The organism is Streptomyces sp. NPDC055506 (genome assembly GCF_053643595.1).
Map to the genome: position 1 here is coordinate 1 of NZ_JBSHKH010000060.1, position 46,377 is coordinate 46,377.

Here is a 46,377-nt window from a genome sequence, read left to right on the forward strand (position 1 = left end):
CGGCACAAGGCCGAGCCCGCCCGGGTCGGCAGGTCGAGACCAGACACTGTGCTGCTCATTGCCGAGGCGATCCATGCCCTCGGTATCAGCGGTGTGCAGGCCCGCGTGATCGCGCGGCGGTCTCCACGTCTGCCGAGGCGGCGGAAGTGGGTGGGCTACCTGGTCTTGAACCGGTCCGGACGCATGAAGTCCAGGCCGTCGATGGTCTGCTTGCCGAGCGCCTCGTGCGCGGCGATGTGGCCATAGCCCGTGGCCATCTTGAAGCCCTTCCCGGAGAATCCGGTGGCGCAGTACACCCTGCTGTTCTCGTCCAGCCAGCCGAGGAGCGGATGCCTGTCCTCGGTGAAAAGGTCGGGGAAGGCGTCGGACCGCGCGATGGTGGGGATCAGGCCGGGGAAGAACTCGGTGACGATCTCGGTGACCTTTCCGATTTCTTCCCGGGTGAGCTCCCTGGGCACGGCGTCGGGGTCGGGGGTTGCCCTTGCGCGCCCGGCCAGCGGTCCGTCCACTGATGCCTTGACCGTCACGCCGTCGACGGCGGGTGCGCCGTACATGGAGCGATCCTCGTACCACCGGCTGAAGGCGGGGAAGTTCTCCGGCGAGAACTGGGTGCCGTCCTGGGCGATGAACCAGGTCAGGACGATCCGATGGGTTTGTGTGACGGCCTTGAGGTGGTCGGGCACGAGTTTTCGGGACCAGCCGCCGGAGGCGACGATGACCTTCCCGAACGTCCAGGTCCTGTCGCCCGAGGTGACGACCACGCCGTGGTCGGTTTCGGTGATGCTGTCCACGGGTGCGTTCTGAAGGACGGTGGCACCGTTCGCCTGGGCCGCCGCGACGGCGGCGCTGACAGCGCGGTCGGTGCGCAGAACGCCGGCGCGGGGGTCGTAGACGGCGCAGTCGTCGGGGCGGAGGTTGTGCTGGGGGTAGCGTTCGGCCATCTCCTCCCGGCCGAGGACGTGGTGCTCGGCTCCGGTGATGCGTGTCGCCTCGAGGAGGCTGTTGATGTAACTGCCGTTCGCGGTCCCGATGGACAGGCCCCCGGTAGGGGTGAAAATGTCCTGCCCGGATTCCGCTTCGAGCTCGGCCCACAGCTTGCGGGAGCGTTCGATGACGGGATAGTAGTCGGGCCTGCCGAGGTAGATCATCCGGAACAGGCGGGTGTCTCCGCCCACGGCACTGCGGCCGTGGGCCGGGGTGGCGGCCTCGAAGCCCACTACCGAGTCGGACAGCCGGGACGCCTGCCACAGGGCCATGCTTCCGATGCTGCCCAGGCCGATGACTGCGAGTTGTGCGTCCATGAGAGCAGGTTCCTTTTCGTCTACTCGTGAAGTCCGGCGAGTCTGCTGCCGAATCGGGCCAGGAGTGAGGTCTTGCTGGAGCCCCTGCGTTCTTCCCACTGGTCGGCAATACCGAAGAGCCGGTACATGGCATGAACCCCCAGCCAGCGGATGGGTTCCGGTTCCCACTTCCGTGCCCGGTAGCCGACCCAGGGAAGGGTGGTCCGTTCGGTTTCCTTCTCGAAGGCGAGCTCCACGAGAGTCCTGCCGCCGACGTAGGCCGACGTGACGCCGTGTCCCGCGTAGCCGGTGGACGATCCGACCCCGGATACCGGGTCCCAGTGCACGCCGCCGTTCCAGTCCCGTGTGACGCCCAGGACTCCCGACCAGGCGTGTTCCACCTCGAAGGGGATCCCCGGGAAGAAGGAACTGAGCTTGTGCGAGATCAGGTCGATGGTGGACTGGGCGGTCGCACCGGCTCCTCCCGTACCGGACCCGAAGCGGTAGGGGACACCGCGGCCCCCCATGGCGATACGGCCGTCCGCCGTCCGCTGGGCATAGATGAACGTGTGGGCGGAGTCGTTGAGGCACTGCGGCCCGTTCCAGCCGATCTGCTGCCACGCCTCCTTCGGCAGAGGCTTGGTCACGATCAACGAGGAATTGACCGGGATCACGCTCCGGCGGCCGAGCAGCGGTCCCGAGTAGCCCTCGGTGCAGATGAACGTCCGGGCGGCGGTGACCCGCCCGTCGGCCAGGGTGAGAGTACTGCCCGCGACACTGTCCACCCGGCTGCCCTCGTAGATCCGCACCCCCATGGAGGTCAGGGTGTCGGCGAGGCCGTAGACGAGTTTCGCGGGGTGGAACCGCGCGCAGTGCTTGTAGAAGAGCCCGCCGTGGACGGTGGAGATGTTGATCGTGGACTGGAATTCCTCCCGGCCGAGCAGGTGGACCTCGTCGTCGGTCAGCCCGTACTTCAGTTCGGCGTCACGCCTGGCCGCGAGCCGGCCCAGCCCCGCCTGAGTGTGGGCGGCGACGAGTGCGCCACCCTTGTGCTGATCGGCGTCGATGCCCTCGGCCCGGAGGATGTCCAGGACCGCGTCGACGCCGGCGACGAATTCCTGCTGAAGCGCCCGGCTCGCCTCCAGCCCTCCCCCGGCGCGGGCGAAGGTGGCACGGTTTCCCGGGGGCATGGCAGAGAGCCAGCCGCCGTTGCGCCCCGATGCGCCGTAGCCCACCTGTTCGGCCTCGAAGACGGCGACCGAGAGCGACGGTTCGAGCTTCTTGGCGAAGTACGCCGCCCACAAGCCGGTGTAGCCGCCGCCGACAATGGCCACGTCGACGGAGTCCTGGCCGGTGAAACGGAGAAACGAGGGCTTCTTGTCAGCCAGTTGGGCCACCCAGAAGCCGAGCTCTCCGTTTCTGGGTGGTGCCACGGGGGCTTTCATGGTGTGTCCTTCATCTGTCTCTGCGAACCGCGGGGGTCGGTACTGGAAGGGTGTGTAGCCGGCGTTGACGGGGGAAGGGGCGGCCCCGGTGAGGTACGAGGACTCCGACGACGCGGGGGAAGAGGACGGCGGGCCTCGATGGCTCGGTGAACGCTGTTGTGACATCGCGTCCGCCGGCACGATCGGCGCAGGGGTGCCCATCGTGCCGGCCGAGGGCGTCCAGGATTTGCCGGAGCCCGGTCACAGCCCACTGCTCATGACCGGCTCGCCCGCTACACCGCAGTGCAGATCACCTGGATCTCGACAGGGGTGTTGAGCGGCAGCCCGGCGACACCGATCGCGGTGCGCGCGTGCCGACCGTTCTCACCCAGTACCTCGATGAGCAGTTCACTGGCCGCGTTGGCGACCTTCGACTGCTCACCGAAGCCCGGCGTGCTGGCCACGAAGACCAGCATCTGCACGATCCGGACCCGGTCCAGATCGCCCACCGCCTGCACAGCAGCGGCGAGCGCGTTGAGCGCGGCATGGCGTGCGAGCTCCTGCGCGGTCTCCAGCTCCACGTCCCGGCCGACAACGCCCTGACCCAGCAGCTCGCCGTCCTTGAAAGGGAGTTGGCCGGAGAGGTGGATGGTGGAGCCCACCGTCCGGTGGGGCACGAGGTACGTGGTGGCGGCGAGGACGGGTAGCTTCAGTCCCAGGGCCTGGAGCCTTTCTGAAGCCGAGTCACCCTTGACGGTCTGAGGCAGGGGCTGACTCATTCCGTCACCGCCTTGCTGTGGATCATTTCCTCAGTTCTCCGCTCGGGCGTCAGGGGCGCGGCAGACCAAAGAGGACGGGGAGGTCGGCGATGTCGGTGATCCGCTCGTAGCCGAGCCAGTGCTCGTCGTGCTCCCAGCCGCGGTCCACGTACACCTTGTTCTCGATGCCCATGATCGCCGCGGAGCGCAGGTCGTACATCGGGCTCGCGGAGACATGGACGAGCTCGTCGGGTGTCACGCCGAGCTTGTCGAACATGTAGTCGAACGTGCCGAGACGCGGCTTGTACATGCCCATCTCCTCGGCGCTGATGATGACCTCGAACGGCGCCTTCAGGTTCTCCGCGAGGCGCACGGCGTGCGCGGTGTCGCTGTTCGTGATGATCACCAACGGGACCGCCTCGGCCAGGCGGTTCAGTGCCTCGGTGACACCGGGGTGCGGGCCCCACGTGGGGATGCGCTCGTACACCGCCCGCGCCTCGTCCTCGCGGTACTCGAGACCGACCTTGCGGGAGGCGCGTTCCATGGAACGCGCGACCACCTGGTGGAACGGCTGGTACGCGCCCGTGCACTCGTCGATCCGGTACGCCTTGCAGATCCGCAGGTATTCATCGGCGATCTCGGCCGGCAGCCGGTCGCCCAGGACCTCACGCATCGTGTCGTTGATTCTGAAGTTGATCAGCGTGCCGTTCATGTCGAACGTCACGAACTTGGGCTTGACGTCGAATCCCACTGGGTCCTCCAGGCGTTTCAGCGGAGCAGCCTTGCTTTGGTCGATTGTCGACCATCTTGCCGTCGATTGTCGACCGAGTATGTCCGGGCTGTCAATGGAGGGAGCTCCCTGCGGGGCGACCGGTATAGTCGACAAACGACCAAGTGGTCGACAGGTATCGAGGGAAGGCGACGGGGTGGACCACAAGTTCGAGTGGCAGGAGCAGCGGATGACGACGCCGGACGGCGTCTACCGCACGCTGCGTGCCGCCATCCTCGACGGCACCGTACCTCCCGGTGGCCAGCTGCGTGAGGCGCACATCGCGGCGGATCTCGGCATCAGCCGGTCCCCGCTGCGTGAGGCGCTGACCAAGCTGGAGGAGGAAGGGCTCGTCGTCAAGATCCCCTACCGCGGGGCGTTCGTCGTAGAGGTGAGCGCTCGCGAGGTCGCCGAGATCGACTCGGTCCGGCTGCGTGTCGAGCCGTACGCCGCGGAGCTGTCCGCCGAAGCGCTGCGCGGTCGTGAGCGGCCTCAGTTGCTGCAAACGGTCGAGGATCTCCGCCGGGCAATGGAGAAGGACGACATCCCGGCCAGCATCGACGCGCACCTTCGCTTCCACAGGCTCTTCTACGATCTCTCGGGGCACGGCGTGCTGCAGAGCCTCTGGAACGGCTGGGAGACCAAGCTGCGCCTCCACCTCAGCGTCGATCACCGCACCTACAGCGACGACCCGCAGCAACTGGTCGTCGAGCACGAGCGGTTGGCCGCGGTTGCCCTGGAAGGCGACACCGACGCGTTCCGTCAGGGACTGGCTGCCCACTTCCCCGTGGGGCTGGGAGCTCAGGCAGAAGACCCGGGGGAACGCACGCCAGGGCAAGCATGAGGCCATGCCTCATTGCGGGTGGTCGCGCGGGCGGGTCCGTTCTTCCCTGAGGCAGCGGGTGGCGGCGCACCCTTGTCCGGGCGAGGCAAGGGCGCCGTCCAGGACCTGGCGCACCGGCGGCATCAAGCGGACTTGATCGCCTTCCTCGGCGGCGCTGTCCGCAGCGTTCTGACGTTCAACGGGCGATTCTCGTGCCGCCGGCTCTCCATACAGCGAACGCTGACTGGTGGTCAGGTCAGGCCATCGCACCACATCACACCCTGGCCACACGACCGCGAACGAGTCTCAGTATTGACAATGTCTAAAATTAGGCTTAGTTTTCAAGCTCCTTGAGTAGGTGTGCGTGGCCTGTGTGGGTTTGTTCGTGTCTGGTCGGCCGCCACGCCTGGCCCCCGCTGAAATCGGAGTTTGAATATGAGGTGCTACGACTGCCTCCAGGAGGCGCGCAGCGACACCACCGGCATCGGTGTGTGCTCGCGCTGCGGCTTGGCCACCTGCGAGAACCACGCCCGCGTACGTCAGGCGCAGGTCACCCGCCTGCTCGGCATGGGCGCCACGTACGGCCGTATCCCGGCACGCAGGGTGGTGTGCCACACCTGCGACACGGCCGAAACGGCGCACTGACCCGGGTGGTGCGCTTATCGCATCGCACCATCGGTCGCCGAACGAGCGCCGCCCGCCCGAGCAACCCTTGTCGGCCCGCCCGGACTCCGCCCCGGATCACTGGCGCGGTGTCCGGGCCTCCATCGTGCCCACGGTCCGTGCGCCCCGCTGGAAGCGCGACCGCTGACGGCGGGATGGCTTAGGCGCACACGAGGGCGGATCGGTCGCCCGGTACGAGGCCGCGACCACCCGGTGGGAACCTGCTTCTGCGCGCTCGGGCCTGTCTCCCACGGCCCCGCCTCGGCACCCCTTCCCCGCGCCGGAGCGGCTCGATCATCCGCGTCGACCACTCGAGAACCAGCCGCCGTCAGCCATCGTCGCGGACGGGTGTGCCGCACATGCACATGATGTTCCGCTGCCGCACTCGTGGTTGAAGTTCGTATTGACACTGCTCGACAGGCAGCCATATGGTCGACAAACGACAATAGGGTGGCGATTTTAAGCCACCATACGGCGTTATGTCGCCGCTGTTACTCGCGAGGAGACCCGAGTGCAGATGATCAAGATTCATGAGCAGCGGGTCCCCGTGGCCAACGGCGTGGGTAAGTGCCCGGCTTCCGACCGGCTCCAGGCCCTGGGTCTGGCCCTTCCCGAGCTCGGTGACAACCCGTACTACGTCCACCACCGGACCGTGGGCTCCAGCATCTACATTTCGGGCCAGCTGCCCTACCAGGACGGCGAGTTGCTGGGGCAGGGCGTTGTCGGCCGGGACGTGGAGCTGGAGACGGCGCGGTCACTCGCGCGCCATGCCGCGCTCAACTGCCTCGCTGCCGCTGTGCAGGCGGTGGGCGATCTGGACCGGGTCCGGATCGTGCAGATGCTGGTCTTCGTGGCCAGCACGCCGGACTTCGGTGAGCAGTCGAAGGTCGCCAACGCGGCCAGTGAACTGCTCATCGAGGTACTGGGTGAGAACGGACGGCACGCGCGCACCGCGATCGGTGTCGCCGGACTGCCGCTCAACAGTCCCGTCGAGATCCAGATGGTCTGCACCGCCGTGTAGGGCGGACCCCACGGCGGTGTACGCGAGCACGTGGCGCGATGTCGCGGGCCGCGCGCGTTCGGCATCCAGGGGGAGTCAGCACCCGCACCCCTCGATCATTCCCCTCGATCATTCCAGGCAGAACCACAAGGAGAGCAGCGTGAACCGGCTGCAACGAGCACTCGACGCTCTGGTCGAGCGGATCGACACCCCCGCGCCGATCGTCCTGGTCGACGTCATGCAGGACAACATCGACCGCATACAGAGCTTCGCCGACCAGCACAACCTCAACGTCAGGCCGCACGTCAAGACGCACAAGTGCGTGGAGATCGGGCGACGCCAGATCGAGGCCGGCGCGGTCGGGATCACCGCGGGAAACGTCGGTGAGGCCGAGGTCTTCGCCGCGGCCGGGTTCGACGACATCTTCCTCGCCTACCCGATCTGGGCCGCGGGATCGAAGAAGCCCCGGATCCGCCGGCTCGCCGAGTCGGCCCGGCTGCGGGTCGGCGTCGACAACGTCGCGGCGATCGAAGCCCTCGCCGACGCGATGGGAGACGAACCGGACCGGCTGCAGGTCGTGATCGAGGTCGACTGCGGCGCTCGTCGTTCCGGGGCTCCGGCCGAGGTCGCGGGCGATCTCGCGCTCGCCGCCCGCAAGCGCGGTCTGGTGCCGGCTGGCGTCTTCACCTATCCCGGTCACGGCGGCGTCGGCCGGGACGCTCGCCGGCGTGCCGCGCAGGACCAGGAGGCCGCGCTCACCACCGCCGTACGCAGCCTCGATGGCGTCGGTGTCACCGCTGAGGTGGTCAGCGCCGGCTCCACGCCCACCCTCGAGTTCTCCACCAGCAGCGTGATCACCGAGATCCGTCCCGGCGAATACGTCTTCGGCGATCTGAACAACGCCCGGCTGGGCGCCTGCACGGAGGACCAGATCGCGCTGTTCGTCGCCGGCACCGTGGTCAGCGACTGGGTCCCTGGCCAGGTCATCGTCGATGTGGGCAACAAGGCCCTCAGCAAAGAAGGAAGCCCCGAGATCGGCTACGGCGGCATCGCCGGCACGAACGCGGTCCTGTCCAAGGTCAACGAGTACCACGGGTTCCTCCCGCTGCCGGACGGCGAGTTCCGCCCGAGCGTCGGCAGTGTCGTACCGGTGGTGCCCAACCATGTATGCCCGGTCGTCCTCGGTTTCGAGGAACTGATCGCCACCGACAGCACGGGCACGTCGCTGGAGCGCTGGCCGGTCGACGCCCGCGGCTTCCTCAACTGACCGGCACGGCACGAAGGTTCGTACCCGAGCCGGCGACCCGACCGACCTTCCCCGCAAGGAGTGCCTGACATGAGACTCGACAACGTCACCGCCCTGGTGACCGGCGCCAGCAGTGGCATCGGGCAGGCAGTGAGTTCCCACTTCCGCCGCGAGGGTGCGCGGCTGCTGCTCACCGGCCGCAGGGAGCGGCTCGACAGCGCCGAGCCCGACGACCTGTATGTTCCGGGAGACCTCAACGACGAGGCGTTCGTCGAGCACCTGGCCAAGCAGGCCGCCGAGTCCTTCGGCACCGTCGACGTCGTCGTCCTCAACCACGGTCTGCAGGCCGACGGTCCGCTCACCGAGATGGCCTGCGACGACGCGAAGAACGTGCTCGAGAGCAACCTGCTCAGCGCGTTCCTGGTGATGAAGCACTTCGCGCCGCTGATGCCCGGGACCGGTGGCTCGTTCGTCTGCGTCAGTTCACGGCTGGGCATGGTCGGCATGTCCGGGCAGGTCCTGTATTCCGCCGCCAAGGGAGGCCTCATCATGCTCGCCAAGGGCGCGGCGATCGAGTGGGCCCCGCGCAACATCCGTGTCAACGTCGTCGCTCCGGGCCTGACCGTCACCCCGGTCATCGAAGCGGCCTTCCAGCGCAGGCCCGACCCCGAGGCCTACCGCCGCCAGCGCGAGAGCACGATCCCGCTCCAACGCCTCGCAACCCCCGAAGAGGTCGCCGACGCGGTGCTCTTCTTCGCCTCCTCGGAGTCGTCGTACGTGACCGGATCGGTCCTGACCGTCGACGGCGGTTACACCGCTTCCTGAAGATCCCTGCTGGGCAGGCGACAGCTTCGTGAAGAAGCCGGGCTGCGTCGGCGTCTGCAAGACCATCGAAACCGCAACGTCGCCGGGGCCGGCTGACTGCCCGGTCCGCCCCTCAGCCGCAGGCCCGGCTCTGCTTCATCCCTCCCGAAAGTCCTCATACCGCGGCTCCGGTGAGGACCGCTCCACTCCGCCGGTCACCTTGTGTCACGGCTCCGGCTTCCCCACCGCCACTCACCCGGTCTTCTGGCCGGCGTTGCTCCGACGACAAGGTCGTCGGGGACTTTGATCCCACGGCGAACACGCGCCCGAAGCGGCGATCGGCAACGCAAGCGGCCGATGCTCTGACCGCGTTCGCCCTCCTGCACCATCCCACCCCCCGCACCCGCGAGGTAAAGCCCCGCACAGCTGGTCCCACGCGTCCCCAGATGAGGAGTATTGCCATGAGTGATGCCCAGATCGGTCGTAGAGCGCTCCTGCGAGGAGCAGGCGGCCTCGCCGCCCTCGCCGCTCTCCCCTCCCTCTCCGCCTGCGGTACCGGTACCAGCCGGGCCGGTACCGGCAGTGGCGGCAAGGGTGGTAAGACGGTGGTCGTCCGTGACAGTGGCGGTTCCTACGGTGCGGCTCTGCAGAAGGCGATTTATACGCCGTTCACGCAGGAGACCGGCATTCAGGTGAAGGTGCTGAACCTGGATGATGCTCCGTTGCTGGCGCAGATCAAGCAGGGCCGCCCGCAGTGCGACCTGATCAACAACTCGATGATGTCGCACACCAAGTACGTCCAGCAGGACGCGTTGGAGAAGCTGGACCTGGACCGGGTCAAGAGCGTGAAGAGCGCGAAGATCCCCGAGGCCCAGATCACCGACCATGCGATCGGCCACGCCTTCTACGGCCAGTGCATCGGGTACCGCACCGATGCGTTCGGGGGCAAGAGGCCGGAGTCGTGGGCGGATTTCTGGGACATCAAGGCGTTCCAGGGCGGCCGTTCGATGGTCAGTCCGGACGGTGACCTGCCGGAGCTGGAGTTCGCGCTGCTGGCCGACGGTGTCCCGATGGACAAGCTGTGCGATTGCGACCCCGACGCCGGCTGCGGCGGCCTGGAGAGTCAGGTAGGAGTGCTCCAGGATCTGCTGGGTGGCGGACTCTGCTTTCATGCCGGTGATACGTCGCCAGTCGTCCCACGCCTGCGGTCGCGTGTCGGTGTGGAGGAGGACTACCTGCGACACGTCGCCGGAGCCGGTCAGGCGGGGCGCGAGATCGGGCCGGCAGACGGGTCCGAGCCGCTCTGCGAACAAACGGGGCCAGCTCGCCTCTTCCTCGGGCAGGCCGGCCTCGATGAGGTGTCGACCAGCCGCAGCGCGGACAACGGCGTCAGCGCGGATGTTTTGAGTATGAGCGCGTTGCCGCCGGCGATGGCCGGGCCGAGCTTGTGGGCGACCAGGTTATGCGGCTGGCGCGGCACTCCGAGGGTGCGCGGTCTCCAGGCCTTCAGGCGCGGCCCTCCCTCTGGGAGGCAGAAGCCCACGCGCCACCGGACGCCCGGTCAACGCGTGCGGATCCAGACGGTCTTCTCTCTGGTCCATTGCGCGAAGGCGTCGGTGGACTTCTCCGCGCCACCGAACCCCGACTGCTTCCACCCTCCGAAGGGGGTGGTGATGTCGCCTTCGCTGTACGCGTTGACGGAGACCACCCCGGCTTCGATGCCCCGCGCGAGCCGGAGCGCGGCGTCGAGGTCGCGGGTCCACACCGAGGCGGCGAGCCCGTACTCGGTGGCGTTGGCCATCCGCACCGCCTCGTCCTGGGAGGTGAAGGTCTGGAGGGTGACGACGGGGCCGAACAGCTCCTTGGTGAGCGCGTCGCTGCCCTCCGCGGCTCGGCTGATCACGGTGGGCGGGTAGTAGGCACCGTGCGGCGGCAGATCGTGCGGCAGCCCGCCGGTGTGGATGTGGGCTCCGGCGGAGCGGGCCGCGTCCACCGCTGCCGCGACCCGTTCGAAGGCGGCACGGCTGATGAGCGGCCCCACCCGGGTGCGTGCGTCGACGGGATCGCCGATGGTGAGGTTCCTCGCGGCGGCGGTGAACCGGTCCAGCACCTCCTGGGCGATGCTGTGGTGGACCAGGACGCGGGAGCCGGCGGTGCAGTTCTGCCCCATGGTCAGGAACGCGGCCTCGATCATGTTGTCGATCAGTTCGTCGCCGTATTCGAGCGCGTCCGCCATCAGGACCTGGGGGCTCTTGCCACCCATCTCCAGGGAGACCCGCTTGAAGTTGGTCTCCGCCGCGTCGGCCAGGATGCGGCGTCCGGTGGCGGTGGATCCGGTGAACGACAGTGCGCGCACGAGCGGGTTGCGGGCGAGGGCCGTACCGGTGACGGCGCCGTGGCCGGGAAGAACGGTGAGCACGCCGTCCGGCAGGCCCGCCTCAGCCGCCAGTCCGGCCAGGTGCACGGTGGAGCGTGGGGTGGCCTCGGCGGGCTTGAGCAGCAGGGAGTTGCCCGCGGCGAGCGCGGGCCCGACCTTCCAGGCGGCCATCGCCAGTGGGTAGTTCCAGGGCAGGATCGCGGCGGCCACCCCGACCGGTTCACGGCTCACGAGGCCCAGGCTCTCGTGACCGGTGGGGGCGACGCGGCCGAAGACCTTGTCGGCCGCCTCCGCGAACCAGCGGATCGACTCGATCGCCCCCGGCACGTCGCCCGTACGGCACTCCGTGATCGGCTTGCCCGCGTCCTCACAATCCAGCCGGGCCAGGAACTCTGCGTCGCGCTCCATGAGGTCGGCCAGGCGCAGCATGACGCCGGCTCGCTCCCGCGGCGACCGGCCTGCCCAGACGCCGCTCTCGAAGACCTTGTGCGCCCGCTCGGCGGCCAGCGCGACATCCTGTTCGCTCGCCACCGGCAGAGTCGTGATGAGTTCCCCGGTCGCGGGATTGACGACGTCAAGCGTCTCCTCGACGCCGGTGATCTGCGTCCCGCTCATGCTTCCTCCACCAGTTCCCAGCGGCCGCCGTCGGCCCGGCGGGCCAGCCCTCTGCGGCGCAGGTCCTCCAGATAGCGGGCCATGCCTCGCTCACCGCGCTTGCGGAACAGCGGGAAGAGCCTGGGGAGCAGATTCGGCGCGAGCATCGCGAACCGCACCAGCCGGGACTCGCCGGATCTGACGTAGGCCTCCAGGCGCGGCTTGTCCAGCAGGCTCACGACCGCCCTGACGACTTCGGACGGATGCTGCGGCGCGTCCTGGAACTGCATGGAGTTCCCGCCCTCGACGGCCTCTTGGCGGAGCATCCGTGTGTCGGTCGCCGACGGCAGCACCGAACCGGCCTGTATGCCCTTGCCCCGCAGATCCAGCCCAATGGCGAGCATCGCGCCCCGCAGCCCGAACTTCGCGGCGGTGTAGATGGGGGTCTCGCCCAGCGGGAAGATCCCCCCGAGGGACACGGTCGTGATCACCCGGGGGTCACCGGAGGCCCGCAGCAGCGGAATGGCGATCCGGGTCGTGACCAGCGGAGCGACCAGGTTGACGTCGATCTCCCGCTGGATGCTCTCGACGCTGCGCACGTCGAAGCGCTCCGCGCTGGTCATGCCCACGTTGTTCACCAGGACGTCGATACGGCCGTGGGTGGTCGTGACGCCGTCGAGCATCTGCTCCACCGCGGTGCGGTCCAGCAGGTCGCAGCCCAGTCCGGCATGCCCGTTCCCGGGCAGATCGGCAGCGGTCCGCTTGGCCCGCGCCTCGTCGAGGTCGACCACGACGAGGCGGGCACCGCCTGCGGCGAAGCGGTGGCACAGGGCGCTGCCGATGCCTCCGGCACCGCCTGTCACCAGGATGACCTTCTCACTGAGGTCGTACGTCATGACGCCACCGCCTCTTGTCGCAGGGACGTCGCCTTGGGCGGCAGGCCCGCGGTACGCCAGCCCATCCCCTCGGCGACCTTGCCGAGGTACTTCACGAAGGCGTCGCTGTGGACGTAGCCGGTGTGGCGAGGCGAGTCGACGAACCTCAGTCCGCCGGACAGGTCCGGCCGGTCGCTGCGGATCATGCGGGCGAACCGCTCGGCGGTCGACAGCCCGGCCTGCGCGTCCCGGATGAAGGAAGCGATCAACTGGGCCTGACCGTCAAAGAGTTGGTAGGCGCCGGAATTGGTCTCGACGAAGCCGACGCCGAACAGACCCTCGTGCTCTCGGGAGAAGGAGGACAGGTAGAGGTCTGGGTGCTGCTCGTCGCCGAAGTACTTCTGCGCGACGGGGACTTTGTGGACGTATCCCGTGGCCAGCAGGATCAGGTCGAAGTCGTCGCTGGTGCCGTCGGTGAAGTGGACCGTCCGGCCCTCGGTGCGCGCGATGCCGGGCCTGGCCGTGATGTCCCCGTGCTGGAGATGGTGGATCAGCAGGGAGTTGATGGCCGGGTGGGTCTCGAACAGCCTGTGGTCGGGCTTTTGCAGACCGAGCCTGTGCGGGTCGCCGTTGATGAGCCGCAGCAGGCCGCCGAACAGCCTCTGCTGCAGCCACATCGGCAGGTGAGGTCCGCCCGCGGCGATGGTGTCCACCGGACGGCCGAACAGGTGCTTGGGTATGAACCAGTACCCACGGCGCATGCTGATCGCCGCGTGGTCGGCGGACCGCGCCGCGTCGCATGCGATGTCCAGTCCGGAGTTCCCCGCGCCCACCACCAGCACCCGTTTGCCCCGCAGTTCAGCGCTGCTTCGGTAGGTGACGGTGTGGCGGATCTCGCCGGTGAAGTCGCCGGGCAGGTCGGGGATGCTGGGGTGCCACTGCGCCCCCGTGCACACGACGACGTGCCTGTGCATGCTCGCCCGGCCGTCGGCCCGGGTGACCGTCCAGGTGCCGTCCGGGTTCTTGTCCACGCCGCGGACCTCGGTGCCGAACTCGATCCGCTTCCGCAGCCCGTACGTCTCGGCGAACGACGTCAGGTAGGAAAGGATCTGCCGGTGCGGCGGGTAGTCGGCGAAGTGGTCCGGCATCGGATAGCCGCCGAAGCCGGAGAGGGTCTTGCTGGAGATGAAGTGGGCCGACTCGTACATCGGGCTGCCCGGATTGTCGATGTCCCACAGCCCGCCCGGTCCGGTGTGCCGCTCGATGTGCGTGTACGGCAGGTCCCGCTCGGCCAGCGCCCTTGCGACCGCCAGCCCTGCGGGGCCCGCACCGATCACACAGGTGTCGTACTGGTTCTCACTCACCAGCCCGCCTCCCTTACTTGGATGTCTCATGAGTTGTGGGGAACCTATGCGCCGGTTGACCGGCGGGAACTGACCCGCGCGGCCACAGAGGGGACCGCAGCGGCCACGGACAGGCCTCGGCGTCGGGACCGTTCAGCATGCGGTCCAGCCGGGCAGGGCTGAACTGACGCGGGCCCAGTGGCGGACGTACGTCGGGCGACATGCCTCACCAGAGGGTTTGCGGCCAGTGATCCGGCGTCTCGATCTCGGATTCGGCCACGCTCCGGGGGACGTCACCGGGGCCGAGCCGTCGGACAACCCGCCTGGAGCGCTCATCCGGTCTCGGCGGCGGAGGGCGCGAGCTTGTGCTCGGCCGATGCCTTTGTGCCGGCCACCGTCATCCGGAGCAGGGGCAGCGAGGCGATGACGGTGCCGAGCGCCAGGACGATGCCGAGCACGTCGGCCCCGGCGGAGTCGAGGACGGCTCCGACGGCCAGGGGTCCGATGCCGGTGCCCAGGGCGCCCGCGCCGCTGAGGGAGGCGACCAGACGTCCGGTCGGGTCGATGAGCGCCGCGGCGGCGAGCATCTGCACCAGGACGGCCAGTTGGCAGGCCTGCCAGAGGACGGCCGCGACGGTGAAGAGCACGGGGTCGTGGGTGAGGACCAGGGCCGCCATCGCGAGGGCTTGCGCCGTGACGAAGACGGCCATCGACCGCATGCGCCCGAACCGCCGCGCTGCCATCGGACCCACCACCGCGCCGACGAGCGCCACGACGCTGGAGATGGCGAGGACGGCCGACACGGCCGAGTGGGAGAGCCCTGTGTGCTGACGGCCGAGGACCGAGGCGTAGGACCACGCGCCCTGGGTGACGGTCCACAGCAGCGCGGTTCCGAGGAGCAGTACCACCGACGGCTTGGCCGTGGTTGTCACTCCCGTACCGGCGGAGGCGGCGCCCGGTGTCGCGGGACCGTCCGGGAGCCGGTGTACCAGTGGCCAGGCGACGAGACAGCACAACGCCATGAGCAGGAAGCCGGTCCCCTCCCCCAGGTCGTGGTTGGCCGCGGGGACGCCCATGATCAACAGCGCCGTCATGCCGACCACGCCGGAGATGGTGACCGCGGACGCCTTGTCGGCGTCGTCGGTGGCGGCGAGCGCCGCCGTGGCCGCCGCGTAGACCGCGCCGAGCCCCGCGCCGAGGACCAGGTTGGCGAGGACCAGGGTCACCGGGTCGGTGGCCGCCGCCGCGCCCAGGAAGCCGGCACCGGAGAGGGCGAGCCCGAGGCGGGTCATCCGCACCCGCCCAGGCCGCGCTGCCCGCTTTGCCAGCAACAGTGTGACCACCGCCGTCGCCATCAGCTGGGTCGCGGCCACAAGCCCGGCGCCGGAGTCCGACAACCCGAAGCGTGACGCGAAGTCGTCGACGAACACGGGCATCACGTTCGCCCCGCCGTTGCCGAGGGTGACTCCGGCGATGAGCGCCACGGCGACACCGAAGGTCAGGGCGGAGGCGCTTCGCGCGCTCACCGGCCGTTCCTCTGCGAGGAGTTGGGGACTACCACTGTTCCTCGGCGGAGCGCCGAGCGTGCAACAAGCATGAGAGCCTCACGAGTCAGGGGGCACGAGCCGTGTTTCGGGGCACGGGCCACGGACGCGTCGGACGTCCGCGGCCCGTGGGTCGGGGATTCGACGCGGTGAACGTCTGCCACCGCACCGTGGGCGGATCAGCCGGCCCAGACGTCTTCCACGTAGTGGCCGGACTCGGTGAGGGCGGCCAGCCAGGCGGTGGCCTCCTCATCGCCGGCGCCTGTGTTCTTGCGGTAGATCGCCATGAACGCCTCCCGCACCGCCGGGGCCATACGACGGCCGTCGCCGCAGATGTAGACGCGTCCGCCGGCCTCCAGTACCGCCCAGACCTCGTCGCTCTCCTTGGCGATGCGGTCCTGGACGTAGCGGGCACCGTCCTCGGGGGCGCAGGAGAAGGTGGGGCGCATGCTGACGGCTCCGGCTGCCTCGGCCGCCTCGAACTCCGCGCGGTGGAGGTAGTCGACGTCGGGGTGGTCGCAGCCGAAGTAGCACAGCAGCGTTCCGGTCGACCGGGTGTGGTGGCGGTCGAGGACCGCGCCGCGGAAGGGAGCCAGGCCGGTGCCGGCGCTGACCAGGATCACGGGTACGGAGTCGTCCTCGGGCAGGCGGAAGTCCTCGCTGCAGGGCAGCACCCGGGCCTGGACGGTGTCGCCGGCGTTCACGGTCTGCAGGTAGTGCGAGCCGATGCCGCGGAAGGTGCCCTCGCCGCGGCGGTGGGGCGCGGCGAGCAGCGACACCATCAGGTCGACTTCGCCGGGTGCCGCTGCGGCGGACGAGGAGACGGAGTAGTGGCGCGGGCGCAGGACGGGCAGGAGCTCCAGGAAGACCTCGAACGGCAGCTCGCAGGCCCGGTAGCGCTCCAGCAGGTCCAGGAGGCCGAGCCCGGCGGCGGTCACCTGCTCGCGGAAGGTCTCCTCGTCCGCCGCTGCGAGTTCGGCCAGGGGTCGCTTCTCGGGCGGGCAGGCGGTGTGCTCGGCGAGTACGGCGACCTGTTCCCGGGTGGCGGCATCCTGCAGTTCGACAAAGTCGGTGAGCAGGCGGCGCAGGGTCAGCGGGCGGTCGACGGGCAAGGCGCCCCGGCTGCGGCGGCGGGCGCGGAGCCGGACGGTGCGGTCCAGGTCGAGCGAGAAGCGGTCGGCCACGCGCTGGACGAGGTCGTGCGGGTTGCTCGGGAGGACGGCCAGGTGGTCGCCGGTACGGTAGGTGACGCCCTCGGGCAGCCGGAGCCTCAGGAATCGCTTGGAGCGGCCCAGCCCATGGTTCATGTCGACCAGTTCGTACGCGTCGAGCACCTCCATCGGCTGGACGCCGTGGCGTGCCGCGAGCCCGCCGATGACTGAGTCGGTCGTGTCCTCCAGCTCGTACAGTCCCGCCTCCCCGTCGGCGTCCGGCACCGCCTCGTCCGCTTCCGCGGCGGCTCCGTACCGCTCCAGCAGGGCGGTCCACAGGTCGCCGGTCCACCGGTCCACCGTGCCGGCGAAGTCGCCGGCGGCGTCCGCGGCGCCGCGCTCCAGCAGTGAGGTGGCGCCTGCGGCGGTGAGCCGCTCGTCGATGAGGGTGGGGATGCGCTGGTAGGTGGCGGCCCAGTTGCGGTCGCCGACGCCGAGGACGGCGTACTGGAGTCCGTCGAGTGCGCCGGGCTCCAGTCCTTCCAGCCATGCGACGAACTGCGTGGCGTCGTCGGTGGGCCTGCCGTTGTAGGAGGCGGCCACGATCACCACCGGCCCGTCACCCGAGGAGAGTTCGCCCACGGCGTCGTTGAGGGGAGCGACGGACGGGGCGAAGCCGCGCTCGTCGCCGTCTTCGGCCAGGTCGCGGGCGATGCCCGCGCAGGTGCCCAGGTTGGAGCCGTGCAGCAGGGTCAGCGCGGTTCCGGTGGCGCGCCGGACGGCGGGGCGGCCCTCGGCGGCGGGGGCGGCGCTCGCGGAGACGGCGGGCAGGCGGCGCTCGCCGCTGGTGCGCCGGGCCAGGTTCAGGGTGAACTCGTCGGGCTTGAGGGTGAGGGACTGCTTGATCTTCAGCTGGTAGTTGGTGTGGTCGATCAGGCGGTAGCGGTGGATCACCAGCGCGAGGACCAGCGTCGCCTCGTGCAGCGCGAACTGGCGGCCGATGCAGGCGCGTTCGCCGCTGCCGAACGGCTTGAACAGGTGGACCGGCCGCTCCTCCTCCCGCTCCGGCAGGAACCGGTCGGGGTCGAACAGCTCGACGTTCTCACCCCAGGCGGGATCGCGGTGCAGCTGCGGGATCAGTATCTGGATCGACTCGCCCTTGCGCACGGCGTACTTCCCGCCGATGACCGTGTCCTCAAGCGGCTCCACCGCGAAGGCGGGCGCCGTCGGCCACAGCCGCAGGCCCTCGTTGAGCACCTGGCGGATATACGTCAGCTTGCCGATGTCCCCGTAGTCCGGCTCGGGGGCGTCGCAGTCGCCCCACAGCGCGTCGACCTCAGCCTGGGCGCGGGCAAGAACCTCGGGGTGCTTGGTCAGGTAATAGAGGGCGAAGGACAGGGCCCCGCTGGTGGTCTCGTGACCGGCGATGAGGAACGTGATCGCCTGGTAGCGGATGTTGACGTCGTCCAGGGGCTCCCCCGTCACCGCGTCACGGGTGTGCAGCATGCGTCCGAGCAGGTCGTCGGTGCTCTGGTCGCCAGACGCCCGGCGCTGCCGGATCACGTCGTCGACCAGGTCCTTCATCAGGGTGACGTCCTCGCGGAACTGCTCGGTCTGCTTCCACTTGAACAGTTCCGTGCCGGGGAGGGACTCCCCCTTGGTCTGGGCGAAGCCCAGAGCCCGTGACAGGGCGGTGACGAAGGGGTGCGGCTCCTCCCGGCTGAACGACTCGAAGTCGTAGCCGAAACCGCACAGGCCGATCGTGTCGAGCGTCAGCCGCGTCATGTCGTCGGCGACGTCCACGGGCTCCGACCCTGCCGCCCGGTCCCACTTCCCGACCAGCTCGCGGGCGACCTGGAGCATCGTCGCGTGGTAACCGCGCATCGCGCCGAGGGAGAACGCCGGCATCAGGACGTCGTGCGCCTTGCGCCAGTTGGGCTCGTCGTTGAAGGCGGTGAAGAGACCGTCACCGCCGATGTCCCGAAGGATGACGAGGTCGGGGTGCACGTTCTTGCGGAACCGGCTCTCGTCCGCCAGCTCGGTGACCAGGTCGAGGCCCGAGGCGAAGTTGATCTCGTTGCCGAAGACGCGGATCTTGAACAGCGGCCCCAGCTCCTTGGCCTCCTTCATCACGTAGTGCAGGCCGTCGACACCACTGGGGATGTCGAACGCGTGGCCGACCAGGGGCAGGGCGGGACGCTGAGGGATCGGCTCGGTTCCCCGCAGGGCCTCATGGGTCATGAGCTTGCCTTTCGTTCGGCGCAGGCTGTCGCTGGGCAGAACCATACAGGCGACATTGTCACCCGACAATGTCGGTCGATCGTGTTGACTGACACAGTCGGATGAAGGAACCTTCGAAGGCCTCGAGACGTCCGGAGATCTCGACCTTGTCAATCGACCGGTTCGATGGACTGAGTCGAATAGAATGCCGTCATGGCTCATGTATCCGCGGCGGAGCGCCGCCCTCAACTGATCAAGGCGGCCATCGACCTGATGAGCAGGGAGGGCGTCGCCGCCGGCAGCACTCGCGCCATCGCCGCCGAGCTCGGTGTGGCACAGGCGACGGTGCATTACACCTTCGGCACGAAGGAAGATCTGTACCGGGCCGTCATGGAGCAGCTCACGCAGGACCTGGTCACCCAGGTGGAGCAGGCGGCGCCCACGGACGCGAGTTTCGAGGACACGATCGTCACGCTCACCGAGGCACTGTGGCGCACCGTGGTCGAACAGCCCGCGTCCTACCAGCTCCTCACGGAGCTGTCCATGTTCGCCTTGCGTACGCCCCATCTCCAGGAGGCTTTGCACGGCCACTACAGCGGCGTCTTGGCGGTGACGACGAAACTGATCGGCGAGGCCGCCGAACGCGCCGGCCACCAGCTCGCCCAGCCCGCGGAGACGATCGCGAGGTTCTTCCTCGCGGGCTTCGACGGGCTGACCATGCAGCGACTGTCACTTCCGGATGAGGAGGCCGAAGGCGTCTGCCTGCGGGCGCTGATCTCCGCCGTCCTGGCCATGGCCTGAGGTCGCCGCGCAGCAGGCAGGAAGCGCACCTGGAACGCCCCTTGCCGGCACGGGCGAGCGGCTGCGCGCCGGCACCACAGCACACAACGCCGAGACCCCGCGGGCAAGTCCCCCGGCCAGGGGTTGGCGACGAGGCCGGCTCGTCCTCGGTCGACCGACCTGACCGCGCCACCTCGATCCGCAGCCTGGAGGTCTACGACCGGCCCTTCAGCGCAGACGCCGGCACCGTCCGGCTGGTCAACCGCAACAGCGGCAAGGTGCTGGCCGTCAGCGACGCCTCGATCACCGGCCGGGGGCGGCACCCCGGCCGGTGAACCCGGCCACCGCCACCTCGGCCGGTTCCCCGGCTGTGGTCCGGTGTCGTCCCCCCACCTTCGGCTCCCTCGCCCGCCAGGTCAGGGCCGGCCTGAACGTCGCGATGAGCGGCATCCCCTGGTGGAACACCGACATCGGCGGCTTCGGCGGTGGCGACCCGGACGACACCGCGTACCGCGAGCTGCTCATCCGGTGGTTCCAGTACGGCACCTCGCCGCGAGCGCCTGCGCCCGTACCTGACACGGCTGTCCGAGGACGCCCACCGCACCGGCGCCCCGCCGATGCGCCCGCTGTTCTTCGACTTCCCGAGGACGAGCAGGCATGGGACGTGGACGACCAGTTCCTGCTCGGACCCGACGTGCCGGTGGGCGGTACGGCACTCGTAGTGGACGCCCCACTGGAGCGCGTTCCCGTCCTCGTCCGCCAGGGGGCCTACGCCGTAACCGGGTCAGATGGCCGACGCCGACTTCTGCGCGACGGGTGGCGCCCGCCCGTCACTTCCGCGCTGTCGTCCCGAAGGGAAGGGGTTCGACCGAGCGCAGGTGTTCCCTCAGCCACTGCTCGGTGTTGCTCACGTGCAGCAGTGCGGCGGCCTGGCTGAGGGCGGCGTCGCGGGTGGACAACGCGTTGAAGATCGCCTCGTGCTCGGCGAGGGTGCGGCCCGCGGCCTTGTCGTCGACCAGACCGCGCCAGATGCGGGCGCGCAGGGTGCGGCCGGAGATCCCTTCGAGGAGGGTGAGGAGGCTTTCGTTGCCCGTGGCCGAGACGACGGCGCGGTGGAAGGCGGCGTCGTGGGCGTTGAGCTGTTCGACGTCGTCGCGGGCCTCGCGCATGGCGTCCAGGTGCCGCTTCACCTCGGCCAGCTGTTCATCGGAGATCCGGGTGGCGGCAAGCGCCGTGGCGACCGGTTCGAGGAGCCGCCGTACCTCCATGAGGTCCTGCAGGGCGGCCGAGTCGCCCTGCAACAGCTCCACCGCCCCGCCGAGCCCCTCCAGGAGCAGGCTCGGCTGGAGGCTGGTCACATACGTGCCGTCGCCGCGCCGGACTTCCAGGACCCGAGCGACGGCCAGTGCCTTGACCGCTTCCCGGGCGAGGTTGCGGGACAGTCCCAGCTGGGCGGCCAGGTCCGGCTCCGGCGGGAGCTTCGAGCCCGGAGGCAGCGCACCGGTCCTGATCAGCTCACGGATCTGCTCGATGGCCTTGTCCGTCAGAGACACCGCGCATCCCTCCCCCCACCGTGCCCCGCGAGCACGTCCGACCTGATCAGCCCCTGAGCGCGGAGATCGTGCCAGAGACCGTCACGGACGCGCTGAGCTTGGAGTTCCACGTTCCGTACGACCTGTTCCGGGGTCCGCATGCCGAGAGTGATGCTGATGATACTGGGATGCGTGTGCGGGAAGGCGATCGCGGCGGCGGGCAGGGTGGTCCCGTGCCCCTTGCAGACCTCGGCGATCGCCCGGGCACGGGCGACCAGTTCCGGTGGGGCGTCCCGGTAGTCGTACTTCATGCCTTCGGCGGGCCGGTCCTGGGAGAGCAGTCCCGAGTTGAACACGCCCACCGCCACCACACTCTTGCCCAGTTCCCGCGCGGCGGGCAGGACGTCGTCCAGCGCCGACTGGTCGAGGAGCGTGTAGCGCCCGGCGAGCATGACCACGTCGGCGGCGGTCTCCCGCAGGAACGGGAGAGCATCGCCGACTGGTTCATGCCGGCGCCGATCGCACCGATCACGCCCTGGTCGCGCAGTTCGGCGAGGGTGGGCATGGCCTCATCGGCGGCCTGCCGCCAGTGGTCGTCGGGATCGTGCAGGTAGACGACGTCGAGGCGGTCCAGGCCGGTGCGCGCCACCGTGAGCGGCCATCTCCTGGAGCACCTGTTCGGCGTCGGGAGTGCGGAAGGTGACCTCGGCGCACCGGGCACCACCTTCCGCGAGCGCGTCGGCCAGCGGGCCGGCGGTCGAGACGCGCCGCACCGTGAGTACCGGCATCACGCGGGCTCCGTCGAGCACGGAGGCCGGGTCGGTTCCGCTCATCGGCCGAGCCATCCGCCGTCGACGGGCAGGACGACACCGTGGACGTAGGCGGCGGCGTCCGAGGCCAGGAACACCGTGGCGCCGGCCAGGTCCTCCGCGCCGCCCCAGCGTGCGGCCGGGATGCGGTCCAGGATCGCCTTGCTGCGCACCGGGTCGTCCTGCAGCGCCTGGGTGTTGTCGGTGGCGATGTAGCCGGGTGCGATGGCGTTGACGTTGACGCCGTGCGGGGCCCATTCGTTGGCGAGTGCCTTGGTCAGCCCGGCGATGCCGTGCTTGGCGGCGGTGTAGCCGGGGACGGTGATGCCGCCCTGGAAGCTGAGCAGCGACGCCGTGAAGATGACCTTGCCCGCGCCTCGCGCGACCATCGCCGCGCCGACCGCCCGGGTCAGCGCGAACTGTGCGTTGAGGTTGACCTGGAGCACCAACTCCCAGTCCGCGTCGGCGTGTTCGGCGGCGGGGGCGCGGCGGATCGTGCCCGCGTTGTTGACCAGGATGTCCACCGGGCGTTCGCGTCCGGCGAGGTCCGCGCCCAGGGCCCGTACCGCGTCCGGGTCGGCGAAGTCGGTGCGGATCGCCTCGAACGCGCGGCCCGCGGCGAGGACGTCCTTCTCCACCGCGCTGCCGGCCTCCTCCAGCGTGGCGCTGACGCCGATGACGTCCGCGCCTGCCCCGGCGAGCGCGCGGGCCATGGCCCGCCCGATGCCGCGCCGCGCTCCGGTGACGACGGCAAGCCTGCCGGTGAGGTCGAAGGCGGTCATACGGTGGCTCCCTGGGTGTCGTCGGTGCAGTCCACGAGAATCTTCATTACGTCGCCGCCGCCCTCCAGGGCCTCGAAGGCGGCGGGCGCCTGCGTGAGCGGCACGACCTTGCTGATCAGCCGGTCGGCCGGGATGGTGCCGTCGGCTACCAGGGCGACCGCCTTCTCGAAGTCGGAGCGGTCGTACAACCGGGCGCCGACCAGGGTGAGTTCGCGCCAGAAGAAGCGGTGCAGGTTCACCTCGCGGGGGCGGGGGTGAATGGCGACCAGGCACAGCCGGCCGCGCACACCCAGCACATCGACCGCCGTGTCCACGCCGCCCGCCGCGCCCGACACCTCGAAGGCGACGTCCGCGCCCGCGTCACCGGTCCACTGCGTGACCAGCGCCGGCACGTCGACATCGGCCGGGTTCCACGCCGTCATTCCCAACTCCTCGGCGAGCAACCGACGGTGGGCGCTCAGCTCCACCACCCGGACCTCGGCGCCCGCGGCCCGCGCGACCAGGGCGATGAGGATGCCGACCGGGCCGCCGCCGACCACGACCACCTTCTCCCCTTCGGCGACCTCGGCCCGGCCCACGTCGTGCACCGCGACCGCCGTCGGCTCGACGAGCGCGGCCCGGTCCAGGGGAAGGGCGTCGGGCAGCCGGACGAGCGTCGAGGCGGGCACGATCCAGCGCTGCTGCATCGCACCCGGGGAGTCGATCCCGATGAAGTCCAGGTGCTGGCAGACGTGCTGGTGGCCCGCGCGGCAGGCCGGGCAGGTGTCGTCCCAGCGCAGCGGCATCACGGTCACCGCGTCCCCGGGCTGCCAGCCCTCCACCTCGGGGCCGACGCGGACGACCCGGCCGGACATCTCGTGTCCCAGGACGGCGGGTGCGGCGACCCGGGCGTCCATGTCGCCGTGGAAGATGTGCAGATCGGTGCCGCAGATGCCGACATAAGCGGGGGCAAGCTCCACCTCACCGGGACCGGGAGTGGCGGGCGTGGCGGGAGCCGTGTCCAGAGTGCGGGCGGACGTGTAACGGACGGCGAGTGTCATCGTGTCGTCAGGGTCCCTTCAGCGCGGACGCCGATGGTCAGCAGCAGGTTGGCGTAGGTGCGGGTGTCGGCGGTGACGATGGCGAGGGCCAGGTCGGGCGAGCGTGCGGCGTCGTAGAACTCGAAGCGGCCGAGCGTGTCGACCGGGACGGGGGCCAGCATCGAGCGGTACTCGGCGATGGCGGGCGGTTCCGGTTCGCCCTCGGGCGGCACCATCACGTGGGCCGATTCGACGGGCAGGGCGCGTATCAGGACGTCGAGGACGGTGGTGACGTCGAGCAGGCCGGGTGCCAGGTTGAGGTGGACGGTTCTGGCGCGCTCGCCGGTGGCGGTGCTCGCGGGGTAGTGGCCGTCGGCGAGCAGCACACGGGCGCCGTGGCCGGCTCCGGCCAGCGATTCGAGGATGCCGGGGTGCAGCAGTTCCGTCAGGAGCACGGTGTCCCCTCCTTCGTGGGGGCGGGGGTCAGGCGGTAGAAGGCGGTCGCGGTGCCGGCGAGCACCGCGTGGAGCTCGGTGGCGGAGCAGCCGTCCAGGAGTTCCTCGACGGTGGCGGCCCAGCGGTTCCAGCCGCCGGCGAGGATGCAGACCGGCCAGTCGGAGCCGAACATCAGCCGGTCGGGGCCGAAGGCGGAGAGCAGGACGTCCCATACCGGGCGGATGTCGTCGACCGTCCACTTCTCGTGGTCTGCCTCCGTGACGAGACCCGACACCTTGCAGCGGACCTGGGGATACCGGGCCAGTGCCCGCAACTGCTGGGCCCAGTCGGCCAGTTCCCGCCCCGCGATGGGCGGCTTGTCGGCATGGTCCAGGACGAGCGGCAGCTCGGGGAGCCGTTCCGCGAGACGGATCGCCTGCGGGAGCTGGTGGCTGCGGATCAGCACGTCGTATCCGAGACCGCGCTCCCCGACCGCTCTCAACCCTCGCTCGACGTCCGGTCGCCCGAGCCAGTGGGGGTCCGGCTCGCCCTGCACGACGTGCCGTACGGCCCGCAGGTACCGGCCCGCGCGTCCGGCCCGCAGGTCGTCGAATACATCGCCGATCGCGGGGGACGTCAGGTCCGCCCAGCCGACGACGGCGTCGATCAGCGGGTCGCTGTCGGCCAGGGCGAGGAGATCGCGTGTCTCGGGCACGGACGCGACGCACTGGACGACCACCGTGCTCGTCAGTCGCCGTCCGGCGATCTGCCGGGTCGCGGCCGATCGCAGGGCGTGTGAGCTGAAGCTGTGGCGGATCGGCTCGTGGCCCGGTTCGTCCAGCCAGGGCTGCGGCCGGATGTCCAGGTCCCACACATGGTGGTGGGCGTCGACGAGGGCCTGGACGTCAGACACGGGCGGTCCAGACGGGGCCGTCGGGGTAGGTGTACTCCTTGAGGGACGCGGGGTGCATCTGTGCGCTCAGTCCCGGCAGCGTCGGTGGGAGATAGTGGCCGTCGACGATGCGCACCGGGTCGACGAAGTGCTCGTGCAGATGGTCGACATACTCGATGACGCGGTCCTCGGTCGTGCCGGAGACGGCGACGTAGTCGAACATCGACAGGTGCTGGACCATCTCGCACAGGCCGACCCCGCCGGCGTGCGGGCAGACCGGCACGCCGAACTTCGCGGCGAGCAGCAGGATCGCGATGTTCTCGTTGACGCCGCCGACCCGGGCGGAGTCGATCTGCACGATGTCGACCGCGCCGGCCTGGAGGAGCTGCTTGAAGACGACCCGGTTGGCGATGTGCTCGCCGGTGGCGACCTTGATGGGGCTGACGGCCTTGCGGACGGCGGCGTGGCCGAGGATGTCGTCGGGTGAGGTGGGCTCCTCGATCCAGTACGGCCGGTAGGGGGCCAGGGCGCTCATCCAGTCGATCGCGGGCTGGACGTCCCATCTCTGGTTGGCGTCCACCGCGATGCGGATGGAGTCGCCGACGGTCTCGCGGGCCGTGCGCATGCGCCGTACGTCGTCCTCCAGGTCCGCGCCCACCTTCAGCTTGATCTGGGTGAAGCCGTCGGCGACGGCCTCGCGCGCCAGACGGGCCAGCTTCTCGTCGGAGTAGCCGAGCCAGCCGGGGGTGGTGGTGTAGGCGGGGTAGCCCTGATCGAGCAGACAGCCGATGCGCTGTTCACGGCCGGGCTCGGCGCGGCGCAGGATCTGAAGGGCCTCCTCGGGGGTGAGGGCGTCGCTGAGCCAGCGGAAGTCCACCTGCGCGACCAGTTCCTCGGGCGACAGCTCCCCGAGGAAGCGCCACACGGGCTTGCCGGCGCGCTTGGCGGCGAGGTCCCAGGCGGCGTTCACGACGGCGCCGGTGGCCATGTGGATGGCGCCCTTCTCCGGGCCCAGCCAGCGCAGTTGGGGATCGTGCACGAGGGACAGGGAGAACGCGCCCAGGTCGGCGCAGACCTCCTCGACGGACAGGCCGACCACGTGCGGGGCCAGGGCCGCGATGGCGGTCGCCTGCACATCGTTGCCGCGGCCGGTGGTGAAGGCGAGAGCGTGGCCCTCCAGTCCGTCGCCGGCGTCGGTGCGCAGGACGACGTACGCGGCGGAGTAGTCGGGTTCGGGGTTCATGGCGTCCGAGCCGTCGAGGTGTTCGGAGGTGGGGAACCGCACGTCCAGGACGTCCAGAGCGGTGATGCGGGCGGATGAGGGCACGGTGGAGGACATGGCGCAACTCCTCTGAGGGGCAAGGGGGAATCGCTCCCCTTGCGACGAGACGTGAACGCGGCGGAGGTCGGGCGGCCGGCGACGGCCGCCCGGGTCACTCCTGGACCTTGCCGCCGGTGATCCGGGAGATGGCGAGGGCGACCAGGATGATCAGGCCGTTGAGGGCGCCGATCCACTGGGCGGGGACACCGCCGAGCGTGAGCACGTTCTGGATCATGAACAGCAGCAGGATGCCGCAGAACGCGCCGAACATGGTGCCCTTGCCGCCGTTGAGGCTGATCCCGCCGATGACGGCGGCGGCGAAGACGGTGAAGATATACCCGTTGCCCTGGGCCGAGGCCACCGAGGCCAGGCGTCCGGACAGCATCAGTCCGGCGAGGGCGGCGAGCACGCTGCCGGTGACGATGACGATCCACAGCACCCGGTCGGTGCGGATGCCGCCCGCTTTCGCGGCGTCGACGTTGCCGCCGATGGCGTACAGCGAACGGCCGAAGCCGGTCCAGCCGAGCACCACGATCGCGACGGCGAACAGGGCCAGGCAGACCCAGATCGAGGCGGGCATCCCGAACCACTGTGCGGTGCCGAGGTAGAGCATCGACTCGGGCAGCTGGAAGAAGGTCTGACCGCCGGAGATACCGGTGAGGACACCGCGCAGCACGATCAGCATGCCGAGGGTGACGATGAAGCCGTTGAGGCCGAAGCGGATGATCAGCAGGGAGTTGATCACGCCGACGAGCGCGCCCACGGCGAGGGTGACGGGGATGGCCCACGCGCCGGAGAGCAGTCCGAGTCCGTGGCCCGCGCCGACCGGGACCACCAGCCAGGCCGCGACGCCGGGCGCGAGGCCCATGGTGGACTCCAGCGACAGGTCCATCTTTTTGACGATCAGGACCATCGTCTGGGCGAGGACCAGCAGAGCCATCTCGGACATGGTCTGCAGGACGTTGATGAGGTTGTCGGCCTGCAGGAAGACCGGGTTGACGATCTGTCCGACGATCGCGATGACCACGATGGCCGGGACGAGCGCGAGGTCGCGCAGGCGGGCCAGGGGTATCCGGCCGCCGAGCAGAGCGGTCCGCTTGGAGCCTGCCGCTTCCATCTCGAGGGCGGGCGTGTCCGCGAGGACGGTTTCAGGCATCGAGGTCCACTCCTTCCATCGCGGCCACGAGGTCGTGGTCGTGCCAGCCGCGGCCGATCTCTGAGGTCACACGGCCCTGGAACATCACCAGGACCCGGTCGCACATGCGCAGGTCGTCGAGTACGTCGGAGGCGATGAGCACACCGGTACCGGTCCGCGCGGTCTCCTCGACCTTGCCGAGGAGGAACTCCTTGGAACGCACGTCCACGCCCGCGGTCGGGTTGATCAGGACCAGCAGCCGGGGGTCGTCGGCCAGGGCCCGCGCCATGACGACCTTCTGCCGGTTGCCTCCGGACAAGGCGGAGACGGGCAGTTCGGGACCGGGAGTCTTGATCGCCAGGTGCTCGATCATGCCCTCGGCAAGCCGGTCCCGGCGGCCACGGCTCAGGAACCCGCCCTGGCCCAGCCGCTTGGGCACCGACAGGGTGGCGTTGTCCGCGATCGACATGTCGGGAACGAAGCCCTGGTGGTGCCGGTCCTGGGGGACGAACCCGGCGCCGGCGGCAAGCGCCGCGGGCACACTGCCGGGCCGGGGCCGCCTGCCGGCGATCTCCACCTCGCCCGCCGTTGCCGCCCGCAGCCCCACGACGGTCTCGGCGACCTCGGTCCGCCCGCTGCCGGCGGCCCCCGCGAGGCCGACGATCTCCCCGGCGCCCACCTGGAAGCTGACATCGCCGTAGGTGGCGCCACTGTCCAGCGCGCGCACGGACAGCGCGGGCGTGACGGTGGTGTCGTGGGAACTCGACCGCTCCTGCAGCCGGTCGATCGCCGCCTCGCCGGTCATCGCCGCGACCAGCTCGGTGCGGGGCAGTTCCGCTACCGGGGCGGTCACGATGTGCCGGGCATCCCGGAACACCGTCACCATGTCGCAGATCTCGTAGACCTCCTGCAGATGGTGGCTGATGAACAGGAAGGTCACGCCCTGGCGCTGCAGGTCGCGGATCCGGTCGAAGGGGCGGTTGATGGCCGCCCCGTCGAGCTGGGCGGTCGGCTCGTCGAGGATGATGAACCGGGCACCGAAGGACAGCGCCCGCGCGATCTCCACGAACTGCCGCTGCTCCACGCTCAGATCACCGGCCGGGGTCTGCGGATCGACGTCCACCGACCACGTCGACAGCAACTCCTGCGCCCGCCGGCGCACACCCTGCCAGCTGATCAGGCGGCTGCGGCCGCGGTCATGCCCCTCAGCTCACCGGGCACCCAGCGACGAGAGGTGACGCACCTACGGACGAGATCCATCCCATCAATCCTCGCCGCCGGATAGGCGCAATCGGCCATGAGCGCCTGACAGACATGCCATGTTTGGCCAGTTGCAAATCGCAATAAACAGGTCAGAAAGGGGGCGAACTACCTGACGGTCCGGTTCTTTTCATCCCTGCACGCCGGTTGACATCCCACGGAGACATGGCGGACCTTCATGCGTAACAAGCGGCGCCTCCGCCTCATGCACGCAGCCACGCCGACTCGTGTCCCCCTGCGTTCCCCTTGTCCCCTTCCGCATCAGGGATGTCTCCATGTCGAGTTCGTTCAACAGACGCCACTTCCTGGCCGGTGCCACCTGCGTAGCCGCGGCGGCCGTTGCCGGAGGTGTGTTCGGCGCCGGCATCGCCCGGGCGGCGCCCAGCACCTACACACCGGACTGGAACTCCGTCGACCAGCACCCGCCGGCCCCGGAGTGGTTCCAGGACGCCAAGTTCGGCGTCTACTTCCACTGGGGCGTCTTCAGCGTCCCCGCCTATGGCAACGAGTGGTACCCCCGGAACATGTACGAGGCAGGCAACAACGCCAACCAGCACCACATCGCGACCTACGGCCAGCCGTCGGCATGGCCGTACCACAACTTCATCAACGGCGCTCAGGACCTGGCGGGCAACACCGTGAAGTTCGCGCCGAAACTGAAGTCGGCCGGCGGGAAGTTCGACCCCGACGAGTGGGTGCAGCTGTTCGTCGACGCCGGCGCCCGGTTCGCCGGCCCGGTCGCCGAGCACCATGACGGCTTCTCCATGTGGGACAGCCAGGTCAACGAGTGGAACTCGGTCAAGAAGGGCCCGGGCCTCGACCTGCTGAAGCTCTTCTCCACGGCCGTCCGCGCCAAGGGCCTCAAGCTGCTGGTGGCCATGCACCACGCGTACAACTTCACCGGCTTCTACGAACACGCCCCCGCCCAAACGGACCCGAGCCTCAAGAAGCTCTACGGACAGCTGGGGTCGGCCCCGGAGAACCAGCTCTGGTTCGACAAGCTCAAGGAGGTCGTCGACCGCGCCCAGCCCGACATCCTGTGGCAGGATTTCAACCTGGACGCCGTCAACGAACAACAGCGCCTCAACTTCCTCGCGTACTACTACAACCAGGCCAACAGCTGGGGCCGTGAGGTCGTCGCCACGTACAAGGACGGCATGAACGGCAAGGGCGAGGTCTTCGACTACGAGCGCGGCGGTCCGAGTGACCTGACCTCCCCGTACTGGCTCACCGACGACAGCATCTCCAGCAGCAGCTGGTGCTACACCCAGGGCATCGGTTACTACACCATCCAGCAGATGCTGCACTCGTTCATCGACCGGGTCAGCAAGAACGGCAACGTGCTGCTGAACATCGCGCCGATGGCCGACGGCACCATCCCCCAGGCACAGAAGGACATCCTGCTCGGCATCGGGGACCACCTGAAGCGCTTCGGCGAGTCGGTGTACGCGACCCGCGCATGGACCGCGTACGGCGAGGGCCCGACGAAGATGGGAGGCGGCTCGTTCACCACCCCGCACGCCGGCACGCCGCAGGACATCCGCTTCACCCGCAACAAGGCGAACACCGTCCTGTACGCCACTGTCCTGGGCTGGCCGGGCAGCTCGCTGACGATCAAGACCCTCGGTTCCGACCGGATCAACCTCTCGTCGCTGTCCTCGGTGAAGCTCCTCGGCACCACCGCCGGCACCTACATCGACCTGCCCGCACCGACCCAGAACTCCTCCGGCCTCACGGTCACTCTGCCCTCCTCGGCGCCGTACAGTGCGAACGCCTACGTCCTGAAGCTGGCCTTCACCGGCACGATCCCGGCGCTGCGGCCGCTCGCGGGAGCCGTCGCCTTCACGGACGTCAACTACACCGGCAACGCAGGCGTGTTCGCCGTCGGCGACTACACCGCGGCCGACCTGACCGCGGCCGGACTGGGCGCACGCACGCTCTCCTCCCTGCGGCCGGCCCCCGGTTACCAGGTGATCGGCTACTCCGGAGACGGCTTCACCGGCACCTCTTGGACCTTCACCGCCGAGAACCCCGACCTCAGGAACACTGGCAACAACGACCAGATCACCTCGTTGAGGGTCCAGTTCAACCCGGCGACGTACTTCCGGGTCACCAACGCAACCAACGGACTTGCCCTGGACAGCGGCGGCAACGTGGCCTCCGGGGCGAACCTCAAGCAGTGGACGTGGAACGGCAGTTCCAACCTGCAGTGGCAGGCGGAGGCGGTCGGTGGCGGCTACTACCGGCTGGTCAACCGCACGAACGGCATGGTGGCCGACGGCTGGGGCGCCACCTCCGACGGCTCTCCGGCCCGACAGGCTCCCTGGAACGGCGGCACCAACCAGCAGTGGAAGATCGTCCACCGAGGCGGCGACCGCTACTCGATCGCCAACCGCACCACCGGCTTGGTCCTCGACGGGGGCGGCACCGTCGACTCGGGCTCCGTCACCAAGCAGTGGACGTACGGCAGCAGCACCAACCTGCTGTGGACCTTCACGGCCCTCTGATCCTTGTTCCCCGGCCCCCCGCCGCCGCCCGGATTCCGTTCCGAGTCGACCGGGCGGCGGTGGGTCACCAGGGCGGTGAGCCACCACTGCACTCCCCCACCACAACGCGGCGCCGACCTGCCCGGCAGCCTGAGCGTCACCACGCGCGCCACCGTCACAGGCGGCTCCGGCTACCTCAACCTGCGGCACCTGCCCCGCGGGGCAGGGCGCCTTCGGCTACGAGGGCGTCACACGTGGCGTCGCCTCGGACACCGGCGCCACGGTCACCGTCAACGGCTCCACGATCGCCCGCTCCGTCCCGCGTAGGCCGCATACCGTTGCTGGAGGCCGCGGAACGAATCGTGGACGCTGCCCTGCCAGGAGGCACCTCCGCAGAAACGGATTCGGATGGACGCCGCCGGCCTGATCCCCGCCATGGTGCGCTCCGACGCCTTCCCCAACCTTTCACGGAGGACAGGCATCCCCTCCTCGGCTGGCTGGACGAGAACAGCAGGGTCTACTGCGCCACCGGATTCTCCGGGAAGGGCTTCAAGATGGCCACCGGCTACGGCCACATCGCCGCACACGAGGCGCTCGGCAAGCAGACCATCGACGGCCCGGACTTCATGCGTCCGGACCGGTTCGAGCTCACGGTGCGGATCAGAAGGCCGGCGCGGCCTGTTCCGGCTTCGATTCCTGAGCGGGCTCCTCCCTGACGCGCGAGGCCTCGATGATCGGCGTCACGGTCAGACCGGGCGCTACGACGATGCCTTCTTTCGGGAGGCATGGTGGGGCCCTTCCGCGCCGCGCGCGGAAGGCCCCCGCGGTGTCACCGGTGTCGGTACCTGCTCAGAGCAGGCGGTCCTTCGCCTTGTAATAGGCACCGCCGAACGGCAGGAACCAGGGTGTGCCGTTGTAGAAGGGGACGGGCACCTTCGGGAAGCCGAAGCCGCGCAACGGGTTGGCCTCCGGCTTGCCGTCCATCATCTCGGCGACCGCGCGGCCCATGTAGGTGGCCATCTGGACGCCATGGCCGCAGTAACCCATGGAGTAGTACAGGCCGTTGACCTCGCCCGCGTGCGGAACACGGTCCCAGGAGAAGCCGACCATCCCGCCCCACACGTAGTCGATGCGCACCCCCGCCAGCTGCGGGAAGATCTCGGTCATCTCCCGCTTGAGGATGTCACCGCTCTTGACGTCGGAGGCCGGGTTGGAAGGTGCGAAGCGGGCCCGGCCGCCGAAGGCGAGGCGGTTGTCCGGGGTGAGGCGGACGTAGTGGCCGACGTTCTTGTGGGCGACCAGCAGGCGGCCGTTCGGGATGAGTTCCTTTGCGCGTGCCTCCCCCAGCGGCTCGGTGACGATGATGAAGCTGCCGACGTTGATCAGCCGCTTGCGGAACCACGGCATCGACTTGTCGGTGTAGGCGTCCGTCGCCGCCATGACCTGCTTGGCGCGGATGGTGCCGTGCATGGTCTCCACCACGAAGTTGCCGCCGGGGAGCCGGGTGAGGCCGGTTGCGGCGTTGCGCTCGTGGATCTCGGCGCCGGCACGCTCGGCTGCGTCCGCCAGACCTCCGACGAACTTGCCCACGTGCAGGCCCGCACTGAGCGGGTCGAGCAGGGCGCCGTGGTAGTAGTCCGTGCCGAGCTCGGCCCGCAGCTCGCTCTTGCTCAGGACGATCGTCTCGTGGCCGAAGTTGTCGGCCAGGTCGCGCTGCTTGGCCCGCAGCCCATCGAAGTGCCCGGGCTTGCAGACCGCGCCGAGGCGCCCGGAGCGGTTGAAGTCGCAGTCGATGTTCTCGGTGACCGTGAGATCCTCCACGACGTCGACCGCCTCGCGGAAGGCGTCGTAGAGCTCACGGGCCCGCTCCTGCCCGTAGCGCTTGCGCGCCTCGGCAGGGCTGATGGTGATGCCCTGGGTGCACATGCTGCCGTTGCGCCCGGAGGCGCCCGAGCCGACCTTGTCCTTCTCGACGAGGACGACCCGGGCGCCCTTGCGGGCGGCGTGGTAGGCGGTCGACAGGCCGGTGAGTCCGCCGCCGATCACCACCACGTCCGCCTCTTCGGGCAGGTCTTTGCCGGATCGGTCGGGCAGGGCAGGAGCTGTGTCCAGCCAGTAGGGGATCTGCTTCATGGCGTGCGTCCTGTCGTGTTTCTCGGTCCTGTATCGCCGGTGCGCAGTGGGTCAGCAGCCGAGGAGCTTCGGCAGGCCCGACAGGTCGGGCAGCTCGTCGTAGGGCTGGTAGTCGGCGCTGCCCTTGCGGCCGTAGCGGTTGATCCACACCCGGCGCTTCAGGCCGAGGTCGCGCGTCGGGATGTGGTCGTACTCCCAGCCCTGGGCGACGTGGATGACCTGCGACGCCTCAACACCCATGGTCCGGTGGGCGTGCTTGAAGGCCTGCCGGTCCGGCTTGTAGGCGCCGGCCTGCTGGGCGGTGATGACGTAGTCGAACTCGACGCCGATGTTCTCGACGTTCCGCGCGATCAGGTTGTCGTCGGTGTTGGAGATGATGGCGATCTCGTACTTGGTCTTCAGCTTCCGCAGGGCGTCCGGGACCTCCGGGAAGGGGCCGAAGGTGGGGACGGCGTCCACGAGGGTATCGCCGTCGGAGTCGCGGTACTCCAGGCCGTGCAGGCGCATGGCGTTGCGCAAGCTGGAGTGCAGGATCTCGTGGTAGGGGCGGTAGGCCTCAAGGACGGCCTGGAAGCGCATGACGCGGAAGTCGTCGAGGAACTCGTCGACGTCGAGGTTGTCCAGATCGAGCCGGTCCTCCAGGACCTTCAGGGTCGTGGGGCCGAGCTCGAAGTTGATCAGGGTCGCATAGGCGTCGAAGGTGACGATCGCTCGCATGGTGTCCAGCCTTGGTCTCTAGCGGTTTTCACAGGGGGTGGGGCTTCAGACGACGCGTTCGCCGGGGGCGACGATCGCGTCGAGTGCGGCCAGGTCGGCCGGGCTCGGTATCCAGTCGGCCGCCGCGGCGTTGGCGGCGACCTGTTCGGGGGTCATGGCTCCGCAGATGACGGAGCCGACGGCGGGCAGGGCTGCCAGTGCGCCGACCGCGACCTGGAGGAGGGCCACACCGCGTGCCGCGCCGTACTCGGTGAGCGCCTCGACCTTGTCGAGGGCCTCGTCGGTGAGCCAGCCCTGGCGCCAGGACAGCCTGCTGCCGGGCGGGGGCTCCTCGCCGCGCCGGTACTTGCCGCTCAGCAGGCCGTTGGCCAGCGGGTAGTACGGCAGCAGAGCTACGCCGTGTCGCAGACAGGACGGGACCACGTCCTGCTCCACGCCCCGGTCGAGCAGGTGGTACCGGTTCTGGGTGGACACGAACGCGTCCGTGAGCTGCTCGGCCGGGAGATTGGAGCAGCCGATGTACCGGATCTTGCCCTCGTGGACCAGCTCCTGGAGCGCGGCGAGCGTCTCCTCCAGCGGCGTGACGCCGTCCGGTTCGTGGTACTGGTACACGTCGATCCGGTCGGTGCCGAGCCGGCGCAGGGATGCCTCCACCGCGTACCGCAGGTAGGCGCGGGATCCACGCGGACCGTACAGGTCGGCGTCCCGGCTCATCTCCATGCCGAACTTGGTGGCCAGCACCACGTGGTCACGGCTGCCCTTGAGCGCGGCGCCCAGGAGCCGTTCACCGTCGCCGCGGGAACCGCCGCCGCCCCGTCCGCCGGACCCGCCGTACATGTCGGCGGTGTCGAACAGGGTGATCCCGGCGTCGAGCGCGGCGTGGACGACGGCCTTTGTGCCGTCCTCGTCGAGGCGGGCGCCGAAGTTGTTGCCGCCCACGCCGACCACCGAGACGGCCGGTCCGCGCTCTCCGAGCGAGCGGTACCTCATGACCGGTTCCCGAACCCGATGCAGACGTTCTTGGTCTGCAGGTAGCTGGCCAGGCCTTCGAGGCCCTTCTCCCGGCCCCAGCCGCTGTGCTTGTAGCCGCCGAAGGGCAGCTCGACGCCGGTGCCGACGCCGGTGGCGTTGACATAGACCTGGCCGGCCCGGATGCCCTCGGCCAGGCGCATCGCCTTGTCGATGTCGCGAGTCCACACATATGAGGCCAGGCCGTACGGGCTGTCGTTGGCGATCTCCAGTGCCTCGTCCGCGTCGTCGAACTCGATGACCGTGACGACGGGGCCGAAGATCTCCTCGCGGGCACAACGGGCCTGGTTGTCCAGCCCGGTGAGGACGGTGGGCTGGACGTAGTAGCCGTCGGCCAGTTCGGGATCGGCGGGGGCGCCTCCGCCGGCCCGCGCCACGGCGCCCTCCTCGCGGGCCAGTTCCAGGTAGCCGAGGACCCGGTCCCGCTGCCGTGCGGCGACGAGGGGGCCGACGTCCGGGTCGCTGAGACCGGGACCGATGCTGAGGGAGGCGGCGTGCGCGACGAGCTTGTCGAGGAACTCCTCGGCGCCGCGCTGGAGGAGCAGCCGGGTGCCGGCGGAGCAGGTCTGCCCTGCGTTGCCGAACGCGGAGGCCGCGACGGCGCCGAGCGCCGCGTCGAAGTCGGCGTCGGCGAAGACGACGACCGGGGACTTGCCGCCCAGTTCCGTGACCGAGGGGACCACGTTGGCGGCGGCCGCCTGGGCGACCTTGATGCCGGTCGGCACCGAGCCGGTGAAGGTGACCTGGTCGATGTCCGGGTGGCCGGCGAGGGCCGCGCCGGTCTCACCGTCACCGGGGACGACGTTCAGCACGCCCGGCGGGAGACCGCACTCCAGGGCGATCCTGCTGATCTCCAGCGGGGTCAGCGGCGCCTCGGGGGACGGCTTGAGCACCACCGTGCAGCCGGCGGCCAGGGCCGGGGCAGAGCCCCGCGCGGTGTTCTGCAGGGGGTAGTTGAACGGGATGATGTGGCCGGAGACGCCGATCGGCTCACGGACGGTGTAGTCGAGCAGGCCGGGCCCAAGCGGGACCGTCGAGCCGGCGAGCTTGTCTGCGACGCCCGCGTAGAACTCGAAGTAGCGGGCGGCCGCTTCGACATCCGCCCTCGCCTGGCGCAGCGGCTTGCCGACGTCCTGGCTCTCCAGACGGGCCAGACGTTCGCCCTCGTAGCGGATGGCCTCCGCGATCCGGTACAGGATGCGCCCCCGGTCGGCGGCCCGCATCCCGGTCCATTCGGGAGCCGTGAAGGCCGCGCGTGCGGCGGCCACCGCCTGGTCCACGTCCGCCTTGCCGGCCAGCGCCACCTTGGCGATGGCCGTGCCGTTCGACGGGTCGAGGACGGTGAAGGATCGTCCGTCGGCGGCGGGGACCTGCTTGCCGTCGATCAGCAGCAGCGTCAGCTGCAGTTCGTCGCTCATGGCTGGATCTCTCCCAGCACCTCGCCGAAGATGACGACCTCGTCGCCGGGGCGGACCGTGCGGATCCGGCGGACCCAGAGCACGATGCCGTCCTGCGGCGCGGTGACCTCTTCCAGCCTGTTGCCGTAGTGGTCGGTGATGGTGGCGATCAGGTCGCCTTCCTTGCAGGTCTCCCCCGGCTCGGCGCGGGCGACGAAGAAGCCGCCGGAGGCGGAGCGGGCGAACGTGCCGGAGACCGTCGTGTAGGTGTCCCGCAGCTTTGCCTCGCCGTCGGTCATGCCGAGGCTGCGCAGGATGTTGCGGATCGAGTTCATGTGATGCGCGACGTTGGTCTCGCGGTAGGTCGCGCCGCCGCACTCGATGGTGACGGCGGGCTTGCCGGCCTCGAGGACGGGATGGCGGACCGTGCCACCCCACTTGCCCCCCTTCCAGACCAGCTCGTGCCCGGCGGCCAGCGCCAGGTCCGTCGCCAGGTTCTCGTAGCCGCCCTGGAGGATGACCAGAGGAGCGATCTCGCCGTAGGCGCCACCCGTGTGCAGGTCGACCACGGCGTCGACGGCCGGCACGACCTGCTCGACGAAGGTGGCGGCCAGCCGCTGTGAGTACGAGCCCTCGGCGTCGCCCGGGAAGATCCGGTTGAGGTTGAGGTGGTCGATGCCGCTGGCGCGGGCGGCCGCCTCGAAGGCCGGCGTGTTCAGGCAGGGGATACCGACGACGGTGCCGCGCAGCGTGGCCGGGTCGATCTCGGCGAGCACACGGCGGATGGCCTCCTGGCCGTCGTACTCGTCGCCGTGCACGCCCGCGTCCACACACAGGACCGGGCCGTCCTGGACGCCGTTGACGACGATCAGCGGAATGCCGAGCTCCACGCCGTAGCTGCTGGTGCCGACGGGGATGAGGCCGTGGGCACGCTCGCCGGGGGCGACGGTCAGCGGACCGATGGAGTACATGTGGTTCCTTCCCAATACGTGGATCAGATGCGGGACGACGCCTCGGCGAGGGTGCCGGCGATGATCGCGGCGATACGGTCGAGGACGGCACGGTCGCTGATCAGCGGGGGCGCGATCTGGACCAGCGGCGCGGAGCGGTTGTAGACGCGGGCCAGCAGGCCGGCCTCGCGCAGCCGACGCGGGATCAGATCGCCGATCAGCTCAGTCCGGGCCTTGGCGCTGAAGGCGCCGTCGTCGAGGTCGCCGACGAGTTCGCAGGAGTAGAAGAACCCGGTGCCGCGGACGTCGCCGACGATCGGCAGGTCCTTGAGGGCCGCCATGCGCTCGGCCAGGTCGCCCTGGAGACCGCGGACGTTGTCGAGGATGCGGTCGCGTTCCATGATCTCAAGGTTGCGCAGGGCGATGGCCGTGCTCAGCGGGTGCCCGGCGAAGGTGTAGCCGTGGTTGAGGACCGCGCCGGGCCGGTTGATGACCTCCGTGACCTTGGTGCCGACCAGGGTCGCGCCCAGGGGGGCGTATCCGGCGGTGATGCCCTTGGCGACGGTGACCATGTCCGGGCGGGCGCCGTAGCGGTCCCCGCCGAACCACTCGCCGATCCGGCCGAAGGCCGTGATGACCTCGTCGGCGACGAGCAGGAAGCCGTACCGGTCGGCCAGCGCCCGCAACCCCTGCCAGTAACCCTGGGGCGGGGTGATGCAGCCGCCCCGGTTCTGCACCGGCTCGGCGATGAGCATCGCGACGGTCTCGGGGCCCTCGGTCAGGATCGCGGCCTCCAACTCCGCGAGCAGCCATGCCGTGTACACCTCGTCGTCCGCGAACTCCGGTGCGAGGCCGTGGCGATTGGTGTTCGACACGAACCGGGTGTCGATCGCCGGCGGGCCGTACGGCTCTGTCAGGCCAGGGTCGTCGTTGAACGACAGAGTGCCGATGGTCAGGCCGTGGTAGGCGCCGCGCCGGGCGATCGCCTTGGTGCGGCCCGGTTCGCCGCGCAGGGTGTGGTAGCGGCGGGCTATCTTCCAGGCGGTCTCGACGGCTTCGGCGCCGCCGCTCGAGAAGAAGGTGTGCTCGAGGTCGACGGGGGCGATCCGGGACAGTCGCTCGGCGAGTTCGATGGCCGAGGGGTGTGCGGACCCTGTCCACAGCGGGCTGTAGCACAGTTCGCGCAGTTGCCGTTCGGCTGCCTCGGCGAACTCGCCGCCGTAGGAGTAACCGAGCTGGCAGCAGTACAGCCCCGACAGGCCGTCGATGTAGCGCCTGCCGTCGGATTCCTCGACGTACGGACCTTCGCCTCGCTGGACGACGAGGAGGTCTTCGCCCTCGTCGCCGAGCGATCCGTTGGCGGTCATGTGCAGCAGCAGGTGCCGCTGAGCGGTGGCCGCGGTCAGCTGAGCGGCGGCGGTGGTGGTGGTCATGCGGCTTCGCCTCCGGGGTTGGCGACGCCGACGGTGTTTTCGACGGAGAGCAGGGCTTCCTGGCGTCCGGAGCCGAGCCAGCGCACCAGGGCGACCAGGCCGAGGGCGAGGATGGCGAAGGCGATGAGGATGGCGCTGACGGCGGTGACGCTGGGGTCGATCTCGAAGGTGAGGGAGTTGTAGACCTGGACGGGGAGGGTGACGGTGTCGACGGAGGAGAGGAACTGGGAGATGTAGAACTCGTCGAAGCTGGTGATGAAGGAGAAGATCGCGGCGGCGATCATGCCGGGGGCGGCGAGGGGGAAGGTGATGCGCCGGGCGATGGTGAGGCGGCCGGCGCCCATGCTGGCGGCGGCGTCTTCGAGGCGTTCGTCGATGCCGCGCAGGGTCGCGATGAGGATGAGTACGGCGATGGGTGAGGCCAGCACGGTGTGGCCCAGCGCGATGGCGATGGGGCTGCCCAGCATGGCGGCGGGTTCGAAGAGCAGGAACAGCCCGAGTGCGGTGACGATCTGGGGGATGACCAGCGGCCCGAGGACCAGGGCGAAGACCGCCGAGCGCAGGGGGAGTTCGCTGCGGACCAGGGCCGTCGCCGCGGTCACCCCGATGATCAGGGAGAACACGGTGCTCAGGGCGGCGATCAGGGCGCTCAGCGACAGTGCGGCGGGCCATTTGCTGCCGTCGGCGAACAGGGCCTTGTACCAGTTCAGCGTCCACGTCTCCGGGGGGAAGGAGGCGAAGGCGTTGTTGCTGAAGGAGGTGACCAGGATGACGACGATCGGCAGCGCCAGGAACAGCAGGATCACGGTGGCCACGGCCGTCAGGGCGATGCGTCCGGTGAGGGACTTGCGCAGTTCCATCATGTCGCGCTCCTCTTCTTCCGGGCGCCGAGCGAGGTGACGACCTTGACCAGCAGCAGTCCGGCCAGGGTCAGCACCAGCAGGATCACGCCCTGCGCGGCGGCACCGTTCCACTGGTTTTCCTTGGTGACCTGCTGGTTGATGAGGGTGGCGATCATCGTCTGGTTCGGGCCGCCCATCAGGGCCGGGGTGATGTAGTAGCCCAGCGAGAGGATGAAGCTGAGCAGTCCGGCACTGGCCAGGCCGGGGGCGACCAGCGGCAGGTAGACGCGGCGGAAGATGGTCACCTTGCCCGCGCCCATGCTGGAGGCGGCCGCCAGCAGCCGGCGGTCCACCCCGCGCATCACCCCGTACAGCAGCAGCACCGTGTACGGCAGCATCATCGAGGTGGTGCCGATCACGACACCGAGTTCGTTGTAGAGCAGCTGGAACGGTGCGCCGGGCACCGACATGGCGGTCAGGGTCTCGTTCACCAGGCCCTTGTCACCCAGCATGATGATCCACCCGTAGGTACGCACCAGGGCACTGACGAAGTGCGGCACGACCACGACCAGCATCGCCAGCCCCGCGAGAACGGGCTTGAGCCGGCAGATCGCCTGGGCCAGGACGAAGCCGAACACGAGACTGAGGACCGCTGTCTCGGCGGAGATACGCAGCGTGGTGAACAGCACCGACAGATTCACACCCGTCAGCGCGTCGGCGTACCAGTGCAGCGTGAACGAGCCGTCCGCGTCCTTCAGGCTCAGCAGCAGCGTGGAGAAGATCGGGTAGACGAACAGCACCAGCAGGTAGACGACGACCGGCAGGGCATAGAGGATCCCGACCCGGGTCCGGCGCGAAGCCAGCAGTTTGCGGGGGCGTGCGGGAGCCCCCGCGGTGAGGGTGGCGGCCATGACTCACCCCGCCTGTTCGCCGGCGAAGAGGTTGACGTCCTCGGGATCCGCGCAGATGCCGACCCGCTCGCCTGCGACCGGCCCGCGGCCGGCCGGGACCTCCAGGCGCAGCAGCGGCGCGGCCTTGCCGTCGATCCGCACACCCGCGCGGACCAGCGTGCCGACGTAGGTGGCGGTCTCGACCGTGCCGGTACAGAACCCATCGTCGGCGGCACAGGCCCGCAGCCGGCCCGGCTGCACAGCCACCTTCACCTCGGTACCCGTCGCGACGTCGTGGCGGCGGGCCTTGAGCAGGCCGCCGGAGTTGTCCAGGCGGACCAAGGTGTGCTCGCCGTCGTGCTGCTCGATACGGCCGGGAAGGAAGTTCGCCGCGCCCAGGAAGTCCGCGACAAACGGCGTCCTGGGCCGCTCGAACAACTCCCTGGGGGTGTCGAACTGCTCGATCAGACCATTGCGCATCACCGCGATCCGGTCCGACATCACCAGCGCCTCTTCCTGATCATGCGTCACATAGATGACGGTCAGGCCGAGTTCCTGCTGGATGGTCTTGATCTCCACCTGGAGCTGATCGCGCAGCTTCTTGTCCAGGGCGCCCAGCGGCTCGTCCATCAGGATGACCGGCGGACGGTAGACCAGCGCCCGGCACAGCGCGACACGCTGCTGCTGACCACCGGACAGCTCACGCGGCTTACGGCCGCCGAACCCGGACAGACCGGCGATCTCCAGGGTCTCCCCGACCCGTCGGCGGATCTCGTCCTTCGGCACACCACGCAGGGTGAGCGGGAAGGCGACGTTCTCCCGCACGGTCATATGCGGGAAGAGCAGGTACTGCTGGAAGACGAAGCCGAGGTTGCGCTTCTGCGGCGCGAGGCGGGTGACGTCGCGGCCGCCGACGGTGATGGTGCCGGAGTCCGGTTCACAGAACCCGGCGATCATCATCAACGTCGTCGTCTTGCCCGACCCCGACGAGCCGAGGAAGGTGACGAACTCCCCCGCCGCGATCTCCATCGACGCCTCGTCGACGGCGACCACATCGCCGTAGGTCTTGCGCAACGCCACTATCGACAGCGCCTTACCGGTCGCCGTGGCCGGCTTGCCGTCCGCCACCTTCACCGACGGTGCCGCGATACCGAATTCAGCCACGAGCCCACTCCAACCAGCGCTTGGTGACGGCCGACTCGTTCTTCAGCCACCAGTCGACATCCGCGTCGAAACCCTTGTCGTAATACCTCGGCGCACCCGCCAGCGCGTTGCGCTCATCCTCCGTGAGCCTCGCGTAAGCCACCGGGGACGACGGGTTCGACGGGAACGCCTTCGCCAGGGCGGCCTGGCTCTCCGCCCGCAGCGAGAAGTCCATCAACTGGTAGGCGTTGTCCACGTTCGCCGCACCCTTGGCGATGGCATAGCCCTGGAACTGGCGGCGCATACCGTTGAGCTGCCGCTCCACCGGGACACCCTGCTTCTGCAGGTCAGCGAGCCGGCCGTCCCAGACGGTGGACATCGTCACTTCCTGGCGGCTGAGCAGCACACCGGGCAGCGGGCCGCTGTCCCAGAACTTCTTGATGTCACCCCGCAGCCGCGTCAGCACCTTGAAGGCACGGTCCACATCCAGCGGATACAGCTTGTCCATCGGCACGCCGTCGGCCAGCAGCGCGAACTCCAGCTCCGGCAGGTCACCGTCCGGGTTGCACATCGAACGGCCGCCCTGGAACGCCTTGATGTCCCAGAAATCCGCCCACGACTCCGGCCTCTTGCCCCCGAACGCATCCGTCCGGTACGCCATACAGGCGCCGTAGAAGCTGCTGCCGACTGCGTGGTCGGTGATCTGGGCCTCGGGGATCTTCGCGCTCTTCACGCTCTTGACCCGGTCGAGGTCCAGCTTCTCCAACGCGTCCTGCTGGACGTACTTGGTGTGCGACATCATCGAGTTGTTGATCAGGTCGCACTGCGGGCGGCCCTGCTTGATCTGCGCCAGCAACGGAGCATCATCCAGGTTCAGCACCTTCACCTGGATACCGGTCTCCTGCGTGAACGGCGTGTAGATCGCCTTCTGCAGCGCCGCACCGTAGGAACCGCCACTGTCACGGACGACCACCGTCTTACTGCCCCTACCGCCGCTGTTGGCAGCGGACCGGCTGGTACCGGTACCGCAGCCGGAGAGGGCGGTCGCGGCGGCGACACCCGCAGTGACCCCGCCTATTCCTCGCAGGAACAGTCTGCGGTCTATTCGGGCATCTTTCATCGTGTGCCTCCTGGGTGGTGCCGGCCGTGGGAAAGGGAACGGCTGGGGACGTGGAAAGGGGGGTAGCTGGGATGGCGGGGTCTAGGGGCGGGGATCCGCCTCGTCTGATCCGGTGCCCAGACCGGGGGGCCGGAGGGTGCCGGCCGACGCGGCCGTGTCCGGGTCCCACGGGATGGCGAGGGCGGCGAGCTCGGCACCGGTGGCGACGGTGAGGCCGTGCATGCCGTAGAAGATCCGTCCGTCGGCCGGGGCGTGGACGGTGTGCTCCGTGCCGTCGGTCGGGTCGACGATGCGGCCGAGGAGGTCGCCCTCGGCGACTTCGCCGATGACGTCGGCGTCGAAGGAGAACTCCGGGAACCACAGGCCGGTGGCCTCGGCGGTGACGCCGGCGGACCAGACCCACTCGCGGATCGGTGCCGGAGTGGAACCGTCCTGGTCGAGCACGCCCAGATGGCGAAGTGCCCTCAGCAGGCCGTCGACACGGCGGAGGGCGGTGGCCTCGTCCCGTCGGCCGAGCTCGCCCACCTCTACGAGGACCGCTGAGATGTTCCGGCGGGCTGCGGCCGCGTGGCTGTTGCCGCCCTCGGGCGTCAACCCCAGGATGACGTCCTGGATGCCGAAGGAGCCTGCCAGTTCGGCCGTCACCTTGTCCAGGTCCGGGTCACCGGTGAGGCGGTAGCCGACGAAGTCCCGCAGGACCTGATCGATGCCGCCGCAGTGCAGGTCGATGTAGACGTCGGCGCCGTCGACCAGGTTCGCGAAGAGCCAGGCGGCCAGTCGCTCGGTGGGACCCCCGGCCGGGTCGCCGGGGAAGACACGGTTGAGGTTCACGCCGTCGACCGGGGAGACGTTGAGCCGGCCCTGGTAGACGGCGGGCGGGTTGGCGACCGGACAGATGATCACCTGCCCGCTCACCTCACCGGGCTCCAGCAGGTCAGCCAGGCGCACGGCGGCTTCGATGGGCGTGAACTCGCCGCCGTGCACACCGGCGGTGATGACGACCCGGGGACCCGGGCGGGTTCCGTTGACCAGGGTCACCGGGATGTCCGTGGTAAGGGTGCCGAGATCGGCCTGGACGGTGCCGCGCGCCTTGGTGCCGGGCAGGGCCCGAAGGGAGTCGACGCGGAGGGTGGCGTCCTGCATGGTCATGCCTCCGTACGGCCGACGGTGGACAGGAAGTCGATGGGCTGGGACGAGGCGCAGTCCAGCGCGAGGTCTGCGGCGATGTCACCGAAGGCGGGCGAAAGTTTGAAGCCGTGGCCGGAGAATCCAGCGAGGAGGATGACGTTCTCGGCGCCGGGCAGGGGGCCGACCAGGGGGCGGCTGCTCTCGGTGTAGCCCTCCATGTAGACGGAGAGGCGGGTGGGGTCCGGGTGCAGGTCGGGCAGGTATCGCCCGATCAGCTCGGAGAAGATCTCCAGCTCGTCCGGGCGCACCGTGCGGTCCAACTGGTTGGGGTCGTCGGCGAGCCGGTGCAGCGCGCGGGACAGTCCGAGCTTGACCGAGATGCCGTCCGGGGAGGGCAGGCCGTAGCAGTGGGTGGGAGCCGTGCGGATGAACGCCGGGCGCTCCTCGCCGAACCAGGCGTCGGGGGCGGTGGGTACGTACCAGGCGCTGACGAGGCGGCGGACTTCCACCTCCCAGGGCAGGTCGGGCAGCAGGTCGTTGACCCAGGGGCCGGGCGTGACGACGGCGGTGTCGAAGCGCTCGCTGCCGGAGTCGGTGCGGATCTCCACGCCGCCGGCGACAGGGACGATCTCGCGGACCGTGCTGTAGCGGTGGATCACGGCGCCCAGCTGCTCGGCGCGGCGGGCGGCGGTCTGGATCGTCAGCTCCGGGCGGATGAACCCGGCGCGGCGGTCGAGGACGGCCGCGTCGCCGTCCTCGATGCGGTACTGCGGGAAGCGCTTGGCGAGCGTCTCGGCGTCCAGTACCTCGTGGTCGAGGTCGTGCTCGGCGATGGACTCGAGGACGGTGGCCATCTGCTGCTGCTCGGTCGGCCCCATGAGCAGGCATCCGGTCAGGCGGCGCAGCTCGCGACCGGTCTCCTGCTGGAGCTGTTCCCAGAGGGCGTCCGCGTGCTTGAGGAGCGGAACGTAACGGGAGTCCTCGAAGTGCGCGCTGCGGAAGATCCGGGACTCGCCGCCGGCGGCACTGCGGTCGTGGCCGGGTGCGTAGCGGTCGTACCCGACGACGTCGGCGCCGCGGGCCGCCAGGCGCCAGGCGGACTGGCTGCCCATCGTTCCGACGCCGATCACCGCGACGCGCTTCCTGGCAGCTGACACAGGACTTTCCTTTCGTATCGCCGAGGCGCATGCTGAGCCATCGGCGTGAGGCTGTTCGATTCGAGATGGTTTGGGCGGGAGCCAGGTCCTTCCTGTGGACCTTCGGCTCATGACCGCCACGTCTCGCAGTCCGGCTCACTTCGGCGGGATCCCTTGAAGCGCCGTGCCACTATGTGGAATGCTGTGCTAGAATCTGGCACAGAGAATGACAGTGGGCTCAGAGGGGAGTCAAGAGGATGTCGAGCAGAATTTTTCGGAATTAACAGGGGGAAACCGGATGGAAATGAAGAGCGTCACCAGGTCGCTGCGGGTCCTGGAGGCGGTCGCCCAGCATCAGCCCGTGACCGTGGGGGAGTTGACGAAGATCTTCGGGCTGCCGAAGTCCACCCTGCAGCGCACCCTGGTCACACTGGCGGAGGCCGGCTGGCTGCGCGCCAACCGCAAGGACACCACCCGCTGGGAGATCGGCGCCCGCGTCCTGGCCGTACGCCCGGCCGCCCTGCAGGGTTCCAGCCTGTTCGCAGCCGCACGTGAACCCATGGTCCGGCTCCGCGACGCGGTGAACGAGACCATCCACCTGTCGGTACCGGACGCTCTGCAGTGCATGGTCGTGGTGGACCGCGTCGACTGCGATCAGGCGGTACGCACCTTCCACACGATCGGCGACACCTCTCCCCTGCACGCCACCGCCGTCGGACGCGCAGTCCTCGCCCACCTTCCGAGGCGTGACGTCGACGAACTCATCACGGCAGGACTGGAGCGGTTCAGCGACACGACCCCCGTCGAGTCCGACGAGCTGCGCGCCGACCTGGACCGGATCCGCACCGACGGCTACGCGGTCAACCGCAACCAGTACCGGCCGGGTGTCTGCGCTGTCGCCGCCGCCGTGCTCGACGAGGAAGGCAGCCCGCTGGCAGCCGTGGCCGTCTCCATGCCCGAGGCGCGGTACGACGGTGAGCGGACGCCGAAGTGGGGCCGGCTCGTTGCCGACACCGCCGCGGAGATCTCACAGCGTCGCCTGGGCGCCTGAGCGGCAGACGGCCCGCAGGCCGTCGACCGAGGGCCGGCTCACACCCGTAGCGTGCCAACCCGCCCACAGCCTCGCGTCAGGGCAAC

At 69.5% G+C, this 46,377-nt stretch carries 40 protein-coding genes and 4 pseudogenes; 12 read left to right on the top strand and 32 right to left on the bottom strand.

Annotated features, from left to right (window positions below):
• Positions 1–155 precede the first annotated feature (155 nt).
• The 4 genes from solA (ACWIF2_RS22555) to ACWIF2_RS22570 form a co-directional block, all read right to left on the bottom strand.
• Positions 156–1,301, bottom strand: a complete 1,146-nt coding sequence (solA, locus tag ACWIF2_RS22555) for an N-methyl-L-tryptophan oxidase (RefSeq protein WP_454362424.1) — start codon at positions 1,299–1,301, stop codon at positions 156–158.
• A 20-nt stretch (positions 1,302–1,321) separates the two neighbouring features.
• Positions 1,322–2,713 carry an NAD(P)/FAD-dependent oxidoreductase gene (locus ACWIF2_RS22560; protein WP_454362425.1) on the bottom strand — a complete coding sequence of 464 codons (1,392 nt, stop codon included), beginning with the start codon at positions 2,711–2,713 and terminating at the stop codon, positions 1,322–1,324.
• A gap of 284 nt (positions 2,714–2,997) precedes the next feature.
• A complete protein-coding gene (locus tag ACWIF2_RS22565) occupies positions 2,998–3,483 on the bottom strand; it encodes a RidA family protein (protein WP_454362426.1) in 486 nt (161 codons plus the stop codon).
• 49 nt (positions 3,484–3,532) lie between these two features.
• On the bottom strand, positions 3,533–4,213 hold the full coding sequence (locus ACWIF2_RS22570; RefSeq protein WP_454362427.1) for a haloacid dehalogenase type II: 681 nt from the start codon (positions 4,211–4,213) through the stop codon (positions 3,533–3,535).
• 175 nt (positions 4,214–4,388) lie between these two features.
• Here ACWIF2_RS22570 and ACWIF2_RS22575 point away from each other — a divergent pair, with 175 nt between their 5' ends.
• The 6 genes and pseudogenes from ACWIF2_RS22575 to ACWIF2_RS22600 all read left to right on the top strand — a co-directional run.
• A complete protein-coding gene (locus tag ACWIF2_RS22575) occupies positions 4,389–5,075 on the top strand; it encodes a GntR family transcriptional regulator (protein ID WP_454362428.1) in 687 nt (228 codons plus the stop codon).
• A gap of 414 nt (positions 5,076–5,489) precedes the next feature.
• The gene (locus ACWIF2_RS22580; protein WP_454362429.1) at positions 5,490–5,699 is read left to right on the top strand and encodes a DUF2180 family protein; all 210 of its coding nucleotides are present in this window, start codon (positions 5,490–5,492) and stop codon (positions 5,697–5,699) included.
• 535 nt (positions 5,700–6,234) lie between these two features.
• Positions 6,235–6,738 (top strand): RidA family protein, encoded by a 504-nt coding sequence (locus ACWIF2_RS22585; RefSeq protein WP_454362430.1) that lies wholly within the window; start codon positions 6,235–6,237, stop codon positions 6,736–6,738.
• Between the two features lie 139 nt (positions 6,739–6,877).
• Complete coding sequence (locus tag ACWIF2_RS22590) at positions 6,878–7,984, top strand: alanine racemase (protein WP_454362431.1); 1,107 nt, start codon at positions 6,878–6,880, stop codon at positions 7,982–7,984.
• Between the two features lie 69 nt (positions 7,985–8,053).
• Positions 8,054–8,788, top strand: a complete 735-nt coding sequence (locus tag ACWIF2_RS22595; RefSeq protein ID WP_454362432.1) for an SDR family NAD(P)-dependent oxidoreductase — start codon at positions 8,054–8,056, stop codon at positions 8,786–8,788.
• Between the two features lie 440 nt (positions 8,789–9,228).
• Positions 9,229–9,852: pseudogene (locus ACWIF2_RS22600) on the top strand (extracellular solute-binding protein); the annotation flags it as partial.
• Between the two features lie 173 nt (positions 9,853–10,025).
• Here ACWIF2_RS22600 and ACWIF2_RS22605 read toward each other — a convergent pair.
• The 6 genes from ACWIF2_RS22605 to ACWIF2_RS22630 all read right to left on the bottom strand — a co-directional run bounded on the left by ACWIF2_RS22605 (position 10,026) and on the right by ACWIF2_RS22630 (position 18,892).
• Positions 10,026–10,310: an aldehyde dehydrogenase family protein gene (locus ACWIF2_RS22605; RefSeq protein ID WP_454362462.1), complete on the bottom strand. Its 285-nt coding sequence runs from the start codon at positions 10,308–10,310 to the stop codon at positions 10,026–10,028.
• Between the two features lie 18 nt (positions 10,311–10,328).
• Positions 10,329–11,759, bottom strand: coding sequence for an aldehyde dehydrogenase family protein (locus ACWIF2_RS22610; protein ID WP_454362433.1), 1,431 nt, complete (start codon positions 11,757–11,759; stop codon positions 10,329–10,331).
• Entirely contained in the window at positions 11,756–12,634 is an 879-nt protein-coding gene (locus ACWIF2_RS22615) for an SDR family NAD(P)-dependent oxidoreductase (protein WP_454362434.1), read from the bottom strand. The genes ACWIF2_RS22610 and ACWIF2_RS22615 overlap by 4 nt, the downstream gene beginning before the upstream one ends.
• Positions 12,631–13,977, bottom strand: coding sequence for a flavin-containing monooxygenase (locus ACWIF2_RS22620; protein WP_454362435.1), 1,347 nt, complete (start codon positions 13,975–13,977; stop codon positions 12,631–12,633). Before ACWIF2_RS22620 ends, ACWIF2_RS22615 begins: the two co-directional genes overlap by 4 nt.
• A gap of 311 nt (positions 13,978–14,288) precedes the next feature.
• Positions 14,289–15,482 carry an MFS transporter gene (locus tag ACWIF2_RS22625; protein WP_454362436.1) on the bottom strand — a complete coding sequence of 398 codons (1,194 nt, stop codon included), beginning with the start codon at positions 15,480–15,482 and terminating at the stop codon, positions 14,289–14,291.
• 197 nt (positions 15,483–15,679) lie between these two features.
• Positions 15,680–18,892 (bottom strand): cytochrome P450, encoded by a 3,213-nt coding sequence (locus ACWIF2_RS22630; RefSeq protein ID WP_454362437.1) that lies wholly within the window; start codon positions 18,890–18,892, stop codon positions 15,680–15,682.
• A 192-nt stretch (positions 18,893–19,084) separates the two neighbouring features.
• Here ACWIF2_RS22630 and ACWIF2_RS22635 point away from each other — a divergent pair, with 192 nt between their 5' ends.
• The 3 genes and pseudogenes from ACWIF2_RS22635 to ACWIF2_RS22645 all read left to right on the top strand — a co-directional run.
• Positions 19,085–19,672: a TetR/AcrR family transcriptional regulator gene (locus ACWIF2_RS22635; protein WP_454362438.1), complete on the top strand. Its 588-nt coding sequence runs from the start codon at positions 19,085–19,087 to the stop codon at positions 19,670–19,672.
• Positions 19,673–19,713: 41 nt separating this feature from the next.
• Positions 19,714–19,986: a hypothetical protein gene (locus ACWIF2_RS22640; protein WP_454362439.1), complete on the top strand. Its 273-nt coding sequence runs from the start codon at positions 19,714–19,716 to the stop codon at positions 19,984–19,986.
• Positions 19,987–20,045: 59 nt separating this feature from the next.
• Positions 20,046–20,420, top strand: a pseudogene (locus ACWIF2_RS22645) (TIM-barrel domain-containing protein); the annotation flags it as partial.
• A 61-nt stretch (positions 20,421–20,481) separates the two neighbouring features.
• Here ACWIF2_RS22645 and ACWIF2_RS22650 read toward each other — a convergent pair.
• The 10 genes and pseudogenes from ACWIF2_RS22650 to ACWIF2_RS22695 form a co-directional block, all read right to left on the bottom strand.
• Complete coding sequence (locus ACWIF2_RS22650) at positions 20,482–21,204, bottom strand: FadR/GntR family transcriptional regulator (RefSeq protein WP_454362440.1); 723 nt, start codon at positions 21,202–21,204, stop codon at positions 20,482–20,484.
• Positions 21,195–21,835 (bottom strand): annotated as a pseudogene (locus ACWIF2_RS22655) (aldo/keto reductase); the annotation flags it as partial. The gene ACWIF2_RS22650 and the pseudogene ACWIF2_RS22655, both read right to left, overlap by 10 nt.
• On the bottom strand, positions 21,753–22,028 hold the full coding sequence (locus ACWIF2_RS22660; RefSeq protein WP_454362441.1) for a hypothetical protein: 276 nt from the start codon (positions 22,026–22,028) through the stop codon (positions 21,753–21,755). The gene ACWIF2_RS22660 and the pseudogene ACWIF2_RS22655, both read right to left, overlap by 83 nt.
• On the bottom strand, positions 22,013–22,774 hold the full coding sequence (locus ACWIF2_RS22665) for an SDR family NAD(P)-dependent oxidoreductase (RefSeq protein ID WP_454362442.1): 762 nt from the start codon (positions 22,772–22,774) through the stop codon (positions 22,013–22,015). The genes ACWIF2_RS22660 and ACWIF2_RS22665 overlap by 16 nt, the downstream gene beginning before the upstream one ends.
• Positions 22,771–23,814 (bottom strand): zinc-dependent alcohol dehydrogenase, encoded by a 1,044-nt coding sequence (locus ACWIF2_RS22670; RefSeq protein ID WP_454362443.1) that lies wholly within the window; start codon positions 23,812–23,814, stop codon positions 22,771–22,773. Before ACWIF2_RS22670 ends, ACWIF2_RS22665 begins: the two co-directional genes overlap by 4 nt.
• The gene (locus tag ACWIF2_RS22675; protein ID WP_454362444.1) at positions 23,811–24,248 is read right to left on the bottom strand and encodes an RbsD/FucU domain-containing protein; all 438 of its coding nucleotides are present in this window, start codon (positions 24,246–24,248) and stop codon (positions 23,811–23,813) included. Before ACWIF2_RS22675 ends, ACWIF2_RS22670 begins: the two co-directional genes overlap by 4 nt.
• On the bottom strand, positions 24,239–25,141 hold the full coding sequence (locus ACWIF2_RS22680) for an amidohydrolase family protein (RefSeq protein ID WP_454362445.1): 903 nt from the start codon (positions 25,139–25,141) through the stop codon (positions 24,239–24,241). The genes ACWIF2_RS22675 and ACWIF2_RS22680 overlap by 10 nt, the downstream gene beginning before the upstream one ends.
• Positions 25,134–26,459, bottom strand: coding sequence for an L-fuconate dehydratase (locus tag ACWIF2_RS22685; RefSeq protein WP_454362446.1), 1,326 nt, complete (start codon positions 26,457–26,459; stop codon positions 25,134–25,136). The genes ACWIF2_RS22680 and ACWIF2_RS22685 overlap by 8 nt, the downstream gene beginning before the upstream one ends.
• Before the next feature lie 94 nt (positions 26,460–26,553).
• Positions 26,554–27,597 (bottom strand): ABC transporter permease, encoded by a 1,044-nt coding sequence (locus tag ACWIF2_RS22690; RefSeq protein WP_454362447.1) that lies wholly within the window; start codon positions 27,595–27,597, stop codon positions 26,554–26,556.
• Positions 27,590–28,777, bottom strand: a pseudogene (locus ACWIF2_RS22695) (sugar ABC transporter ATP-binding protein); the annotation flags it as partial. The pseudogene ACWIF2_RS22695 and the gene ACWIF2_RS22690, both read right to left, overlap by 8 nt.
• Before the next feature lie 334 nt (positions 28,778–29,111).
• Between ACWIF2_RS22695 and ACWIF2_RS22700 the strand changes: the two are divergent.
• Positions 29,112–31,343: an alpha-L-fucosidase gene (locus tag ACWIF2_RS22700; RefSeq protein ID WP_454362448.1), complete on the top strand. Its 2,232-nt coding sequence runs from the start codon at positions 29,112–29,114 to the stop codon at positions 31,341–31,343.
• A gap of 533 nt (positions 31,344–31,876) precedes the next feature.
• Complete coding sequence (locus tag ACWIF2_RS22705) at positions 31,877–32,038, top strand: hypothetical protein (RefSeq protein WP_454362449.1); 162 nt, start codon at positions 31,877–31,879, stop codon at positions 32,036–32,038.
• A gap of 133 nt (positions 32,039–32,171) precedes the next feature.
• On the opposite strand, the gene ACWIF2_RS22710 is transcribed toward ACWIF2_RS22705, so the two are convergent.
• The 12 genes from ACWIF2_RS22710 to solA (ACWIF2_RS22765) form a co-directional block, all read right to left on the bottom strand.
• A complete protein-coding gene (locus ACWIF2_RS22710) occupies positions 32,172–33,455 on the bottom strand; it encodes an NAD(P)/FAD-dependent oxidoreductase (protein ID WP_454362450.1) in 1,284 nt (427 codons plus the stop codon).
• 51 nt (positions 33,456–33,506) lie between these two features.
• Positions 33,507–34,172, bottom strand: a complete 666-nt coding sequence (locus ACWIF2_RS22715) for a haloacid dehalogenase type II (protein WP_454362451.1) — start codon at positions 34,170–34,172, stop codon at positions 33,507–33,509.
• 45 nt (positions 34,173–34,217) lie between these two features.
• The gene (locus ACWIF2_RS22720) at positions 34,218–35,162 is read right to left on the bottom strand and encodes an aldo/keto reductase (RefSeq protein ID WP_454362452.1); all 945 of its coding nucleotides are present in this window, start codon (positions 35,160–35,162) and stop codon (positions 34,218–34,220) included.
• On the bottom strand, positions 35,159–36,619 hold the full coding sequence (locus ACWIF2_RS22725; protein ID WP_454362453.1) for an aldehyde dehydrogenase family protein: 1,461 nt from the start codon (positions 36,617–36,619) through the stop codon (positions 35,159–35,161). Before ACWIF2_RS22725 ends, ACWIF2_RS22720 begins: the two co-directional genes overlap by 4 nt.
• Positions 36,616–37,569: a succinylglutamate desuccinylase/aspartoacylase family protein gene (locus ACWIF2_RS22730; RefSeq protein WP_454362454.1), complete on the bottom strand. Its 954-nt coding sequence runs from the start codon at positions 37,567–37,569 to the stop codon at positions 36,616–36,618. The genes ACWIF2_RS22725 and ACWIF2_RS22730 overlap by 4 nt, the downstream gene beginning before the upstream one ends.
• Positions 37,570–37,592: 23 nt before the next feature.
• Complete coding sequence (locus ACWIF2_RS22735) at positions 37,593–38,981, bottom strand: aminotransferase class III-fold pyridoxal phosphate-dependent enzyme (protein WP_454362455.1); 1,389 nt, start codon at positions 38,979–38,981, stop codon at positions 37,593–37,595.
• On the bottom strand, positions 38,978–39,844 hold the full coding sequence (locus ACWIF2_RS22740; RefSeq protein ID WP_454362456.1) for an ABC transporter permease: 867 nt from the start codon (positions 39,842–39,844) through the stop codon (positions 38,978–38,980). Before ACWIF2_RS22740 ends, ACWIF2_RS22735 begins: the two co-directional genes overlap by 4 nt.
• Positions 39,841–40,734, bottom strand: coding sequence for an ABC transporter permease (locus tag ACWIF2_RS22745; RefSeq protein ID WP_454362457.1), 894 nt, complete (start codon positions 40,732–40,734; stop codon positions 39,841–39,843). Before ACWIF2_RS22745 ends, ACWIF2_RS22740 begins: the two co-directional genes overlap by 4 nt.
• A gap of 3 nt (positions 40,735–40,737) precedes the next feature.
• Positions 40,738–41,877, bottom strand: coding sequence for an ABC transporter ATP-binding protein (locus ACWIF2_RS22750; RefSeq protein WP_454362458.1), 1,140 nt, complete (start codon positions 41,875–41,877; stop codon positions 40,738–40,740).
• A complete protein-coding gene (locus ACWIF2_RS22755; protein ID WP_454362459.1) occupies positions 41,870–42,976 on the bottom strand; it encodes an ABC transporter substrate-binding protein in 1,107 nt (368 codons plus the stop codon). The genes ACWIF2_RS22750 and ACWIF2_RS22755 overlap by 8 nt, the downstream gene beginning before the upstream one ends.
• An 81-nt stretch (positions 42,977–43,057) precedes the next feature.
• Positions 43,058–44,125 carry a succinylglutamate desuccinylase/aspartoacylase family protein gene (locus ACWIF2_RS22760; protein WP_454362460.1) on the bottom strand — a complete coding sequence of 356 codons (1,068 nt, stop codon included), beginning with the start codon at positions 44,123–44,125 and terminating at the stop codon, positions 43,058–43,060.
• Positions 44,122–45,261, bottom strand: coding sequence for an N-methyl-L-tryptophan oxidase (solA, locus tag ACWIF2_RS22765; RefSeq protein WP_454362461.1), 1,140 nt, complete (start codon positions 45,259–45,261; stop codon positions 44,122–44,124). The genes ACWIF2_RS22760 and solA (ACWIF2_RS22765) overlap by 4 nt, the downstream gene beginning before the upstream one ends.
• A gap of 283 nt (positions 45,262–45,544) precedes the next feature.
• Between solA (ACWIF2_RS22765) and ACWIF2_RS22770 the strand changes: the two genes are divergently transcribed.
• Positions 45,545–46,291, top strand: coding sequence for an IclR family transcriptional regulator (locus ACWIF2_RS22770; RefSeq protein WP_454362463.1), 747 nt, complete (start codon positions 45,545–45,547; stop codon positions 46,289–46,291).
• Positions 46,292–46,377: the final 86 nt, after the last annotated feature.

What these genes read in the sequence shown, in the direction of transcription:
- ACWIF2_RS22635 (WP_454362438.1), top strand. Translation starts at nt 19,085, where the DNA reads ATGGCTCATGTATCCGCGGCGGAGCGCCGCCCTCAACTGATCAAGGCG.
- ACWIF2_RS22715 (WP_454362451.1), bottom strand. Translation starts at nt 34,172, where the DNA reads ATGCGAGCGATCGTCACCTTCGACGCCTATGCGACCCTGATCAACTTC.
- ACWIF2_RS22670 (WP_454362443.1), bottom strand. Translation starts at nt 23,814, where the DNA reads ATGACACTCGCCGTCCGTTACACGTCCGCCCGCACTCTGGACACGGCT.
- ACWIF2_RS22610 (WP_454362433.1), bottom strand. Translation starts at nt 11,759, where the DNA reads ATGAGCGGGACGCAGATCACCGGCGTCGAGGAGACGCTTGACGTCGTC.
- ACWIF2_RS22735 (WP_454362455.1), bottom strand. Translation starts at nt 38,981, where the DNA reads ATGACCACCACCACCGCCGCCGCTCAGCTGACCGCGGCCACCGCTCAG.
- ACWIF2_RS22760 (WP_454362460.1), bottom strand. Translation starts at nt 44,125, where the DNA reads ATGACCATGCAGGACGCCACCCTCCGCGTCGACTCCCTTCGGGCCCTG.
- solA (WP_454362424.1), bottom strand. Translation starts at nt 1,301, where the DNA reads ATGGACGCACAACTCGCAGTCATCGGCCTGGGCAGCATCGGAAGCATG.
- ACWIF2_RS22630 (WP_454362437.1), bottom strand. Translation starts at nt 18,892, where the DNA reads ATGACCCATGAGGCCCTGCGGGGAACCGAGCCGATCCCTCAGCGTCCC.
- ACWIF2_RS22770 (WP_454362463.1), top strand. Translation starts at nt 45,545, where the DNA reads ATGAAGAGCGTCACCAGGTCGCTGCGGGTCCTGGAGGCGGTCGCCCAG.
- ACWIF2_RS22595 (WP_454362432.1), top strand. Translation starts at nt 8,054, where the DNA reads ATGAGACTCGACAACGTCACCGCCCTGGTGACCGGCGCCAGCAGTGGC.
- ACWIF2_RS22660 (WP_454362441.1), bottom strand. Translation starts at nt 22,028, where the DNA reads ATGGCTCGGCCGATGAGCGGAACCGACCCGGCCTCCGTGCTCGACGGA.
- ACWIF2_RS22745 (WP_454362457.1), bottom strand. Translation starts at nt 40,734, where the DNA reads ATGGCCGCCACCCTCACCGCGGGGGCTCCCGCACGCCCCCGCAAACTG.
- ACWIF2_RS22565 (WP_454362426.1), bottom strand. Translation starts at nt 3,483, where the DNA reads ATGAGTCAGCCCCTGCCTCAGACCGTCAAGGGTGACTCGGCTTCAGAA.
- ACWIF2_RS22720 (WP_454362452.1), bottom strand. Translation starts at nt 35,162, where the DNA reads ATGAGGTACCGCTCGCTCGGAGAGCGCGGACCGGCCGTCTCGGTGGTC.
- ACWIF2_RS22710 (WP_454362450.1), bottom strand. Translation starts at nt 33,455, where the DNA reads ATGAAGCAGATCCCCTACTGGCTGGACACAGCTCCTGCCCTGCCCGAC.
- ACWIF2_RS22615 (WP_454362434.1), bottom strand. Translation starts at nt 12,634, where the DNA reads ATGACGTACGACCTCAGTGAGAAGGTCATCCTGGTGACAGGCGGTGCC.
- ACWIF2_RS22755 (WP_454362459.1), bottom strand. Translation starts at nt 42,976, where the DNA reads ATGAAAGATGCCCGAATAGACCGCAGACTGTTCCTGCGAGGAATAGGC.
- ACWIF2_RS22705 (WP_454362449.1), top strand. Translation starts at nt 31,877, where the DNA reads ATGGCCACCGGCTACGGCCACATCGCCGCACACGAGGCGCTCGGCAAG.
- ACWIF2_RS22725 (WP_454362453.1), bottom strand. Translation starts at nt 36,619, where the DNA reads ATGAGCGACGAACTGCAGCTGACGCTGCTGCTGATCGACGGCAAGCAG.
- ACWIF2_RS22700 (WP_454362448.1), top strand. Translation starts at nt 29,112, where the DNA reads ATGTCGAGTTCGTTCAACAGACGCCACTTCCTGGCCGGTGCCACCTGC.
- ACWIF2_RS22690 (WP_454362447.1), bottom strand. Translation starts at nt 27,597, where the DNA reads ATGCCTGAAACCGTCCTCGCGGACACGCCCGCCCTCGAGATGGAAGCG.
- ACWIF2_RS22740 (WP_454362456.1), bottom strand. Translation starts at nt 39,844, where the DNA reads ATGATGGAACTGCGCAAGTCCCTCACCGGACGCATCGCCCTGACGGCC.
- ACWIF2_RS22665 (WP_454362442.1), bottom strand. Translation starts at nt 22,774, where the DNA reads ATGACCGCCTTCGACCTCACCGGCAGGCTTGCCGTCGTCACCGGAGCG.
- ACWIF2_RS22685 (WP_454362446.1), bottom strand. Translation starts at nt 26,459, where the DNA reads ATGTCCTCCACCGTGCCCTCATCCGCCCGCATCACCGCTCTGGACGTC.
- ACWIF2_RS22585 (WP_454362430.1), top strand. Translation starts at nt 6,235, where the DNA reads ATGATCAAGATTCATGAGCAGCGGGTCCCCGTGGCCAACGGCGTGGGT.
- ACWIF2_RS22580 (WP_454362429.1), top strand. Translation starts at nt 5,490, where the DNA reads ATGAGGTGCTACGACTGCCTCCAGGAGGCGCGCAGCGACACCACCGGC.
- ACWIF2_RS22730 (WP_454362454.1), bottom strand. Translation starts at nt 37,569, where the DNA reads ATGTACTCCATCGGTCCGCTGACCGTCGCCCCCGGCGAGCGTGCCCAC.